This window comes from Pseudodesulfovibrio sp. zrk46 (assembly GCF_012516435.1).
Classification (GTDB): Bacteria; Desulfobacterota; Desulfovibrionia; order Desulfovibrionales; family Desulfovibrionaceae; genus Pseudodesulfovibrio.
This window is the reverse complement of record NZ_CP051216.1, coordinates 3,985,279-4,042,561: the sequence shown is the minus strand read 5'-3', so window position 1 is coordinate 4,042,561 and position 57,283 is coordinate 3,985,279. Positions and strand designations below refer to the sequence as shown.

Below are 57,283 nucleotides of genomic sequence, written 5' to 3'. Positions count from 1 at the left end.
ATCGACAAGATGACCTTGGCTGCGTTGGAGGCGACCCTGCGTCTCTATCTGGATATGGATGTGGCACGGAAACAGGTGCCGACTCTGCGCATGATTACTGCGTCGCAGGAGTCTCTCAAGTCCAAGGCGCGCCGTCTGGCCGATGCCATTCGCGCCGAGTTTGGTGACACGGCCGAAGTGGGCATGAAGAAAGGTTTTTCCCGAGTGGGAGGCGGAGCGTTTCCCGAATACGATCTGCCCGGCACACTCGTGACACTGAACGTGAAGGGTATTTCCGCAGACGATCTGCGTGTGGCGCTTCTTGATACTGATCCGCCGTTGGTGGCCCGTATTGAAGATGATGCCTTCCTGCTGGATCCGCGCACCCTGACACAGACTGAAATCAAGTTGGCGGCCACCGTGTTGCGGCAGGCTGCTGAATCGCTGAAATAAGAGGTGAAACTCATGAGCAAGAAAGACGAACTCGTTTACGAGCCCAAGTCCGCGTGGGAGGTCTATACCTCCAAAAAGGACACCAAGGCCATGGACGCAATGGCCAAGCGCTATGTGGATTTTCTGAGCACCTGCAAGACCGAGCGGCTGGTGATGGACTATGTCCGTAAGAAGGTCAAGAAGGCTGGTTTTGTGGATGACCTCAAGGCCCCGCTGGCCTACCGGTTCAACCGCAACAAGACCTGCTTTCTGGCACGAAAGGGCCGTCGTCCCCTGTCTGAAGGCTTCCGTCTGATCGGCGCCCATGCAGACTGCCCGCGCATCGACTTCAAGCAGCGTCCTTTCTATGAAGATCTGGACCTCGCACTGGCCAAGACCCACTACTACGGTGGTATCCGCAAGTATCAGTGGTTGACCATCCCGCTGGCTTTGCATGGCACGGTGGTGAAAAAAGACGGCACCGAGGTGACCATTTGCATTGGCGAGGACCCGGCTGACCCGGTTTTCACCATTACCGACCTGCTGCCGCATCTGGCATACAAGGAAGTGACCAAAAAGGTTGGCGACGCTTTTGATGCCGAGAAGCTCAACATCATCATGGGGCACTCTCCGTCAATGGGGGGCAAGAAGGACGAAGACAAGGCCAAGGATCCGACCAAGCTCAAGATGCTTGAGCTGCTGAACAAGAAGTATGGCATCACTGAAGCCGACTTCTTCAGCGCTGAGATTCAGGCTGTCCCGGCTGGCCCAGCCCGTTTTGTTGGGCTGGATGAGTCCATTATCGGTTCCTACGGTCAGGACGACCGTTCCAGCGTGTTCTGCGGTCTTGAGGCTTTGTTGGCCGAAGAGGACCCGGAATACGCCCAGATCGTGCTGTTCTGGGACAAGGAAGAGATCGGCTCTGATGGCGCTACCGGTGCAAAGTCCTATTTCTTTGAATACTGCATGGAAGAATTAGTGGACGCATGGGAACCGGGCGTACGCATGTCCAAGGTTTTCATGAACGGTTCTGTTCTGTCTGCTGACGTTTCCGCTGCCATGGACCCGGATCATAAGGACGTATATGAGCCGCTCAACGCTGCTCGTCTCGGTTACGGCCCATGTTTCAACAAGTTCACCGGCCATCGCGGCAAGGTGGGGGCAAATGACGCCCATCCTGATTACATTGGTTGGCTGCGTAACATCTTTGATAACGCAGGCATCCCGTGGCACATGTCCGAGCTGGGCAGGGTGGATGTCGGCGGTGGCGGCACCGTGGCCAAATTCCTCGCCGTGTATGGCATGGATGTCATCGACGTGGGCGTGCCCGTACTCTCCATGCACTCTCCGTTCGAGTTGGCCTCCAAGGTGGATATCTACGCATGCACGCTGGCATTCCGCGAGTTTCTGAAGAACTAATTCTGTTGAGATTTGATATGAATATGGCCACCGAATTGTGAATTCGGTGGCCATTTTTATTTACCCTGAACCATGCCTTTTACCATCTCAATTGGCACGCCTGTTTTGGCGGCTACCTCTTCTGCTGTCATTCCCTCACCTAGAAGGCGTTTGAACAGTGCCGGGAGTGATTCACTGACTTCGACCACATGTCCATCGGGGTCACGCAGACGGAAGCCTCGTTGCAGCCAGGGAGCCTCATGGATGGGGTGGATAATGTCATCCCATTCCGTTTCGATACGTTTCCAGCATGCTTCAAGCTCTTCGGTTTCGAAATACATTTCAAAATTGCCGTTGGCGAGCTTGGCCGGAGTCGTTTGCTTACCCTGAAAAATAATTTCCGTTGCGTGACCTGCTTTCCAGATGGAGAAACCGGATTTGAACGGAATGTTCTCGCCAAAGTCAGCCAAAACCTCCTGTTCGAGAAGCTTTTCATAAAAAGTCCTTGAGCGTTGGATGTCTTCAACCAGGATGGCGGGACCTTCGAATTTAAGGGGCATGATTATTCCTTTGTAAGATCAGATTGGGAACGATGCTCACGTTCTGGGAGAGCATATGGAAACGTATGCTTGATTGGTACTGCTTCGTCAGTGTTATGGCAAGAATGGAGGAAACAATCAGTGATTGGTCCTCAGACTGTTGTTACCTTGTTACCTGCGCATATTTTCTCTACTATGCCTCAATTGAATCGACTAACCAGCTTCCAGGAACAAGGAATAGATTTTAATGCCAGTTATCATGGGAACCGCCGGGCATATCGACCACGGCAAAACCACTCTCGTCAAAGCGCTCACCGGAATCGACTGCGACCGTCTCTCTGAAGAAAAGAAACGTGGCATCACCATTGAACTCGGATTTGCCCATCTTGATCTCGGCGGCGGTAATCGCCTCGGTATTGTAGACGTCCCGGGCCACGAAAAATTTGTCAAAAATATGGTGGCCGGAGCCACAGGCGTGGACTTCGTCACCCTCGTCATTGCGGCAGATGAAGGTATTATGCCGCAGACGCGTGAGCATCTGGAAATTTGTCAGCTCCTTGGTGTGACCACCGGGTTGGTTGCACTGACCAAAACCGACATGGTTGACGAAGAATGGCTGGAGATGGTGCAGGAAGAGGTTGCTGAATACCTGGAGCCCACTTTTCTTGGCGGCGCTCCCATCGTTCCTGTGTCCGCTCATACAGGTGATGGGCTGGATAAGCTTAAGGATGAAATCCGTACCCTGTTGGGGGAGTTCAAGCCCAAACGTCGTTCCGATCTCTTTCGCCTGCCTGTGGACCGAGTGTTCACAATGAAGGGGCACGGCACCGTCGTGACTGGAACCATGATTTCCGGTTCCATCTCCGTGGGTGACGAGGTGCTTCTCTATCCCAAGGAAACTGAATCCAAGGTACGTGGCCTGCAATCCCATGGCGAGACTGTTGAAACTGCTCAGGCTGGTCGCCGAACCGCAGTGAATCTGCACGGCTTGGAAGTGGATGACATCAAGCGCGGTGATGTACTGGCAAGGCCCGGAACGTTGTTCCCGTCCGATGTCTGGGACATTGAACTGACTGTTCTTGAGTCTTCTCACATTCCGCTTAAGCATCGCCGGGAAATTCATTTCCATCACGGCGCACGCGAGGTGTTGGCTCGTATCCATCTGCTGGATCGTGACGAGCTCAAGCCGGGCGAGACCGCCATATGTCAGGCCCGCTTCACCGAACCGTTGGCTGGAGTGTATGGGGACCGCATCGTATTGCGCTCATTTTCGCCTCTGAGGGCTTTTGCCGGTGGACGTATTGTTGGACCTGTCGGACACAAGGTAAAGCGCTTCTCGGACAAATATGAGGCAATGAAGATGCTGACCAGCGAGATGCCGGAAGAGGTGGCCTCCACGCAGTTGGAATTGGCCGGTCCCGCCGGTTTGACGTTCGGTGAGCTGCTGACCATGACCAACCTGGAATCCAAGGCGTTGGAAAAGACATTGGGCGTTCTCAATGGACAGCAGAAGGCGATCCTCTTTGACAAGGAAACCCGACGCTATGGCGGCGGTATCCTTGCCCAGCAGCTTTCCGACAGTTTGCTCGCCTACCTCGATGATTTTCACAAGAAGGATTCCATGAAGCCCGGTGTGCAGCGTGGAGAGTTGGCTTCCTCCTGGGGGCGTGAACTGCCTCCCAAGTTCTTCAATATCATTGTCGAGAAGCTTATCAAAAAGGGCGACATCGTCGCCGAGCAGGAGGTGCTGCGCCTCAAGGGGCACAAAGTGTCTCTTGCTTCAGATCAGGAAAAGGTGCGCGAGACGATCCTGTCAGCCTACGAGCAGGGTGGGTTTACCCCGCCCAACCTCAAGGACGTGTTGGAGCCCATGGGGATGGATTTCAAACAGGCCTCCCCGGTTTTCAGGTTACTGCAGGATCAGGCTGTGCTGGTCCGGGTCAAGGATGACATGTACTACCACGTCCCGGCGCTTGAGGAGATCAAGGCACGCATCGTCGGGTTCTTCGAGAACAACGAGGAAATGTCTGCTCCGGATTTCAAGGATCTCACAGGCCTTTCCCGTAAGTATCTTATTCCGGTGCTGGAGTATTTTGATAAGGAAAAAGTGACGGTTCGTGTTGGAGACGTCAGGCATCTTCGGAAACGGTCTTGACACCATGGGACTGTCCCTTTACGCCATGCTTATGAAAAGACGTATTTCCCTGTTCGCCCTTGTTGCTACGCTGTGCTTCCTGATGATTGGTTGCTCGTCGCGCAACAATACCACCCAACAGGCTTCCAACGGTCAGGTCATCGTGGACGCCGCCACTGATACCCTTCGGGAAAATCTGGAAAAAGAGCAAAACAAATCCATGGCCTCGCTGATCGCTCAGGCCAAGGGCATGATGATCATTCCTTATATTGGGAATGTCAGCTTCTTCTTTTCCCTGGGGGGTGGTAATGCAGTCGTAATGGCTCGCGGCGAAGAGGGGTGGACCGGTCCTGTCTTCCTGTCCAAAGGAACGGCCGGATTGGGCATTCAGGCGGGCGTTACACGGACTTCTGGCGTAGTTCTCTATATGGACGCGGAAGATGTGAAATATGTGCTGGAGACTGGCGCTGTCCTGCAGGGACAGGCTGCCATTACTTTTCTGGACAAGGACTACGAAGGTAATCGTTCTCCCGAATTCGTGGAGACAGGTGATGTCGTATTCATCGGCGATGTTTCCGGCCTGTTTGCAGGTATCGGAGTCGCTGGCGGAGGCTTGTCCAACCGGAATGAACTTAACGCTGCCTACCACGGCGTTGAGGACGGTAATCCGGAAAGCATCCTGTTCAAGTCGGCTTCTGTGCCGCAGGGCGCGAGCGCACTGCTCGACCTGTTGAACGGGGCTGATGCGGAGGCTTCCAAAGCTTCTGATGACAAGGAAAACAAAAAGGGCGGAACTGACGTTCCGCCCTCTAAGGGATCACTTGGGGTGAGTGATGGGACTTGAACCCACGGCCACTTGGGCCACAACCAAGTGCTCTACCAACTGAGCTACACCCACCGTGTGAGGGAGACTATCTAGCGAAGGTTCTCGCCGCGGTCAAGCAAAAAACAGAAAAAAGAAAAAAAAGGTAAATCATGGATAAACTTATCATTGAAGGTGGAGTTCCCCTACAGGGAAGCATCCAGGTCTCTGGCGCCAAGAATGCCGCTCTGCCCATCCTCATGGCCTGCCTGTTGGCAGAGGGGACCGTCAACCTTTCCAATGTACCGCGCCTGGCGGATATTCGCACCTCTCTCAAGCTGCTGAACATCCTCGGTTGCGAAACTACCTTCGATAAGAATGACGTCACCTCCACCTGTGTGGGACTCAAACCTGAGGCTCCCTACGAACTGGTGAAGACCATGCGCGCATCCGTGCTGTGCCTCGGCCCGCTGTTGGCTCATCTCGGCGAGGCCCGCGTGGCTCTGCCCGGCGGTTGTGCCATCGGTGCCCGTCCTGTGGACCTGCATCTGCGCGGTATGGAGAAAATGGGCGCCACCTTCGAACTGACCGAAGGATACATCAAGGGCTCTTGCCCCGGTGGCCTCAAGGGAGCCAAGATTACTTTGGATTTCCCCACGGTCGGCGGTACCGAGAACCTGCTGATGGCCGCTTCTCTGGCCGAAGGCACCACTGTGCTGGAAAATGCAGCCCGTGAACCCGAAGTGGTTGATCTGGCTAACTTCCTCAACGCCATGGGCGCCAAGATCACGGGTCAGGGTACCAGCGTTATCACCATTGAAGGCGTTACTTCCCTCAAGGGGTGTGAGTATCGTGTCATGCCGGACCGTATCGAGGCAGGAACCTACATGGTGGCATCTGCCATTACCGGTGGTGAGCTGGAGATTCTGGACTGCCCCTTCTCAGATCTGGATGCCGTTAGCTACAAGCTGCGAGAAATGGGTGTCTGGCTTCAGGAACAACCCGGTTATGTGCTGGTTCGCCGCGCAAACGGACTGCTCAAGAATGTAGATGTGACTACCTTGCCGCATCCCGGTTTCCCGACAGACATGCAGGCTCAGCTTATGGCCCTGATGTGTTTTGGACAGGGTACTGGTACCATTGAGGAAAAGATTTTCGAGAACCGCTTCATGCACGTGCTTGAGTTGGTACGTCTCGGCGCTGATATCCGTCTCAAAGGACGAACCGCAATGGTCCACGGCGTTGGTAAGCTGGCTGGTGCTCCGGTCATGGCTTCCGACCTTCGCGCCAGTGCCTCTCTGGTTCTGGCCGGTCTGGCTGCTGAAGGCACCACCACGGTGGAACGCATTTATCATCTGGATCGTGGTTACGAAAACATCGAGGAAAAACTCTCTGGTGTTGGCGCACGTATCAAGCGCGTCAGCGGCTAACCAGTTCACAAAATGAAACAAAAAGGCCGGACAGGGTAATCCTGTCCGGCCTTTTTGTTGTACTATTTCTTTTTCAGCGAGAAATTGACTTCCTTGCGAGAGCATTTTCCGAGGAAAATATTGTGCGTGCCGTCTTTGTATACGCCTTCCGGCTGTGGGATGGCGGTGATGATATACTCGTCGGCGGGTAGTTTGTCGAAGAAATAGACGCCATGCTCATTGGTGTATGTCGACTGACTGGTGTAGGTGGCTTCCCCCTCAATATTCACCAGTGCGCCAGTGAGCGGGGTGTTCTTGTCGTGAACTGCTCCGTAGATAGTGGCAGATCCCGCCAGCGCGGAGGTTGCCAGCAGCATCATGAGTGCCAATGCAGCTATTATTGATTTCGTCATGTTGGTTTCTCCTTTGTTTCAAATATGTCGCCAAAAATAATTCATTCAGGCTCGATTCTTCAATTGGAAGGCGTTTTTTTAGCAATTGTGCATATTGAGCTTGAATACCATATATCTTTTGTTACAATGACATCAAATTCATCTTAGGAGGAAAAGACTATGGATAAATGGGAATGCCCCTGCGGTTATGTTTACGATCCTGCTGAAGGCGATCCGGAAAACAACGTTGAAATCGGCACCAAGTTCGAAGACCTTCCGGAAGACTGGGTTTGCCCGCAGTGTGGCGCTGAAAAGGAATACTTTGAAAAACTCTAATCACTTGTAAGGGAGCAGTAGAAAAAACGGCTTCGAAATAAAAAAAAGGTTGCACTCCTCATTCATGGGAGTATGATGAAATCAACCGACAAAGGACAGTTTCCAGATAACGCCAAACAAACCTCATGATTCTTTGAATCGGAAGAGTTTCCAGGCAACTTCACAAAGAAACCATTATCCTTTGGCTGAAGCCTAGGCTCTCGGTAACACACAAAAAAACTTCCTAGAAAAAGCCCTCGCTTGCGGGGGCTTTTGTCGTTGTGGGCTAATCCTTCAAAGGCAGAGGTTCCATTACGGGATCGTTGATCTGTCGCTTGTAAGCATTCTGAAACCTGTTTTTTAGCTGAGCAGGCACTGATTCTTTTAGGATAGAATACAAGTGTTGGTTCTGGATAAGGGTTAACAGCGCCATGTCGGCATGTTTCAAAACCTGTTTTGCCCAGTCGTTTTTGGGACCGGCGATGTAACCGGGCGCAAAGCTATCAGGATTTTCCTTGATCTTGACCAAAGAGAGCTTTGTGCCATTGAATTGCTTTTGGAGGTAGGGGATGACCAAAGGATCAACTATGGCCCAGTCGGCTTCTCCACTTATTAAGGCTGCCACAAGACTGGGGCTAGATGTAAATATTTGTGTCTTCTCAAGGTTACGGTGTTCGTCCAGAATCGGCTGTAATTGCCCGTAACTCATTCCTTTGATTTCCGCATACTTCAAATGAGTATTACTCAGAATCGCTTTGAGTGAAATGAAACCGGAGGGAGCCACTGAGCGTGCTTCGTCTTCAAGCATGGCAATCATGGTTGGGCTGGAGAGCCTGCACGGAATCTGGTTGAAGGCCATGACCTGTTCCCGCATGTCGCTCCTGAGCATGCCAAGGGCAAGGCCGTGTTCGCCTGCGGCCAATTTCTCCATCATTATATCCGGGGAGAGTTCTTCCATTCGGTGATTGTAGCCCGGCATATCGGTCCACAGTGCCTCCATGATTTGGATGCCAAATCCCTTGGGTGGCTGGCCTTGTTCAACGATGAACATGGGGGGAAAGTTGAAATAATACCAGGTGAGATCTCCCAGCGCCTTCGCGTTGCCAGACGTACAAAGTACCAGCAGGATGGCCAGTACGAGTCCCGACATCGCTTTCGGGAAGAGTGTATTGCGCTTCGTCATGATTCACCCTTTGCTACGGGCGTTATTCGCTCCTGCGTAATCTCGCCAGGACAGTCCCGGCCAAGGCTCCGAGCACCACCCATATCATAACTGCAGAAAAACCGGTACCTCCTCCGAGAATTGGGTCGGTACTCGGGAAAAGCCACATCCAGATACCGAATCCCTGCGCGTTGACAGCGCCATGGATGAAGGCCGCCAGATAGGTGGATTGGTAGTGAAGCGTCATTTCATTGAGGAACAGCCCGAATGCAGTAGTGAGCAGGCACATCATGGCGATACCGGCCACAGGATTGTCCGGATAGTTGAAGCCTACCCAAATGACAGGGGCATGCCAGAGTCCCCAGAGAATGCCGACAATGATATAGGCGGCAGGTTTACCCATGGGCATGAGGCGAGGCAGCAGAAAACCTCGCCAGCCAATTTCCTCGCCGAGTGCAAAAGGAAAATGCATGAGCGGGCCGATGAAGACCGATAGGGGGAGCATGAGTTGGAGTACTTCATCCTTAGTGATCGGTTCGCTTCCGGTTGCCTGCGTCAAGGCGGTCATGTTCCAGTCTGGGGTAGACAGACCAAAGGCCCATGTCAGCCCATAGATTGCCGCGAAGGCGGCCGGGGCCAGAAAAAATGTCAGCAGGTAGGGGCCAAAGGAGCCCATTCGCAGGGATAAGGATTCTTTGGTCTCTGACCATGAACGTCCTTCGATCCATTTGGCAGAGAACAGTGCAGCCAGCGCAGGCATCCACATGGTGAGGAACAGCCAGCCAAGAGGAGTGTAGCGAACCACATCCGTATCAAAGCGGATTCCCTGGCTGATGAGCCAGAGTTGTATTGTGAAGGTGCCGATAAAGGTTAGGCCGATAAAAGTGGCAAGGGCGATGCTTTTCCGGGAAGTACTCATGGGCTGAAAGTAGCTCAGAGCCTGCCAAATGGGAAGTGTGGATACTTATTCCACATGGTATTTCTTATAGATGGCGCTCAACTTTCCATTGGCTCGGATAGCTTCAAGCCCCTCATTGAAACGGGCAATGAATTCTTTCGCGCCATCAGTCTTGTTGCCCACCATAAGGCAATTCGAAAGGGGAGCCATGTCCATGGGCGTTATGACAATGCGTTTCTGTTCTTTCGGGCAAAGCTGATGGATAACTTGGGATCCTACGATGTCAGTCTGCGTGACAAAGTCGATACGGCCCTCAAGCAGTGGCTACTTAAATTGCTACATAATTACTAAGAGTGACTGTCTGTTATGTGACCACGTGGGCTGTGGGTATGGTGATGGTGAAGGTTGCTCCTTCGCCTACTCCGGAGTTGGCCATGATGGCGCCCCCCATCTCCTTCACCAGCTTTTTAGTGGCCATGAGACCGATGCCCGTGCCGCGACTGCCTTTGGTGGTGAAGAAGGAGTTGAAGACCTTGGTGATGATCTCCGGAGAAATGCCGTGGCCGGTATCGGTCACTTCATAGCGGACAGACATGCCGCCGTTATCCTGAGTGTGGATGACGACTTTCTTTTCGCCTTCCAGTTTGTCCTGACAGGCGTCGATGGCGTTGGAGACGAGGTTGGTGAGGCATTCGTGCACTGCTTCGATGTCCAGACGCATGGTGCCGAGGGAATCGTCCAAATTCAGTAACAGCTCAACTCCGGCATTTTCAGCCTTGGAGGCCATGAGGTCGCGTACCTGGCGTGCAGGAATATTGGGGTCGGCGTCCACCGGATTGATGCTAACCGGCTTGGCATAGTCCAGCAGGTCCATAGCAAGGTTTTTGATCCGTTTGATATCGCGGCGGGTCATCTCCCAGCCCTGCTGGAGGTAATCCTTGTTTTCGAGCTCCAGTCCTTTCTCGATGACGAACATGCCGCCTTCCAGTCCGCCTGCCACATTCTTGATGGCATGAGACATGGAAGCCACAGTCTGGCCTACCGCGGCCATACGTTCGGCTTCAACCAGTTCCTTACTCTTTTCAAGAACCAGATGTTCGAGATTCTCGGTATACTCACGCAGTTGTTCGCGGATGGCGATTTTCTGCACGGCACGCTCCAGAGCAACCTCAAGGGCGTCTTCGTGGATGGGCTTGGTAATGAAGTCACCCGCGCCTTTGCGCAGGGAGTCGATGGCAGAGTCCATGTCGCCGTGTCCGGTGATCATGATGACTTCGGATTCAGGCCAGTCTTTCTTTACGCGATGCAGTAATTCCAGACCATCCATGCCTGGCATTTTGATATCAGTGACCACGAGCGGGATATCCTCTTTCTCGAGGATTTCCAGCGCCTCAATTCCGTTGGCAGCGGTAAACACTTCGTATCCTGCCTCACGGACAGTGATGCTCAATACGGTGCGGATACCTTCTTCGTCGTCGACCAGTAGAACTTTTTCCTGCATGCTCAGCTTTCCGCCATCGGTAGTTTGATGGTGAACCGTGCCCCTTGCTCTTGGTTTTCAGCGTGTATTTCGCCACCGAAATCCTTGATCAGCCCGTAGCTGATGGAGAGTCCCAGGCCGGTTCCCTTGCCCACTCGTTTGGTGGTGAAAAACGGTTCAAAAATCTTGTGCACCAAGTCTTCCGGGATACCCCTTCCATTGTCCTCAACCTGAATGACAATGTCGTTTCCTTCACGCATGGTGCGAACTGTAATGGTTGCTGTATCAGAAACACCGGACTCTGTCTTGTCTTCAAGTTCGTCGCGTGCGTTTACAAAAAGATTAATGAAAACCTGCTCAAGCTGGTCAGGGGTGGCCATGACCGGAGGCAGATTGCCAGCCAGCTCCCAGCGAGTATCTATGCCGCGGGAAGAGAACTGCTTTCTGAGCAGTGTGAAGGCGCGGTTCAGGCTTTCGTTCACGTTCACCAATTCGTTGCCCTGATCAACCTGACGGCCAAATTCACGCATATGGCTGATGATCTTGGTGGCGCGATCCACATAGCTGTCTACCTCGCGGGCGAGGGTGCCGAGCGTCTCTTCGGGAATCGGTTGGCCCTGATCGACCTTCTTCATGAAGTAGTTACTGGCGGATTTGATAACCGTAAGCGGCTGGTTCAGCTCGTGCGCCACACCGGTGGCCATTTCGCCCAATGTTGCCATCTTACCCGCGTGGAAGAGTTTCTGCTCCGCTTCAAGGCGCTCGGTAATGTCGGTGGTGGACACCAGCAGGTATTCAAAGTTTGAATCCTCTGATACCGCGAGCATCATGTCCACGAAGAATTGCTCTCCGTCTTTGCGGATGCTTTTCACCTGATTGATGGCAGTGAAGGCGCGCATTTGGGACTGCATTCTCTCATTTTCGTCCTCGTGAACGATAGACATGAATGATCTGCCGATGAGGTCTTTACGATCCCAGCCGTACACTTGGGTCACAGTTGTATTGCAGTCCACGATCTCCAGTGTGGAATTGGCCAGCACGAAAATGGAGTTGGGTACGTTGTTGAAAATGGTGTGGTACTTCTTTTCGGATTCCTTGAGCTTTTCTTCCAGCTCTTTGCGCTCGGTAATGTCCAGACACATTTCCATGGCTTTGGTCACTTTGCCGTTCTTGTCCATGATGGGTGCGGTGTGAACGATCCAGTGGGAATAGGTCCCATCCGGGTTGCGGCGGCTTTCCTCGCTGCAATGGGCCACCCCGGTTTCAAAGGTACGCTCAACAGGACATTCCTCGCACTTTTCGTCGATACCCTTGTATGCTTCGTAACAGTATGCCCCGGGGAACGGACTGAAGCGTTCTCGGCTCTCCTTATTGTATTCGAGCAGCTTGTAGTCGAGGTCCTGCACGGTAACGACACAAGGCACATTGTCAAAAAGGAGCTCGAACTCCTCGCGCTTCTCGTTGATGATATCCTGTTGAAGATGCAGGGCGTTGACCATGGATTCGTGTGATCGCGCCAGTTTGCCCAGCTCGTCTGGACGTTTGATGATCTCGCGTGCAGCTCGGCTTTCACGGCCATGGGCAATGGCCTCGGAACATTGCGTCAGGACTGAGAGCGGGCGGGTGATGAGCTGCCTGAGGCCAAGGAAAATACAGAAGGAAGCCGCCATGAAAACCAGCGTGCCAAGGAATATGAGTTGGTTTCTGTAGTCGGAAACCGCCGCGTCAGTCACCTCGAAGTTGAAAACCATATCCATGGTGCCGAGAATCTCGTTGTCAGCTGGATGATAGTGGCAGGGCCCTCCGGAGCATTCAGGCGAGTTACTGATGGGAACTTGCACGCTGAACAGGTGCTCGCCGCTTTTACTCTGGAAATTCCAGGTTCGCTCAGAGAAAGTCAGATTTGTTTTTGGTGGATCCTGCAGATGACAGACTTTGCAGGCGTGGTGAGACTTGTCGATGACGGTGCCAAGTTCGTCTGGCTTGTTGGTGAATTTGACCTCACCTTCCTTGTTGTAAACTCGTATGGATTCAACGTGATGGAATTGCGCGACTTTTTGGATGGTTTGGTTGATGTCGCCGCGATTGTTTCGCAGCATGGAGTCATGCAGGCCCAGTTTGATGGTGTTGCCCATCATGTCAGCGGTATGGATACGCTCAGCGAGGGTGTACTCGTTGACGAAGCCGATGCTCATATAAATGAGCAGCAGGGTGCTGGCGAGCAAAATGGTGCCGGTCGCCAATATGATTTTGATGATCAGGCTTTCCCTGATCTTCATGATAAGTCCAAGCATCTATGCCCCTGAGCGTATAGAACCCATTTGGTAGGATATTTATGAATTCTACCTGAAAAATGGGCCATAAAGCCAATAACTGTCAAGGAAAATCAGATTTTGGACCGTGGCGGTGTGAAAACGATAAGGCGTTATAATCGGGCTTAATCAACAAAAGTGATGGGCTCGTTGGGGGCCTTGAAATAGGAAGGTAGCGTGATGTTCCAGCGCTTGAGACCGCTGATGCTGAAAACGAAGCGTCCGTGCTCGGCGGTTACAGGCTGAATGGTGTTGGGCTCGCGTCCTCTCAGGATCTTGTTGGCCAGCCTGGCTGCGGCTTCTCCCTGAGGATAGCCAGATAACACCAGCCCGCCCAGAGCTTTGTTCTTGCCAATGGAAAAGTCCCAGAAACCAAAGACAGGCACCGGAGAATGAGTGGATGTCCAGTTGGCCACTAGTTCATCAGAAACATGGTTCCCGTTCTCGTCCACCAAAGTATGATACAACCCTAGAATAATGGCTTCATACCCTTGGTCTTTGGCGGTCAGAACCGTTTTTTTCCAATTGGCAAAGGTGTCCATAAGTTCGATATCGGTTGTTGTCTTGGAGAACTTGTTTCTTTTCTTCCCACTAAAAACAGTCTTCAAGGTCACTTGCGCCGTGACGCCATTGTCGAAGAGAACCAGGCACTTGTTCATTCGGGATTTGAGGATTTCCTGAATGTAGGCAATGGAGCGCTTGAGTAGAGGTCGTTCAAGCACGCCGGTGGCGAGTGTCATGCTTCCGAGATATTGACGCGGGTTGTTGTTGATCCCCAGAAAGACGACCGGTATCCCCTCATTCATTGTGGAAAGTCCCAACTCCTGCAGCGCGAAGTCATCTGTCATGATCACGAGTGACGGCTTGTCATTCTTGATAATGCTGAGGACTTCCTGTGCGTTTTTCTGGGCTTCTTCCAGACTCAGTTTTTTTGAGTCCAGATAGTACACGCTGAGTTCGGCCCGGCCCTTCAAGTTGTCTTGCAGCCCCTGGTTGTGCGCGGCAACCCAAGGGTATTCAGCATGATAGCTGTTGACGATCATGACTTCCGGTAACTGGGCATACGCAGTTCCTGTAAGGAACAGCATGACGGCAAGGAGGATGATAATGGCAGTCTTTCTTTGCATAATTACCCTTGTGGGCCAAATTCATGAGCGTAATTTAAAAAAGCTTAACCTGACCATAACATTCCGAGAGGATTAAATCTATATAGAAAGAATCTGTATCTGAAGGGCGAATTGAGAGCGTCTGTCAATGGATGAAAAAATAATTTTGTTGCAAAGAATTTTAGGATATGGACATGATTCTTCTCCTTCTCAAATGTTGGAGTAAATCTGTCATTTCGGAGGCCGTATTTTGAGGTTTTTCTACGCCCTGTTGATCAGTCTGTTTCTCTTTCTGCCTAGTCATGCTCATGCCACGCAATTTGAAATGCAGGCGATTGTGTATCCTCCCTTGGTGTACGCTGAAGGTGATAAACTGTGGGGAGTAGCTCCTGAAGTTGTGAGTGAAATCCAGAAAATTGTAGGGGACACGAGTGAACTCAAAGCGGTTCCCTGGCTTCGGGCTTATGAGAAGACCCAGAAAGCCCCGATGCACGCTATTTTTGCTATTGTCCGTATCCCTAAACGGGAAAACCTGTTCAAGTGGGTGGGCCCTGTTTTTGGCGAGGGCGATTACTTTTTCAAGCGTAAAGGTGCTGACATCACCGTGAAGTCCGTGGAAGATGCAAAGAATGCACGGCGTATCGCTGTCCGCAAGGACGGGTACACGCATCAGACTCTTGAGGCCAACGGCTTCACCAATCTTGACCTCAGCCCATCATATGACTCCAGCTACCGGAAGCTCGTTGAAGGGCGTGTGGACCTCGTTCTGATGGGCGAGCGCACTTACTACTACATGGTGAAAAAGGCGAATCTCGATCCTGCTGATTTTGAGCGAACCGAGTACAAGTTCGATGATTCTGCGGCTTGGCTGGCCTTTTCGCCGGATGTTCCCGACGAGATCATTCAGAAGTGGCAGGACGCTTTGGATACACTCAAGGCAAACGGCAAGTACGATGAAATCATGGATCGGAATTTCCACAACTAGTTTGGACTGAAGAAATATGTTTTTAAAGTAAAGGGTCACCCTGAGGTGGCCCTTTACTTGTTTGGTTGATTACCCTCTGATTCGCGTGGCGTTGAGTCGTCCTTCAATATACTGACTCAGAGCAGAGACCGCCATGTCGCATGTCTGGAAGACCGGGATACCGGCGTCCATCAATCTGCGGACCATGGGTTCGTAGAGCATGCCGGCATCAACCGAGCACACAAGAGGAGTCTGGGTTGAGTCCACCAGTTCCTTGAGCCTGCCAACAAGTCCGTCATCCGGTTCGTCGTCCGCCACATTGTCCATGGTAACCTGCAGAGACGGGGACATGGGGACCAGCGCGGCCACCACGGCATCGACGCCGGGATCGTTACACAGGGCTCGAGCAGCCTTGATGTGGGTGTCATCATCAGCTGCCGGGGTAATGTCCAGCGGATTGCGTATGGTCACCAAAGAGTCGAGGCGTTTCTCCTGGAACAGATTGGTGAGCGTTTGTTGAGTTGCGGGGCGCAGGGGGGCCAGTTGCATGGAAAAGTCGTCGGACTCGATGGAGTCGGCCATGCCTACGGCTTCGAAGCCGGCGGCAGACAATGCTGCGAGACGGTTGCCGCGAATGGGTTTGCTGTTCAGGCGCTGGGCCAGCAGGACAAGATTCTGGAATTCGGTGAAGTTGCGGGCAACGATAGCACCGGCCTGATGCACACAGGATTCACAGACCATGTAGTCGCCTGCCAGCGATGCGGTGTGTCCTGCTGTGGCGTCTTTGCCTGCTTCGGTTCGGCCCGCCTTGTAGAAGATTACTTCTTTACCCGCCAGCACGGCCTCGCGCACCGCACGGCAGAAGGCAAGGCCGTCGAGGTCCTTGAATCCTTCGGCGTAGATGGCGATGACGTCCACATCGTCTACATCCTTGAAGTAGGTGGCCATATCGCCAAGGGTCAGGTCATTCTGGTTGCCCATTGAGATGAGGTAGGCGGGCTCCAGTTGCGGGCATTGTGCCAGCCGGGTGAGGATGAACGCACCGGACTGGGAAATCAGTGCAGTCTTGTTGTAGGGTTTGCCCGCGGATTTGGGGAACTTGTTTTCCGGGATGAACCATGTGTCGAACTTGCCGGGGTGTGAGACCACGCCCATACTGTTGGCTCCGAGGAAAACCGGGCCAGTCCCAGCCTCGTGTGCCTTGTTGATCTTTCGGGAAAGGTCCGCAGCTCGATCCACGCTTTCTTCGGTTTCTCCCATGCCGCCGGGAATGAGCAGTACGGAGTTGACGTTGCCGGACTCCAGCACTTCATCCACCAGATCAGGCACCATGGGCGCGCCCACTGCGACGACGAACAGATCCAGCTTTTCCGGTACGGCGGAAACGTCAGGGAGGCACTTCACCCCGTCCACCTCGTCGATGCCGTCTTTGATGACGTATACGTGGTCCTTGTCGAATCCGGCATCAAGGATGTTCTTGAGGATGATTCGGCCAAAGTTCATGCGTTTGGTCGAAACGCCGATCACGCCGATGGAATCCGGCAGGACAACCGATTTGACTTTCTCCACCGGGCGGGTCGGTGCCAGCTTTTCAGGCAGGGAAAACTTGCACAGACCATCCAGCGGAATCATGAGGTAATCAGTGAATGCGAACGGGTTGATCTCCAGTTCGTCGATGACAAAAGGTGCGTCCGGATTGGCCGAGGAGAAATAACGTCCCACTTCAATGAAGGCGCTGAAGCATTCGATGAGTTGTTCGTCGGTGACGATACGTCGTTGCCCACGGGTCAAACCAGCCAGTTTGCGGTAGGAGATTGTTTTCTTGAACAGCTCGAAGAACTGATCGCCGTCACTCATCTCGACGGATGCAGCGACGATGGCTTGTCCCTTACGAAAACGCTCTGCGTAAAGTTCGGTGTCTGTTCCGCCGAGGCCCGCGCTGAGCACGGTGCCGAACTCGCGGGTATTGCGCAGCCCCACGATTAGTTCATTGCCGAATGCATCGGAATCCGGCGGCATGAACTGAACCTGAAGTACTCCTTTGAGATCGCCGCTGATGGCGGTGACCAGGGCTTCGCCGGACAAACCCTGATATGATTCAGGGGCAGCCTCCTGATTGGCCTCAATCCAACGGGCGTAATTCTCCGGCACTTCATAGAGCATCCGGCGCATGGCAGAGCGAACCTTATTGGGCTCTTTGTCGACAACCCGGACACCACCGACCTCTGTCTTGTGGATGATGGTGGGGGAAACGATTTTGAGCACGGCCTTCTCGCCGGGAATCGCCATGATGGATTCGTCGGATGGGATTTCTCCCCGTTGAATCAGTTGACATTGGGGCGGTGTTTCAGCCCCGAGGCTGGAGAGAAAACTGTATACTTCGTACTCAAACAGGAATCCGCGGTCGTCCTTATGCGCTTCGGCTAGTCGCTCAGTCAGGCCTGCAAAATTGATCCTAGTTGGGATTTTCATCAAATATCCTTTCTATTGGCTTGAGATGTGAGCGCCGCTATCCCTGTTGCCATCTATTCAGGGCAGAAAAACTGTCATATGCCGTGAAGTCGAGTGATAAGGGCGTAACCGACACGACCTTGTCCACGGCAATGGCGTATACATCGGTGTCCGGTTCTTCGTTTGGTGTGTTTCCTTTGGTGACAAAGGCATCACCAAGTCGGCTTTGTAGTGATGGCCTTTCAAGTGCCGACTGATAATATCTGTTACCAGACAGTTTCGTTACCCGCCACTGGGAGGCTATTGATGCTTCGCTGGGGACATCTATTTTGAGAATATCAACCCCACTGGGAAGCCCTTCCGATAAAGTCTGTCGAGCGAAATAGCGAAGGAAATGGGCTGCCACATCCCAGTTTTGAGAGGTGTACTCAAAATGGCAGTCAACAGGTGTTTCCAAGGATACAGCCAGCGAAGGAATACCTCTTGCCGCCGTTTCCATGGCCGCGCCGACTGTGCCGGATGCAGTGATGTTGTTGCCTAGATTTTCGCCATAGTTAATGCCTGAAATTACAAGATCCGGTATATACTCGGGCATGGCTTTCAATCCATGTTCCACACAGCGGGCGGGGGCAGCGTCGCACGCATAAGCAGTAAGGCAGTGCTCAGCAGAACATAATGTGACTGGTTCGAGCTTTGCTTCCGGATTGCCCCGCAACGCTCTGCCCATGGCAGTTTGCTGTTCAAGTGGGGCAATTATGGTGACTTCGGCGAATTGCGAAACGGCTTTGGCAGCAGCCAGCAGGCCCGGTGAATGGATTCCATCATCATTGGTTATCAAAATTTTAGGAAGCGGTGCTGTGTTCATGGCATTCTCTTCAAGATGGGTAGTTTTGTTCGTAGATCGATTTGATGGTGTGTGCTAAGTTCATAGATATGCCGATCCTTCGGAAAGGCAAGATGTTTGAAGCCGAAGGGGCGGTGTTTGGCTTCTGGTCGAAACGAGTGTTGGGCAAGTTCTAATGGGCTGCGCCATGCTAGTTTTCACAATCTGTATGAGGAGATAACTGGCTTTACGCCACCTTCGAAGCATGCGTCTTCAGCCGATTTCGTCGTAAATGCCATAGCGGTGGCAGGTGCGGCATGGAAGGAGTTGGATGCCCATGCTTCGGTTCAAGTCTGCTACCATGCAGGATACGAAAACAGATCTGTCAGCCGAGTATACATCGGTAGCTAGAGAAAGTGAAAAGCCCCCGAGAGGGGGCTTTGTTATTATATCGTTATATGCTGTCGCGCACATGGGCATTTTTTTCTTACTTTCTTCGCGATAATCTGAGCATACCTCAAGTTAAATTGGGCAGCTTCATATGTCATGCCAACTAGTGAGTTGCATAACTTTTCTTTTTTGGCCGCATCTTTTTCTTGAGAAATCGCTTCAAGTAGGACCCTGATTTTCCCTCGGCGCTTGTTGGGAATATCAAGCCTGTCGTTGCATAATGCAAGGCCTGTTACTATTTTCGTTTTCTTGGTCGAATACTGTTTCTGCTTATGAGGTTTGTACCCATAGCCAGCAATAATCTTGTCGATTTCAAAGCAAGTTCTTTTTGAGATTTCATTCCCAGAAAAGGTAAGGTCATCGACATACAAAGTCATGGTGAGCCCATGTGCTCTGCTGAAAATGTAGAGATCATCGAACATGGTCACGTTAGTCCAGTAAGACAGCAAGGGGCTAATACAAGACCCCGTTGGCAGATTCCTCTGGTATGCGCAGAGTCGTGTCAGTAAGTGTGCGACATCTTCATTGCATTTCATGATTTCATGAAAGAAGTGGTAGATGCGGCCAAAGGATATTGATTCGTAAAAACTTTTGATGTCCACTTTGTAAAGAGCATTGCGGTTTAAGTGTGACTCCGCATTTGTCTTGTAGGACTTGCCCTTGGTTGCCGAGTGAAGGTAGGTAGGTGTTTTTATGCGTTTTAACAAGTTGAGAATGCGGGTGTGTACCGTCTTTAGGTGTGGACGGACTTCTTGAACTTGTCGTTCTTTTTTTACAAAATATGGATGGCTGAGCTTGCTCTTGGGTAAGAGCGTATAGACATTATAGTTACCGTTGCTTTTAGCCAATGCTTGAAGATCTGCAAGCGGTTGTCCAAGAAGCTGTGCAAGCTTCTTTTTGGTGCTGAGCTTGTAGAACGGAGATTGAGATAGTGAGTACTTTGTTTTCATTTTTATCATCGGGCTTTGGGCAAAAAAAATCAGAAAGAGTTAGCCACCAAACAACGTGGCGATGGATTCAACCAACTGTGGAAGCATCATTATCCCTTTCGCTAACGCTACTCGGAGCGCAGTCTCTTTGAGACTGCATTCATGTGTTCCACCCACACTATTCTTGGGCGGACTTCCAGCTGATGAAAACTTAAATCGAAAATACAATTCGATAACCATAGGATTTCTCCTTGTGTTTTAGATCTTGAGCGGGATTGCCTAAGATCGTTACTCTCTCCACAAGGTCCGTATGGATGGGGGATGCTGGAAGCATGTCCTCTTTCTGACTGTCCGGCCGACTCACTGGGCGTCTTAGATACACAGAACGTCTATACACAGTGTGCAGTGTCATCCCGTGCGGCAGTGTTTTCCAGTTCGCGCGTCGGCCCCATAATGTCAAAGATCTTTATGATCTTCACGGGATTCTTGAATCCCAATTTGTGAGAGATTCTTCCCCTGATTTTCATCTGGTTTTTTACATAATCCCCACTATAGAACACTGTCAATAGGGTTGTTGGTATTATATGTAATGTCTACTTTTGCGCTCTGGTTTGAGTGGGTTGAGAGAAAATGGTGGGATGGGTGTGAGTAAGAAGAAAGGGCCTCAAGCATCAGCTTGAAACCCTTTATCCTTTCTGGTGGAGACGAGGAGATTTGAACTCCCGACTTTTGCCTTGCGAAGGCAACACTCTCCCAGCTGAGTTACGTCCCCGGGTGGATGAATTTCTGTAGCTCTTTTTGAGGAGTGCGACAAGCCCTTTGTCAAGGATTATGGAGTGATCCACGACAAAGGCAGGTCCATTGTCTGGAAAATGGTTTGTACTCGATTGTGATAGGTGTGTTCTTTGAGGATGTGGTCCCGCCATGCGGCACGGAGTTCCGTTTTGGCTACGGACTCGTCGCGGTAGCGCATGAAGAGCGATTCGATCTCCTTGGGCGTACTGAAAATGATGGCCTCGGCCAGATTCTCCGGGAAGATCTTTAGACCGGGGTTGTTGTCCGTAAGTAAGAATCCGCCTGCGCACCACACGTCGAAGTGCCGTTGAGTCAGGCCCGCCGGAAGCTGCATTCCGGTGACGTTCAAGGAAACGGAGGCTTCGCGATACACTGCGGGCAGGTGGGTATAGTAGTCGAGCAGGGAGCGCACTTCGGCCTTGATGGAATCGATGTGACTCCACTGATCATCGCCAAAGATGACGGTGTGCTTATTCATGGCAGACAGGCAGCGTGTTCGCCACGCGTAGCCCGCGACCTCGGCACCAATGCCTACATGGCGGACCTGGTTGCCGGGCCATAAGTTTGCGAGAATGTGTTCCTGCCACCAATGAAAGTGAGGGCGGTCGCCTTTCTCCAACATGCCAATTGCTTCTTCGAGGAGGAGATGGTTGGGCGTTAATCCTGCGAAAAACTCGTTCTTCTTAGGGAATTCCGAGCGACCAACGAAAACGAGCTTGTCTTCCAAGTCGTCGCCGTGTTTCGGGAGCGTGCCGCCTTCACCGAAGAGCTCAGGGCAGGCCGCCAGCGGCAGGTGCGTTACCCATCGTGCTCCGGTCTGAATGAGCGGACCGATGAAGCTGTGGTCCGTGACGAAGAGGTGGGCTTCTTTCCAGTATGCCGACTTTACCGAGGTCAGGATATTGAACGGGTTGTCTACCAGCCAGACTGCGACCTTGACGCCAGCCTCTCGCAATATGTTGAATCCGAGTCCGAAAGGCTCAAGTCCTTTAAAGTTGATGGAGAAGAAGAGTGCAGGTTTTTCTTCTGCCAGCAGGGCAGGGAGTTCGGTCCCGGCAGAGCGCTCCAGTGTTTCTCTGTCCAAATGGCGGACAGCGTATCCTCTGGCTTGAAAAGCGATGGTCAACTCGCGGCCAAGGAGATCTTCTTCTCCAAAGGGCAGCCAGATTATAGGTGTCGTGGCCTTCTCAGGAAGTCTGCTTGCTGCGGTACGGGCGGTGAGTGGCCCCCAAAATGAGGGGAATGCCTTGAGGCCGGGACGGTATCGCACCACTGTAGACGTGGCGGCCCGCTCCGGGGTAAACTCGTCAGAGGTTATCTGAGTGAATCCTTGCGGAACCTTGTCTTCCCAATTCTCGATCTGGTCGAGCATGGAGCCGGATTCCACATACGAAGCAGAAGAGTGTTCGGGGAAATAGTCCCTCAGCAGCTCTGGCTGTGGACCAAGGCCCAGGAAGACAACGTCTTTATTGCCCGGAATGATTTCGAACTGCCCCTTGTCTTCTGGCAGTGTCTGGAGATTGCCGAGCTCGTTAGTGATGCGGGTTCTGACAGGTCTGGGCATGAGGCTCCACTTGGCTTTTTCGACATATTCGGTTACGGAGACGCTCCCACGCCGATCAAGGAGTGCCACCATGAAGCAATATCAAGACAAATACTTCAAACGAGCCAAAAAAGAAAACTACGCCGCCCGCTCCGTCTACAAACTCAAGGAGATGGATAAGCGGTTCAAGTTGTTCAAGCAGGGCCAGACCGTACTCGATCTCGGTGCGGCCCCTGGTTCCTGGACCCAGTTCGCGGGCGAGAAGGTGGGCAAAAACGGCCACGTTCTCGGCGTAGATATCCAGGAAACCAAGCATAGCTTCCCGGCTAACATAACCTTTTTGCAGGCCGATGTCTTTTCCGATGCGCCGGAACTTTTAGAGGCCATGGAGCCCCTCAAGCCGTTTGACCTTATCATCAGCGATATGGCTCCCAAGACTACGGGAATCAAGTTTGCTGATCAGGCCAATTCTCTTGAGTTGTGCGAGCGTGCCTTTGAGGTTGCGTTGAAATATCTCAAGGTCGGCGGCCACTTCGTGGTCAAGATCTTCGATGGGCCCGAGATTCAGGACTATCGTGCATTGGTGCGGCCTCACTTCGCAAAACTCAAGAATTTCAAGCCGTACAGCTCCCGTAATGAAAGCAAGGAGTTCTTTATCGTAGGACTTGGCTTTAGGGGCGCGGACGTATAAGATAACCGACCCGTTGCCGAGGGAGACCGTTGGTAACGTATAATAAGACAACTATTTTTTATTGATAATATTCAGGAGGAATCATGGCCGGACATAGTAAATGGGCAAACATCCAGCATCGTAAGGGGCGTCAGGACGCCAAGAAAGCTAAATTTTTCACCAAGGCTGCCAAGGACATCATCCTTGCTGCCAAGGCTGGCGGCGGCAACCCGGAAGATAACTCCGCCCTGCGTCTCGCTATTCAGAAGGCCAAGCAGGTGAACCTGCCCAAGGACAAGATTGAGAACGCCATCAAGAAGGGCACCGGCGAACTGGCCGGTGGTGACATCTTGGAGATCACCTACGAAGGTTACGGCCCGGGTGGTGTTGCCATGATGGTCGACGTGGCCTCCGACAACAAGAACCGCATCGTTGCCGAAATCCGTCACGCGTTCACCAAGCACAACGGCAACATGGCTGAAACCGGTGCGGTTTCCTACATGTTCAACAATAAGGGTGTTATTGTCTTTGACGGCGAAAAGTTCACCGAAGATGACATCATGGAAATTGGCCTGGAAGCTGGCGCAGAAGACATCGTGGCAGAAGACGGCATCATCACCGTTTACACTGAGCCCTCCGATTTCATGCCCGTGCAGCAGGCTTTCACCGACGCTGAAATGGAATTCAATTCCGCCGAACTGAACCAGGTTCCCGAGAACCTCATCGCCGTGGACGCTGAGACCGGCAAGAAAGTCATGAAGCTCTACGACGCTCTGGAAGACAACGACGACGTTCAGAACATCTACATGAACGCCGACTTCCCCGAAGGTCTGTTCGACGAGTAAAGCATGAGTGACAATGGTCTGATCGTTCTTGGCCTCGATCCCGGTACCCGGGTGACAGGCTACGGTATTGTCCGGGAACTTTCCGGCCAGGTCGAATTGGTGGTCACCGGCACCATCCGTACTCCGGTGAAGAAAGATATGGCGACCCGTTTGGGCGTCATCTTCGACAAGCTCCAGGAGCTTATCAGGCAGTACGCTCCGGTTGAGGCTGCCATCGAAAACGTGTTTGTATCCAAGAACCCCTCGTCTGCCCTCAAACTCGGGCAGGCGAGGGGCGCTTGCATGGCGGCCTGTGCCACCAACAACATTTCCATGGGCGAATATGAACCCACCAAGGTCAAAAAGAACCTTGTGGGCGTGGGCAATGCCCCCAAATCCCAGGTGGCCTTCATGGTCGCTCATACCCTTGGCGTCAAAAAGCCCGACTGGGCCGAAGACGCTTCAGATGCTCTGGCCATCGCCATCTGCCATTTGAATGAGCGGCGAATGCGAAAGCTGACAGGCATATAAGTAGACAGAAAAACGCCCCGTCCAATGCTATGGACGGGGCGTTTATTGTTGAAAATAGGGGCTTGGCTACTTCTTCTTTCCTTTTCCCTTGTTCTTCTTCTGCTTCTTCTCTTTTATCTCGTCGTCTTCAGAGTCTCCGTCGTCATCTTCGTCGTCATTATCATCGTCGCTGTATTTGCTTTTGTTCTTTTTGTTCTTGTTCTTGTTTTTATCTTTGTTCTTTCCTTTTCCCTTGCCTGCTGCCGAGGGGTGAATACCACATTCCTTGGCAATTCTTCCCCAGCCCATGCCGGAGTCGCGCATTGCCTGAATCTGAGCTCTGGATTTGCCGCATTGCTTGGCGTAGGCGTCTACACGGGCTGTATCAAGTTTCTTCTGAGAGGCAGCATACTTGGCTTCGGCCTCTTCTACCTTCTTCTCAGCTTCTTCCTTTTCTTCCTGAGTGGCAGTCGTGGTCTTCAAAACTTCATCAAGAATGTCCTTGGCTTTGCGGACTTCTTCGGAGCGTTGCGTCGTTTCTTCAACGATGGCTTTGCCCACCAGGTCGATGAGTTGCTGCTCTGCCGTTTGTGGGCTGTCCTGAGCCATTGCCGTAAAGGGGAAAGCTAACAAGGCGACGATAATAATCCATTTCATTGGTTTCATAATGACTCCATTAGGCGGTTCTGGTTGGCAACTGCTGAACCCATAACATCAACTCGCAATTATTGGGTATGATTATCTGGAAAGCGTGGTCATATTCTTTGAATTACGTTCGCGAATACGCTACTACACCTCCAACGGAGGCAATTCATGATCGGATATCTGCAAGGGACATTACTTTCCGCCAACGAAAAGGGGCTGGTGCTCCTGACGCCGGGCGGTGTGGGCTATGAAGTGGCCGCACCGACATCGGTCATTGCCAAGCTTCCCGGCAAAGGTGGGGAAGTTGAGCTGTTCATACATACACAGGTAGCGGAAAAGGCCATTGATCTGTTCGGTTTCATCGAGGCTGATGATCTGGATTTGTTCCGCACTCTGATCTCTATTGATAAGCTCGGACCCAAGAAAGCCATGGCGATCCTCTCCATGTTCGATGCCGAGCATCTGCGCGAGATTGCTTTCCGTGAGGATGTCACCATGCTCTCCCGTGTACCCGGTATTGGTCCGAAGTCTGCCAAGCAGATCTTGTGGAATCTGAAAGACAAGGTGAAGAACCTTGCTCCGGCCACAGGAAAAGCTACGGTGGCTGCTGCGCCGCACGGGCCACAGGGCGAATATCTGGATACCCTTGCAGGCCTCAAGGGGCTGGGCTACGCTGAAGAGGAAGTCCGTCCAATGATCATGGAAATTTTCGAAATAGAACCTGACCTTGACGCTGCCGGTGCGATCCGTGCCGTGCTCAAGAAAATCAACGCGGCACGTTCATGAGTAAAGTTACCCAACCGGAAGAAAATGTCCGTCCGAGACGGTTGAGCGATTTTATCGGTCAGGAAGACCTGCGCGACAACCTTGATGTCTTCATCCGGGCTGCCAACGAGCGCGAACGCCCGCTCGACCACACTCTTTTCTATGGCAATCCCGGCCTTGGTAAAACCACCTTGGCTCGCATCATGGCATCTGAGCTGGGTGTAAACATGGTTTCTACCTCCGGTCCGGTGTTGGAGCGTTCCGGTGATCTGGCCGCTATCCTGACCAATCTGGAGCGTGGCGATATCCTGTTCATCGATGAAATTCATCGCATGCCTGCCACCGTGGAAGAAGTCCTGTATCCGGCCATGGAGGATTTTCAGATCGATCTGGTTATTGGTTCCGGCCCCGGCGCCCGTACCGTCAAGCTTGATCTGGAGCCGTTTACCTTGGTTGGTGCGACCACCCGCCTTGGCCTGCTGACTTCGCCACTTCGTGACCGTTTCGGCTGCATCTTCCGTATTGAATTCTACTCTCCTGAAGAGTTGGGGCGTATTGTTGAGCGTGCCGGTTCCATTCTTGGTGTGGAAGTTGAGTGGGAAGGCGCGTTCGCCATCGGCAGCCGTGCTCGAGGCACTCCGCGTATTGCTAACCGTTTGCTTCGTCGTGTTCGCGATTACGCGTTGGTACACGGCAACGGCAAGGTGACCAAAGAGATCGCAGAGAGCTCTCTGGAGCGGCTGGATGTGGACGAATTCGGTTTGGACAACATGGACCGCAAGATTCTTTCACTCATGGTGGAGAATTTCAATGGTGGCCCTGTTGGTCTTAAGACCATTGCCGCAGCCTGTGCAGAAGAAGTACGCACCATCGAAGATATTTATGAACCGTATCTTATTCAGTGCGGATTTTTGAAGCGCACCCCTCGTGGTCGTGTGGCCACGGCCAAGGCATACAAGCACCTCAAGCTGCGCATGGAAGACGAAGACCAGCACAGCCTGATTTAGGCGAGGGCAGGGAGCCGTGACTGTTGAGACCGTCCGTCCGGCCCCTGCGCCAGTGCCCGGCCTTTTGCCGTGGCAAACTTGTTTTCTCGCCATTGTTCTTGGCATCTTTGCGTATCGCTATCCTGTCCCTGCGTTAACCTCGCTGGGTGTTCTCTATATTGCAGATACAGTCATTCGTGGCTGGCTGCGGCGATTGCCGTGGCTGGCCGTTGTGCTGTGTGCGGCTTTCGGGTTTGGCTATGCAGCGCAAGTTGCCCTTGTGGTGCCGGAAGTCCCTGTTTGGGTTGAGGCGCGTCAGTCGGTTGATCTGCAAGCTGTAGTTGATCGTGCGGACCCGAGGCCGGAAGGCCGATTGCGTCTGGTGCTTCGCGATATCCAATATGAAGTGGATGGTCAGGCTCAGACTCTGACCGGTAAGCTCGCGTGGACATGGCGTAATCCGGAGGCTTTTCCGGTGCCGGGACAAGCTGTGAGCTTGAGAATGCGTGTGATGCCAGTACGCAATTTCGGTAATCCCGGTGCGTGGGATTACGAATGGTACTGGCAACGGCAGGGTGTGATGTGGCGCGGTTGGCCTGCTGGGCGAGATGTGAAACCCGTATGGGGGCAACCGCCGAGCAATGCGCTGTGGGAATTGAAAATGCGGCTCAGAAAGGCCGTGGTCGACCACCTGCCTGCTACGCAGGGCGGAGCCATGGTGCGAGCTCTCATCACGGGAGATCGTTCTGGGTTGGAGGCTGCAACAGCAGAGGCGACACGTAGTGCCGGGCTTGCGCACACGCTCGCTCTTTCCGGCCTGCATGTCGGTTTTGTTGCAGCCATGGGGTGGGGGTTGGCGTGGTTACTTGGTTGGGTATATCCGCCGATGTTGCTTCGTATTCCGCGTCCCAAACTGGCCGTATGGTTGGCCGCTCCTCTTGTCCTAGGATATGCGTGGCTTGGCCAGCCTTCCCAGTCGTTGTTGCGTGCTGCCACCATGTTCGCCTTCTGGGGATTCCTATTGCTGCAGGGGCGAGGCAGAGTGCTTATAGATGGTCTGTTCTTCGCCCTGGCCATCATCGTGTTTGTTTCGCCATTTTCCGTGTTTGATCTTTCCCTGCAAATGTCTGCTGTTGCCGTGGCAGGTATCGGGCTCATGTATCCTCTCATTCGCGGTTTGTTCTGTGCCGATTCGAGTTGGTGGATGCGGGGCTTGTCATGGGCTGGTGGTTTGCTGGCCGTAAGTTTGTGCGCCAATGTCGCGCTCCTGTCGCTGGTGTCGTGGAATTTCGGTACGTGGAGTCCAAACATTTTGTTCAATCTTGTCTGGCTGCCAGTGCTGGGTGTGGCCGTCATGCCCCTTGGCGTGGTCGGGATGGTGCTGTCCTTGATGTCATGGACAGCGCCTTTGGGACGTGCTGCGTTGAGCTTTGCTGCCTCAATCATGGATTGGCTGCTGGGCCTCTTGCATATAGCAGGTGAAGTTGAAATGGCGCCCGTCTTCTCTGTCCTTCGTCCTTTATGGCCAGAAATAGTCGGTGTGGCTTTGCTGTTGATCGTGACGATCTTGGCGTGGGCCAACCGTCGCGTGTTCTTGGGACTGGCCGGGATCGGATTCTTCTTGATGGTATGGCCGCATATATCAGTCATGATAGCGGATTCTCAGGATCATGTGAGCTTGACCACCATTGATGTTGGTTTGGGCCAAGCGCAGGTTATTTCGACTCCCGGCGGGCATCGTTGGCTTGTGGATGGCGGCCCCGGTACCAACTCTTTTGATCTTGGCGAATCTGTGGTTGCGCCATATCTGACTTATGGTCGTCCGCCCCGTTTGGATGGAGTCTTTTTGAGTCATCCGGATACGGATCACAGTCATGGACTGCCTTTTGTTCTCTCCCGATTTGATGTAGGCGCATTTTATTCAAATGGCATGTCTGTTCGTGGAAGGACTGGAGAACGGTTGCGCAAAGTGTTTGAGGATAAGCCTGAATTGGTTGCCCAACCGTTACGAGCTGGACAGATTGTCTCTTTGTCGGATGATGTGAACTTGGAGGTTCTTCATCCGTCCGAAGGCATTGATAGTCGTCGCGGAAATGAACGGTCATTAGTGATGCGACTCATGCGACAGAGGCAGCCGTTAGCTCTGATTCCCGGTGATGTTGAAGGGATAGGGCTGGATGTGTTGCTTGCATCAGATGCTGATTTGTCAGCGCAAATACTTGTTTTGCCGCATCACGGGAGTCGGTCGAGTTACTCTCCAGAGTTCTATTCTCAAGTATCTCCTGAGGCCGCAGTGGGTTCGGACGGTTATCTCAACCGATATGGGTTTCCGCATCGCCAAGTGGTGAGCGGAGTGGGGGTGCCTGTCTATACGACTTCACGTCACGGACTGATCCGTTGCATCTGGGATGAAGAAAACGAATTGTCTATTCGTGCTTTTCGGCCTTGATGACTTGCCAAATATGCCTATTCCTGCAATAAGTTGGTATTGGAATTCCAAGAGGTACCGGAGCCTGAGGCCGTTTTTGCGGCAATAGGTGCGTGAACGTCAACATAGCGCGTGGGGCCGAATGCAGGACGTCGAAAAGAAACTCATGGCAGCCGTAGAGAAAATGCCCGCTTTTCCCAAGAGTGTGCATCAGGTTCTCAAGCTGGCAAGTAATATTAATTGTTCACAAAAAGAGTTGGTCGAGGTCATCAAGAAAGACCCGGTCTTCACGCTCAAAATACTTCGCCTCGTCAATTCGGCCTACTTTGGACTCTCCAGAGAAATCACTTCCATCAATCACGCTAGTGTATATCTTGGTCTCAATACGCTCAAAAACGTGGCACTTGGGCTGGCTGCCGTGGGCGCAATGCCCAAGTCTAATGTGGCTGGCCTTGAGATGGGCGGCTTCTGGCTGCATTCTCTCGCCGTTGCCACGGGAACGCGCATGCTCGGCACTATGCTTGGTGTCTCTCGCGATGAGGCTGCCGATTACTTTGCCGCCGGATTACTGCACGATATCGGTAAGGTCGTCTTTGCGCTGTATATGCCCAAGGAATTTCAGCAGGTCCGGCAACTCGTAACAGATACGGGCGCCCCTCTCAGCCAATGCGAGAAGGAAGTTATCGGTGCGACCCACTCCGATATCGGGTCTTTGCTGGCCGAAAAGTGGAACCTGCCGCCCGATCTCTTCGATGCCATTTCCCGTCATCATACGCCTCAAAAAGGTGAAGCTTCACAGCTTGTCGATTGTGTCTTCGCTGCAGATCAGATCAGCAAGAAGCTCGCTTTCGGCGCTGCGGGGGATTACCACATCAATGCGCTCCCGGAATCTATCCAGAAACGATTTTCTCTCGATTTGGACGGCCTGATCAAGGAGATGCCCACTCTCGATGAAGAAGTGGAGCATGCCAGAATCTTTATCAAACTGGGAGAGGCGAGCTGATGCGTTTTCGTTTTCGCGGCACCCGAGGCTCTCTGTCTGCTCCAGGACCGGACACCGTCAAATACGGTGGTAACACTACCTGCATCGAGATTCGATCTGACAACGATGATCTGCTTATCTTCGACGCCGGAACCGGCATCCGTGAACTGGGGCTGGAACTCTCCAAGCAAATGCCGATCAAATGCCATCTGTTCGTGTCCCATACCCATTGGGATCACATTCAGGGGCTGCCATTTTTCGTTCCCATGTTCGTGCCGGGCAATGAGTTGATTATCTATGGACCGCCGGACCCCATGACTATGACCGGTATTGAGGCTGTTCTTGCCAAGCAGATGGAATACCCGCATTTCCCTGTGCGCGTGACCGAGCTTCAGGCAGATATCTCCTACGAAACGTTGTCTGACGGACAGACCGTTGACCTTGGTTTTGCCAAGGTTTCCACTGTTCTCATGAATCATCCGGCCATGGATTTCGGGTGCAAGGTGGAGTGTGACGGCAAGACGCTCTTCTTTACCGGAGACCACGAACCCTTCTTCAACATCTATGATCCGGATGAAGATGATTACGAGGAGTACGGGAAGATCGTCGCGGAACGAAATCAGGGAATTGAAGATTTTATCAGTGGTGTGGATGTCTTCATCGCTGATGCGCAGTACACCGAAGAAGAGTACGTGCTCAAGAAGGGATGGGGGCATTCCACCTTCGAGCAAACTCTTGGCCTGGCCCAACGGGCCGGTGTCGGCAAGGTGTATCTTACCCATCATGAAACGACTCGTACCGATGACGAGGTGGACGCCAATTTCGCACGACTCCAGGAGGAGTGGAAGGATAGTGGTGTTGACTTTGAAATGGCTCGTGAAGGTTTCATGATTGATGTGTAGACCTGACTGTTTCGTTGTGATGAATTCGTAGCTCGGGGGTTGCGTTTTCATCCTGAAAATGCGAACGGTTATTGCTGTTTGGGAATAGAGAGAGGACCCTGGAGGATGGAATGAAAGCGTTGATTGTCGATGATGATTTTTACAGTCGAAACATGATCCACGAGATTCTTCGGACCGTTGCCCAATGTGACATTGCCGTGAACGGCGAGGAGGCAATCGAGGCATTTCGACGAGGTATCAAGGCCGGCGAGCCGTATGATCTCATTTGTCTGGACCTGCTCATGCCGGAAATGGATGGTCAGCAGGCGCTCCGAGAAATCAGGGCCATTGAGAAAGAGTTTGATGTGGGGCCTGAAGCTGAGTCAAAAGTTATCGTCACCACCATGCTTGATGATGAAAAGGAGACCCACGACGCCTTTTTCCTGGGCGGGGCAACATCCTATCTGGTCAAGCCTATTGACGAGGACAAGCTTATGTCTGAGGTGAAGAGCCTCGGACTGCTGTAGCGCCTTGAAATGATTATTGGAACCGGGCGGATGCGCTACAAGGCGTCCGCCCGGTTTTTATTTATACGCCGCATTTGCCCACACCGCCTTTTTCTAATATGTTACCTCTTTCTTACGACACTTTCGCCCCCGCTTAGATGGGGTTTAGATAACAGGGAACTACCCTATGAGCCAAATACTTGGTGTTAAATTCAATGATTACGGACAGGTGTACTATTTTGCATCTGGCGCGTTCGTGGTTCGCGAAGGGCAGCATGTCATCGTCAAGACGGATCAGGGCATGGGCCTTGGAAAAGTCATTCTGACGAAGCAGGCTCCCAAAGAGAACGACATGGGCGATGATGAGGCGCATAAGCCCATCTATCGGCTGGCCAACGAAAAGGATATGGAGTCCGTTGCCGAGAACAAGGATCTGTCCAAGGAGGCTTACCAGTTTTGCCGCAAATGCATCACCAAGCATAAGTTGGGCATGAAACTGGTGGATGTGGAGGTCTTCTTCGATCGTTCCAAGATGATCTTTTACTTCACCGCACCGGGGCGTATCGATTTTCGCGAATTGATCAAGGATTTGGTGCGAGAATACCGTACACGTATCGAACTGCGTCAGATCGGTGTGCGCCATGAAACCCAGATGCTCGGTGCCATCGGTAATTGCGGTCAGATCTGTTGCTGCCGCCGCTTCATGCGCAAGTTCGTTCCGGTCACCATCAAGATGGCCAAGGAGCAGAACCTGTTCCTCAACCCGACAAAGATTTCAGGCATTTGCGGGCGCCTTCTCTGTTGCCTCAGTTTCGAGCAGCAGGGTTATGAAGAGTTCCACCGCATGTGTCCTCGCGTGGGCAAGAAGTACAACACCGCTATTGGTTCGGTTAAAGTGCTTCGTTCTAATTTCTTTAAGAAATCCCTTTCCTTACTGACTGAAGGTTACGAGGAGAAGGAAGTTTCCATTGACGAATGGAATGAAATAGTTAACAAGCCGCCGAGTGCGGAAGCCATGGCAGACGCCAAGGTTCAACCCCCTCGAGGTCGTCGTGGCGGCAGAAAGCCCTCCCGACCAGCACCCAAGGGTGGTGACAATGCAAAATCCGGTGCACCTTCAGAGGGAAGGGAATCCGATTCATCCGATAGCCGGAGCGAGCGCAAGCCCCGTCAGTCCCCCCGTAAGGACAAGCCCCGCAAGGAGCGTCCGCAGAGGGACGACACGGGACAGGAGCGCGGCGCACGCAAGGACCGCAGGGATCGCAAAGATCGCCCGGAGCGTGGGGAGCGCACAGAGCGATTTGAAAAGCCCAAACAAGAGTCCAGTGCAGATTCCACCGGTGAAGATAAAAACAAACGGTCGCGCAGGCCCCGACGCCGCAGACGCAGACCCAGGAAGTAACTGTCCCGAAGGCGATTGCGCCAGGGACGAGGAGATTTGGTTTGGAACGTTTTTACATCACTACGCCCATTTTCTACGTGAACGCTAAACCCCATCTGGGGCATGCGTATTCTACCATCGTGGCTGATTCCGTAGCCCGATTTCATCGGCTCATGGGCGAAGATGCATACTTTCTCACCGGCACAGACGAACATGGTGACAAGATCGTCCAGGCTGCTGAGGCGCAGGGCAAGTCCCCGCAGGAATACGTTGACACCATCAGCGGATTGTTCCGGGATCTGTGGCCCGACATGAACATTTCCAACAATGATTTCATTCGTACTACCGAACCTCGCCACAAGGCTGTTGTTCAGGAAATCCTTCAGAAGGTTTACGATTCCGGCGACATCTATTTTGGCGAATATGGCGGTCATTACTGCTTTGGTTGCGAGCGTTTCTACACTGAGAAGGAACTGGTTGACGGCAAGTGTCCGGATCACCAGACCGTTCCAGAGTACATTGCTGAGAAGAATTATTTCTTCAAGATGTCCAAGTACCAGGATTGGCTCAAGGACCACATCAACAAGAATCCCGATTTCATCCGTCCAGAGCGATATAAGAACGAGGTGCTCAGCCTCCTCGAATCCGGTGAGCTGGAAGACCTCTGTATCTCCCGTCCCAAGTCCCGCCTGACCTGGGGCATTGAGCTGCCTTTCGACAATGACTATGTCACTTACGTTTGGTTTGACGCGCTCATCAACTACATCACCGCTCTGGAATATCCCGAAGGCAAGAAGTTTGAAGAATACTGGCCTAAGGCAAACCACCTTGTAGCCAAGGATATCCTCAAGCCTCACGCTATCTTCTGGCCCACCATGCTCAAGGCTGCGGGCATCGAGCCTTACCAGCACCTCAACGTTCACGGCTACTGGTTGGTGGAAGATACCAAGATGTCCAAGTCCATCGGTAACGTTGTGGAGCCCCTTGCCATGAAGGACAAGTATGGTCTCGACGCATTCCGTTACTTCCTGCTTCGTGACATGGTTTTCGGTCAGGATTCCAGCTTCTCTGAGAAGGCCCTGATTGGCCGTCTTAACGCTGAATTGGCCAATGACCTTGGCAACTTGTTTAACCGCACCCTGTCCATGACCCACAAGTACTTCGGCGGCGTGATCCCTCGTCCCGACGTGGAAGATATCGTGGATGCCGAGATTAAGAAGATCGGTCAGGATGCCATGAAGGCTTTCCAGGACAACTACTCGGAGATGAAGTTCTCCCGTGCCCTTGAGGGGCTGTGGGAGTTGGTTCGCGGCCTGAACAAGTATATTGACGAGACCGCTCCGTGGACACTTTTCAAGAATGAAGAGACCGGTCGTCTCCAGACTGTCATTTATGTCCTGCTCGAGAACATGCGCAAGATCGCCGTCCATCTGTGGCCGGTAATGCCTGAGGCCAGTGAGAAAATGCTGGATCAGTTGGGCATGGGCTTCGATCAGGAGAAAGTGAACCTGCCCAAGGAACTCGACGTATGGGGTCTCTTGGAATCCAGCGAGACTGTCGCAAAGACTTCTAACCTGTTCCCGCGTGTGGATCTGCCTGAGGTCAAAGAAGAGCCGAAGAAGCCCAAGAAGGAAAAGGCCAAGAAACAGGCCAAGCAGGAGAAGAAGGCTGACGCTGGCGACGGTACCATCGAGTTCGAAGATTTCCTCAAGGTCGACATGCGTGTCGGTACCGTCAAGGAAGTCGAGAAGCATCCCGATGCTGACCGTCTGCTCCTCGTTCGCGTGGACACTGGCGACGACGAAATTCGACAGGTTGTTGCAGGTATTGCCGACTTCTTCGCCCCTGATGATCTCGTGGGCAAACAGGTTGTGGTTGTCTGCAATCTCAAGCCGCGCAAGCTGCGTAAGCAACTCTCCCAGGGCATGATCCTGGCGGTGAAGTCCGGCGACGAACTCCAGCTCCTCACTCCCACCAGTGAGGTGGAGCCGGGTAGCAAAGTCAGCTAGACGAGCAAGCAATAGAAATGAAAAAGGGAGGAGCGAAGTCGCTCCTCCCTTTTTTTATGGCAATTCAATGTGAGGGCTTACAGGGTGATAGTACCCCTCATGTAAATGATAGCCTTGCCAGCGATCTTAACCCGGTCGCCCATGTGCTTGCAATCCAGCACGCCACCGCGGCGAGAGGCTTGATAGGCATGGAATTCATTCTTGCCGAGTCGTTCTGCCCAAAACGGTACAAGTGAGCAATGGGCGGAGCCGGTGACTGGGTCTTCCGGGATTCCCTCTTCAGGTACAAATGTGCGGGAGACAAAGTCATAGTCCAGGCTGGGAGCCGTACAGATCATACACATGCCGTCGAGCTTGGACACAAGGCGGAAATCTGGATTCAGGTTGCGGATCTGCGCTTCGGATTCGAAAACCGCCATCATGTCGCGTTCACCCATGTAGAGTTCGGCCGGGCGTTCACCCAGTGCTTTGGCTACGCGTTCGGTGACCTGAATCTCACGGACGCTCCAGGCAGGGAAGTCCATGGAGTAACGGTCGCCTTCCTTGTCGATGAAGAGGCGTCCGCTCTTTGTCTCAAATACAACGGCGGGATCGTTGTAATCAAGGAACTCATATATCACGTAGGCGCTGGCCAATGTGGCGTGCCCGCACAGGTCTACCTCGGTTTCCGGGGTGAACCAGCGCAATTCAAAGTACTCGCCTTTTTGAACAAAGAAGGCGGTCTCCGACAAGTTGTTTTCGGCCGCGATATTCTGCATCAAATCGTCAGAGAGCCACTCATAGAGAGGCACAACGGCAGCCGGATTGCCAGTGAACACGCCATCGGCAAAGGCGTCCACCTGATAGATATCGAGTTCCATACGGTCTTCCTTGGCTAGAAGGTCTGTTTAAACAAATCGTCTGCCGAGGCCGGTGCATCGCCGCCGGAGGAGCCGCTTCGGGACATCTCCGTAGGTTCGGTACCCACCTTGAACGGCAGGAAGAATTCCTTGGTGGAACTGGGCGAAGCGAGCTTGCCTGAAGTTCCATCTACTCGAACCATAACAATTCCTGGCGGCTGGGTGAAGTCCTGATACGGATAATCCTCTTCCACGTCCTTGCGGTAGTCCACCCAGATGGAGCTGGCTGCGCGGGAACCGGTTTCCCACTTACCCATGGGTTTGAGCTCGTCGAAGCCCACGAATACGCCAGTCAGCAGGTAAGGAGAATATCCCATGTACCATGCGTCCTGCTCGTTGTTGGAGGTACCGGTCTTGCCTGCCAGCGGACGGCCCAGTTTCCGGGCGCGCCAGCCAGTACCGTACTGGACAACATGCTTCATGAGGGTCGCCATGATATATGCGGTCTGCGGGCTGATGGCGTCCACGGTTTCCGGGACAGAGGTATACATCTCGTCACCCCAGGCAGAAGTGACCGAGAGGACGGTGCGAGGCTTGATGTAGGACCCGCCACGGGCAAAGGCCGTGTATGCCTCACACAGGTTTTCCAGTGTGACGACAGCGGAACCGAGCGCAACAGACAGATCTTCGGGGAACTCGGTCTGGAGTCCCATGTCCTTGGCGCGGTTGATGATCTTGCGGATGCCAAGCTTCTGAGCGATGCGAATGGTCACCAAGTTCTTGGACTTGACCAGCGCAGTGCGCAGCAGGGTGGGGCCATCAAAGGTGCCCTCGAAGTTTTCGGGACGCCACAGTTTTCCCTGTTCGTCGTTGGCATAGACGATGGGTGCATCCAGCAGAATGCTGGCCGGGGTGAAGCCGTTATCGATGGCCGTGGAGTAAACAATGGGCTTGAACGCGGAACCGGGCTGACGCTTGGCCTGAGTTGCTCGGTTGAACTGGCTCTTATTGAATGAATAGCCGCCAACAAGGGCCGGTACCTCACCAGTATCGGGCTTGACCGAGAAGACAGCGCCTTCAACCAGTGGTTCACGCTCCATGTCAAGGGTATACGGATCCCCCGGGCGTTCTGGGTTCTTGTCGATGGTTACGAGAATGACGTCACCCTTCTTGAGAATTTTGCGGGCATCGGTCGGATCAGGCACGTCCTCATGAGATTTTTTGATATTGGGTTCACGCACCCACCACATGTTTTTGATGGGAATGACGCCCTCAAACTGGCCAAAGCGGACCATGGCCTTCTCTTTGACGACCTTGGTTACCCATGCTTTCATGGGGGTGTCTTTTTCGGTGAATTCTTCCACTGTCTGCGGGCCTTCGGCCAGAATGCGGGCAGAGTCGCCGGGAATGACGTTCTCAATGGGGCCGAGCCAGCCGCGACGCTTGGCAGAGTTAAGTAGGCCGCGTCGCAGCGCCTTTTCAGCAGACACCTGATGCTTGATGTCGCACGCCGTGGTGACGGTCAGGCCACCATTGTACACGGTCTCTTCGCCATACTGATTGATGAGCCAGCGGCGGACTTCTTCAAGATAGTAGGCACCGACCTTCCAGGAAGGGTCTTCCATGGACTTCAGCTCAACGCGTTCTGCCATGGCTTCGCGATACTGCGGAGTCGTGATCCAACCCAGGTTGTGGAGTTGCTGAAGAACGTAGCGCTGGCGCTGCTTGGCGAGTTCCCAGTTGCGGTAAGGGTTGTATCGGCTGGGTGCCTGCGGCAGACCTGCGAGCATGGCACATTCAGCTATGGTCAGGTCTTTGGCGTGCTTGGCAAAGTAGGTGCGAGCGGCAGCTTCAACGCCATATGAATGAGCACCAAGGAAAATCTGGTTCAGATAGATGGTCAGAATTTCTTCCTTGGTCAGGTAGTTTTCCAGGCGGAAGGCGAGAATCGCTTCCTTGAGCTTGCGCTTGTAGCTTTTCTCAGAAGTGAGGAGCAACCGCTTGATGATCTGCTGGGTGATGGTGGAGCCGCCCTGTTTGGTGCGTCCTGCCTTCATATTGGCAATGAATGCACGGGAGATGGCTGTCAGATCGATGCCGTCATGCTCATAGAAGCTGGCGTCCTCTGCTGCCAAGAAAGCCTTGGGCAGCCACGGAGACATCTGGTCCAGTGTCACCAGAAAACGCTTCTCCTTATAGAAATAGCCCAGCACCTGATTGTCCTTGGCGTAGACCGTGGTCACCAGGGGCGGATTGTAGTCGGTAATATTCTTGAACCCAGGAAGGTCTTTGGAAGCCCAGTTGTAAAGGCCAATGGCTCCACCGATACCGGCGATTACACAGATGAGAAAAATGATCAGTAGAATTTTGAGAGTCTTCATATGTATTAGAAACCTTTTTTAACCTTGGAAGCCCCTTTTGCCGGGGGCAGACCCCATACCAGACGCATGCGTCCGTATAGGTCGTTTACGGCAGCCCGGTTGGAATCCAGACTGATGAGCATTCGGTTCAAAGTTCGCTCTTCACGCCGTGCGAGGCAGATGGGCGAATCGAAAAATATGACTTCGCGTTCCACCATCCAGAAGGGGAACAGGCGACAGTAATACGGCCTGGCTTCCTGCGGGATTTCACATCCCTCGGGACCGAGAAAGCGACATGCTCCCATGGTGTCTACGGCCAGACGAAAATGTTCTTTTCCTGCAGGAAAGAGCTTTGCCACGACTTCTTCCTCTCCGGGGAAGAGGCGGCAGACATAATCAATGAATGCCTTGGAATTGGGGGAAAGCTCAAAACCACCAGTGTGCGGCACATGTTCCTGTATACGCTCTTTCTCTATTTGCGAAAGGGGGAAACAGAATTCCTCCTGCCCGGCAGCAATGCGGCAGCACGTGGGGCCCGTAAAGGAGCACCTCCTGCAAATGTCGCTATCGCCAGTATGGGTCAGGGTCATGGGGCCTCCGCCGATTATCCGGCGTTCTCCGATGCGTTTTTGCCCGAGAAGCGCAGGGAACCCTTGCCGAGCAGGTCGTGAAGGTGGACCAAGCCAGCGAGTTTCCCGTCGTCGTGGACTACCGGAAGGACAGTGATCTCGTTTTGTTCCATTACGTCGAGAACATGGGCCGAAGATTCCCCAGCCATTGCCCGCTTTGGAGATACGGTCATCACTTCTGTGATGGGGCGGTTCAGCTCAAATGGGCCGCAGCATACTTCACGGCGAACATCGCCGTCTGTGAACACACCTTTGAGCATGTTCTGTCCGTCCACGATGGCAACCAGGCCAAGACCTCCATCATTCAGCACCTTGAGGGCGTCCTTGAGGGAGGCGTCGTCGGCGATAACCGGAATGTTCTCGCTGTGCATGAGCTGGTCAACGCAGGTAGCGAGGCGCTGGCCCAGAGAGCCTCCGGGATGAAATTTTTTGAAGTCGTCTTTGCCAAAGGCTTTCCACTCCATGAGGCAGACGGCAAGTGCGTCACCCACAGCCAGCTGCGCGGTTGTGGAGGAGGTGGGAGCAATGCCCAGACGACAGGCTTCACGGGGAACGGATACTTGGATGACGATGTCTGATAGCTCTGCCATGGTAGAGGCCGTGTTGCCGGTCATGCAGATGACTGTCGCACCAATAGTCTTCAGGGTGGGGATGATGGCGTTGAGTTCGTCTGTCCCGCCGGAATTGGAGATGGCGAGGATGACATCTTCCTGCCGCAGCATGCCCATGTCGCCATGTGCGCCTTCAACAGGGTGAAGGAAGAAAGAAGGAGTGCCCGTGCTGGACAGGGTGGCTGCAATCTTGCGGCCCACCAGACCGGACTTGCCAATACCGGTGACTACCACTCGGCCTGTGCATTGGGCCATGGCAGTAACTGCCTTTTCGAGGGATTCGCCAAGCTGCCCCTTTACAGCCGTAAGGCCCGCGATCTCGATATCGAGAACTTCGCGGGCCAGAGAAAGCCAGTCAGTATTGGTGGACTTGCAATTCATTCAGTCAATATCCTTGTCGTCAAAATAAACATGCGCGCCTGCCAGCCGTCATTCGGGGCAGGCGCGCATGTGATTTCATTTAGCAGAACTCCTTGATGATGCCGGGAGCGGCTTCAAGGCAGTCTTTGCCCATCTTGTCGGACAGCGGAATCGGATAGTTGCCGTCAAAGCAGGCGAGACACCAGGCGTCGTCGGCAGTAACGGAATCCACCAGTCCGGGGATGGTCAGGAAGTGCAGGGATTCAATACCAAGGAAACGGGCGATGTCTTCCGGCGAGTGGTTGGCTGCAATCAGCTCACCTTTGCTGGAGAAGTCGATACCGTAGAAGCAGGGGTGCTTGATGGCCGGGCAGGAGACGCGCAGATGAATCTCGCGTGCGCCCAGTTCGCGCAGCTTCTTGACGCGGGCACGGATGGTGGTGCCGCGAACAATGGAGTCTTCCACGATGACAATACGCTTGCCCTGAACCATGGATTTAACCGGGTTCAGCTTTACGCGGACCGAGAAGTCGCGCATGTCCTGAGATGGCTGAATGAAGGTCCGGCCCACGTAGTGGTTGCGGATCATCGCCAGCTCCAGAGGCAGGCCGGACTCCTGAGAGTAGCCAACCGCAGCGTAGTTACCGGAATCCGGGAACGGCATGACAAAGTCAGCGTCAACCGGAGCTTCTTTGGCCAGCATGGCGCCCATGGCCTTGCGGCGCTCATACACCACGTCACCGAACACGGTGGAGTCGGGACGGGCGAAGTAGATGAGCTCGAAGATGCACTGATGCTTGGGCTGCGCATCGCAGTAGTGCATGCTGCTCATCTTGCCCTTCTCGATGGTGATCATCTCGCCAGGGTTGAGAGGACGCATGTACTCGGCCTCAATGAGGTCGAATGCACAGGTCTCGGAGGCGAAGACGTATGAATCGCCAACACGGCCCAACGCCAGCGGACGCACGGAGTGCGGATCCTTGAGTGCGATGAGCTTGTCGTTGGCCAGAATCAGCATGGAGAATGCACCACGAATGCGCTTGCAAGCTTCTGCAATGGCCTCTTCAATGGTGTCGGTCTGGTGCAGGTACTTGATGATCAAGTGTGCAATGACCTCGGTGTCCATGGTTGTCTGGAAGATCGAGCCATTGGCTTCCAGCTCAGAGCGCAGCTCGTAAGTGTTTACGAGGTTGCCGTTGTGGGCCAGTGCCAACCGCAGGTTGCCGTGGCGCACGATGAAGGGCTGGGCATTGCGGATCAGGGATGCGCCGGTAGTGGAGTACCGGATGTGTCCCATGGCGATATCGCCTTTCAGTTCTTTGCCAAGGTGACGTTCGTTGAACACGTCTGCCACCAAACCCATACCTTTTTGCTCGCGGATCTTTTCGCCGTCCCAGGTGACGATACCTGCAGACTCCTGCCCGCGATGTTGCTGGGCATAGAGACCGAAGTAGGTCATTCTGGCAGCTTCTTTGTTGCCGTAGATACCGAATAGTCCGCAATACTCTTTTTTCATGACTCTCTCTTCTCGTCAGTGTCGGCTTAGTTGCCGTAGTATTTCTGGATGGATTCGACCTTGAGGCCGGTTTCCTTGAGTTCGAGGATAGCCTGAGCCACAGCGCGGGCACCCGAAACCGTAGTGGTGTAGGGGACGCCGTAGAGCAGGGTTGTCTGACGAATCATTTTTGCATCGCCAACGGTCGCTTTGCCCGATGGGGTGTTGATGACCAGGTCGATGTCGCCGTTCTTGATGTGATCAACGATGTGAGGACGCTGTCCTTCGTGCACCTTGTGAACCTTGGTGACGGGGACGCCTTTCTCGTTGAAGTAATCTGCCGTGCCGCCGGTGGCTACCACATGGAAGCCCATGGACACGAAGTCCTTGGCAGCCAACACCATCTTGGCCTTGTCCCAGTCGTTGACTGAGATGAAAACAGTGCCTTCGGTGGGCAGTTTCTGCCCGGCTGCCAGCTGTGCTTTCATGTAGGCCAGGCCGAAGCTCGGGTCGATGCCCATGACTTCGCCGGTGGAGCGCATTTCGGGGCCGAGCAGCACGTCCACGTTGGGGAACTTGCTGAACGGGAACACGGATTCCTTGACGGAAACGTGGCCCTTTTTGCGCATGGCCTTGGGGTTGAGGTCCTTGAGCTTTTCACCCAGCATGACGCGGGTGGCAAGCTTGGCAAGGGGGACACCCGTGGCCTTGGATACAAAGGGAACCGTACGGGATGCGCGGGGGTTCACCTCGATGATGTACACTTCGCCGTCCTTGATGGCGAACTGGACGTTCATCAGGCCGACTACGCCGAGCTCTTTGGCCATGGCGATGGTCTGGCGTTCGATTTCACGAACCAGTTCCGGGCTCAGGGAGTAGGGGGGCAGGACCGAACCGGAGTCTCCGGAGTGGATGCCTGCTTCCTCGATGTGCTCCATGACACCACCGATGTAGACGTCTTCGCCGTCAGACAGCGCGTCCACGTCGACCTCAATTGCATACTCAAGGAACTTGTCGACCAGGGTCGGGTGTTCCGGAGAGACGCGAGCGGAGTGGCGGAAGTAGTGGTCGAATTCGTCCATGGAATAGACAATGTCCATGCCGCGTCCACCCAGTACATAGGAGGGACGGAGCACCAGCGGGAAGCCGAGGTTCTCGGCGATCTCGCGGGCTTCGACCAGAGATTTTGCAGTGCCGTTCGGCGGCTGCTTGAGATTCAGCTTGTTCAGGAACTGCTTGAAGCGTTCACGGTCCTCGGCGCGGTCAATGGCGTCCGGGCTGGTGCCGATCAGCGGCACGCCGGCGTTCATAAGGCGCAGGGCGAGGTTGAGCGGAGTCTGTCCACCGAACTGAACAATGACGCCATCGGGTTTCTCGAACTCGATGATGTTCATGACGTCCTCGAAGGTCAGTGGCTCGAAGTAGAGCTTGTCCGAGGTGTCGTAGTCAGTGGAAACGGTTTCGGGGTTGGAGTTGACCATGATGGACTGCACGCCGAGTTCCTTCAGGGTGAAGGAGGAGTGACAGCAGCAGTAGTCGAACTCGATGCCCTGACCGATGCGGTTGGGACCGCCGCCCAGAATGACGATCTTCTTTTTGTCGTCCCTGACGTTTTCCTGACCGGTCTCGTAGGTGGAGTAGTAGTACGGGGTGTATGCCTCGAACTCTGCGGCGCAGGTATCAACCAGATAGTAGGTCGGGACGATGTCCAGTTCCTTGCGCAGGGTGCGAATGGCATCCTCGCTGGTCTTCCACATGGCTGCCAGTTGAGGATCAGAGTAGCCGTACTCCTTGGCCTGTAGCAGCATGTCTTTCATGCCTTCGGTGTCAGCGGATACGCCTTCCTTCTTGCCAAACTCGATCAGCTCTTTCTCCATCTCGAAGACTTCGAAGAACTGGCGGATGAACCACGGGTCGATCTTGGTGGCGTCGAAGATTTCTTCTTCGGTCATGCCGCAGAGCATGGCGTCACGCAGGGCGTACAGGCGCTGGGAGTTGGGCTTATGCAGCAGCTTGAGGACTTCGTTTTTGTCGATTTCCTGTTCGCCGAAGACTTTGCCCAATCCGATGTGGCCGGTTTCCAGAGAGCGGAGGCCCTTCTGGAGTGCTTCCTTGAAGGTACGGCCAATGGCCATGGTCTCGCCAACGGATTTCATGGCCGTGGTCAGGTAGTCATCGGTTCCCGGGAATTTCTCAAAGGTGAATCTGGGAATCTTGATGACGCAGTAGTCAATGGCCGGTTCAAAGGAGGCCATTGTCTCGCGAGTAATATCGTTCGGGATTTCGTCGAGGGTGTAACCCACGGCGAGTTTGGCCGCGATTTTTGCGATGGGGAAGCCGGTGGCTTTGGATGCCAGCGCAGAAGAGCGGGACACGCGAGGGTTCATCTCGATGATGATGATCTCGCCGTCTTCCGGATTCACTGCGAACTGGACGTTGGAGCCGCCGGTCTCGACGCCGATCTCGCGCATAACGTCAAGGGAGGCGTTACGCAGCTTCTGATATTCGTCGTCGGTAAGGGTTTGGGCTGGTGCCACGGTGACGGAGTCGCCGGTGTGCACCCCCATGGGGTCCAGGTTTTCGATGGAGCAGATGATGACGCAGTTGTCTTTCTTGTCGCGCATCACTTCAAGCTCGTACTCTTTCCAGCCAAGGATGGAGCGTTCGAGCATGATCTCCGACTTCATGGACAGGGCCAAACCGTTGGAGCAGATTTCTTCCAGCTCCTCCATGTTGTAGGCCACACCACCGCCGGAACCGCCAAGAGTGTAGGCCGGGCGGACAATAATCGGGAACGGGATTTTAGTACCCCATTCGCGGACGTCGTTCATGTTGCGGCAGATGCCTGATTGGGCCATGCCGAGGCCGATGTTTTCCATGGCCTCACGAAATTCTTCTCGGGACTCCGCCTTGTTGATGGCCTTGATGTCGGCACCGATCAGTTCAACATTGAACTTCTCGAGAACCCCCATGTCGGCAACTGCGAGGGCGGTGTTGAGACCCGTTTGACCCCCCAAAGTCGGCAAAAGAGCGTCGGGACGCTCTTTTTCGATGATTCGGGCTACGGTTTCCGGTTCAATGGGTTCGATGTAGGTGGCATCGGCCAACTCCGGGTCAGTCATAATAGACGCCGGGTTCGAGTTGACCAGAACTACCTCGTACCCTTCTTCTTTCAGCGCCTTAAGCGCCTGGGTACCGGAGTAGTCGAATTCGCAGGCCTGTCCAATAACAATAGGACCAGACCCGATCAACATGATCTTCTTGATATCTGTGCGTTTGGGCATTCTCTCTCAGGAAGGAGTTGAAGTTACGGCATTTTTTCAGGTTGGAGAAAACGAGCAGTTTTTCCGTCTGGCCAGGCAACGCCGCCACCCGCCAAACAAGCTGATCGTATATTACGTTATGGACCAAAAGGCAATGAGAAAGAGAGGTATAAATCGCCTTTGAAAGGGCTGCTTGCTTGTATTTACTGCATGTTTGAATGGATGAGAATTGTGATGAGTCTTGATCTTATCATAATGAGCTTTTTGTCTGATGTTACTTATGGGGCTAAATTAGTTCGATCCTTTGTTGTAACATATTCGTTTTATTGAATGTGATAGTGAGGTGCCTGTTTTTCATTTCTCTCATTGACACGGGCGAGGATGATACTTATTTTCAACTTCAACACAACCCTTGAGGGAAACATGACGAAAAAGCCTTTGACTGAATACCCGGAAGGAACCATCGTGCGCGTGGCCGACATTGACGGCGGCCAGCGTGCTAGAGCTCGAATGCTCGCCATGGGCATGACGCCTGGTTGTCCGGTGGAAGTTCTTTCCGAAGGACCTACCGGCTGCCGCGTTCGTGTGCGTGGCTCCGAGGTCGTTCTGTGTTGTGGTCTTGCCGGCAAGATTCTGGCTGTAGAAAATGATTCTGCAGAAGGGCCGCATTGTAATTGCTGCCCAGGGAGTCAGGCCAAGGCGTCATAGTCGCATTAAACTTCACAATTTTTGAAAGCCGCCTTCGGGCGGCTTTTGTCATTTTGGTGAATGGTCGCAACCAGCCAAGGAATATACTTGTTAGTTGTCCACAGACGGTGATACGTTGGCAACAAACAAGTGGATAGGGAGTTGCTGCCATGTCAGAGAGCATCAAGATCGGTGTCAGTGCCTGTGTGTTGGGAGAACGTGTTCGCTTTGATCGAGGCCACGCTCGTGATCCGTATCTGACCGATGTATTGGTGAAATATGTGGAGTTCGTACCGCTGTGTCCCGAGCTGGCATGCGGTATGGGGGTGCCTCGTGAAGAGATGCGCCAGGTGGACTGTGCTGGTGAGATCCGGTTTATCGGTCAGGATTCGGCTGAGGACTGGACCGAACGGATAGAGAGGTGGTGCGACAAGGTGCTACCCGGTTTGGTTGAAGAAGACCTGAATGGTTTCGTCTTTAAGGCTGGCTCCCCATCATGCGCTCTTCGTCAGGCAAAGATTTATAACACAGACGGCAAGCCTCCCCGCAAGGGAACCGGATTCTTTGCCCGTCGTGTGATGGAGCAATTTCCCCTGCTCCCGGTCGAAACGAGCGAGCGGTTGCAAAATCCCATCTTGCGAGAAAATTTCATTCGTCGGGTATTCGTATTTCACAGGTGGCGCGAGATGGAAAAGAGGGGGCGACAGATCGGGCATCTGGTCGATTTTCACACTCGTCACAAGATGCTTATTCGAGCACATGATCTTCGGGGATATCGCGAACTTGGCAGGCTGCTTGGAGAGAGTTCCGTTTTCAACACTGATGAAGTGTTTGATACGTACGCCACACTGTTGTTCAAGTCTCTTGCTCTGCAGGCCACACCCAAGAAGAATGCGGATGTGCTCATGCACGCCATGGGATATTTCAAGCAGGAATTGGACAGAGCGGACAAGCAGGAATTGTTGGCAATGATCAACAATTACCGGGTCGGCAAAATCCCGTTGATCATACCTGTGACGATGATCCGCCACTATGCGAGGAAGTTTGATAAGGTCTATTTGACGCAGCAGTACTTTTTTACTCCGAACCCATCGGAATTAAAGTTGCTGAATCATGTTTAGGCGTGAATCTCCGGCTCCAGTTTCAGTCGGATGCCTCTCACGTCACCGCCGCTTTCCAACCACGATTTAAGCAAACTCTTGTTGCGGAAAACCACCGGATGAGGGGAGCCGTTCTGCGCCTGACGGAGTAGTCCGGCTGCCATGTCGGGATAGTGTTTTACCGCGCTGAGACAGGCCAACAGATTGAGACAGAGCTCGTTGATGGGGAACCGCAAGGTCATTGCCTTGCCCAGCGGGTGCATGACTTCGTTGTAGCGGCCTGTTTTGAAGTAGGCCACAGCCAGGTCAAAGTGGGCAGTGTGCAGGTCGGGAAGTCGCTTGGCGATGGCTTCGCGTTCGGCCACGGTGTAATACGTGCGGTCGCTGGCGTAAGGTGTGCCGTCGACGTTGCGGATACAGATGTCGAATCCGAAGTCTCGGGCGTTCATCAGGGTTTCAACGGCGTGATCTGGGGCGAGGTACAATAGTAGACGCACGCATCCGGCCATCCGCATCTCACGCAGGAGTTCGCGGTTTGGCTTAACTCTCATGGTGGCAGCCCAGAGAACGTTAATGTTCAGTCTCCGCATTTCCTGACATATTCCTATGGCTATGGCCTGGTCCGCAAAGAACTCGTTGTCCGCAATGATGAGGGATTGCAGATTGCGTTTGCGGATTTCCCGCGCAATGTTGCCGAGCGACGTCTTTCCGTCCCACCGGATGGCAGCCGTCGGCATTGTTACCCCTTGTCCGTCTTTCCCTACGGACTTGGAGCGCATTATCTCAATATACATATTCCACCCCGGACCGTCCGTTTTTTGGCGAATTGGACGTGTCCTGAGGCGGAAATGCAAAGAGTCTGCCAAAAGGGGCTTCGACGTATCGCCGAAGCCCCTTGGCAAAAGCTTAGAGCAGCTGGAGTTTCCAGTTGAACGTACTGGTTCGTTTCGGTCTTGGAACGGCTCTGGGCCAGTCTTCATGCATGGTGATGAATTGCTTGTAGCCAGCTCGTTCGAGTCTCTTGAACTCGCCCGAGAGGTCCAGCTCCCAGCCAGGGTAGATCCAGTTGTTTTGACCATATTTGCGCACAAAGAGCGTTTCTTTCATGGGGCTCTTGATGGCTTCTTCGTATCGAACTGACTCGGCAAGGAAACGTGAGATCCCAAAAGGCCACAGTCCCTTGTGTACGAAACCGAGCGGCATGGGCGGGTTCTGCGCCAGTTCGAAGATGTCACCCTCGGTCAACTCGGGAGTGATGATGGCAGAAGAACAGCCGAGGTTCTTGAGCACGTTGAGGCTGAGACGGTTGGTCGCATTGCAGAATGGGCCGGCCACGAGGGTGACGTTCTTGCGGTCCTCGAAATAGGCAGCCTGCCACGGAGCGTTGATCACGAACTCGCGGGCGCCTTTTTTCACGGCCTCACGAATGAGGGAGCGGAAGCGCTTGTCCTCATCAGGCCAGATGACGGGCGGCAGCCACCACTGGGAGCGGCTCACGCTTGCACGGGCAACTTTGCCGATGGTGTGGCGTTCCAGCCAGAAAGCGGTTTTCCCGTAAATCTTGCCGCGCGGCGGGTTGCGGAACAGGGTAATGTTCTCCGCCTTGAGCCTGGAGCGGGAAGCCGTCTTGGGCCACTTGGGAGTGAATGTAGATTCCTTTGATTCGGGAGCCGGGAAGAAATCGAGTTCGCCCTCAAGGTTCTTGATCAGCTTGTTCAACTCAGGGTCGCGGCGGTCCACAAGGAATACTTTGGTGCCGGTTGGAATCCGGTTGTTCTCCGGTTTCTTGGAGAAGGGGATGTCCATGCGGCCACGCTTGGGTACACGGCGGCGCACGTATATGGTGCGGTGGCCGGGCAGGTCTTCATAGCCGACGCGGATTACATCACCGGGATTGAGTTGCTCGCGGGGCTGAAAGTAGAGCTTCTTCTGGTCACGCTTGATCTCGCCAACCATGTGGCCCGAGGCGGTTTCCTCGCCGGGACGGATGGGCTGGAAGGGACGCTGCGGCAGAAATGTGGAGTGGCTGGTGGGGCGACCGAGCGCCATCTCAAGCAACTCTTGTGCGGCTTTTTTAGCCTGAGCATCATTGGGATTATCACGCAGCATCTGGTAAGCGCGGACCGTGAAATAAACGTAGTGAGGCCCTTTTTTGCGGCCTTCTATCTTCCATGCTGCCACTTTGGGCATGGAAAGTAGGGGCTTGGTCAGCACGTCGAGGGAAAGGTCTGTGCAGGAAAACAGGCGTTTGGCGTCGCTTTTGTCGGAAGTGTACAGGCGGCGGCAGGGCTGAACACATCGACCACGGAGGCCGGATTTGCCTCCAAGATAGCTGGACCAGTAGCAGCGGCCAGACACGCAGTGGCAGAGTGCGCCGTGTACGAAAATTTCGAGGTCCATGTCCTTGGGACAGGCTTCGGCCATGAGCTTGACCTCGTCGAGGTTCAACTCACGGGGAACGACCACGCGGTTCACGCCGAGTTTCTTGGCGGTCTCCAAACCAGCGGGGTGGCTCAGGTTGGCAAGGGTGGAAACGTGAATTTCACCTTGATATCCAACCTGTTTGGCCAATTCTACCATGGCCAAGTCCTGCGCGATGATCGCATAGGGCTTCACGGTCTTTTGCAGTCGGTCAATGAGGCGGCCTGCGGATTCCACATCACCTGGCTTGACCAATGTGTTCATGGCAACGTAGGTCTTGGTGCCCCGGTCACGACCGAGGCTTGCCAGTTGCGCAAGCTCACTGATAGAAAAGTTGGTGGCCTGCATGCGGGCCGAGAAATGCTTGAGGCCGACATAGACGGCATCAGCACCCGCCGCAACGGCAGCGAGATAAGATGCGGAGTCCCCTGCGGGGGCCATAATTTCGGGTATATGTTTTTTGCTCATAAGGGTTGTATCGATGTCCTTGAGGAATTGCCGGAACGTAAAGGTATTGGAAGTGTCACCGGTCGGTCAATTAGAAAGACCGGACGAATTTTTCGAGATCAAGCTCGAATATCCTGACTGGGACGGGTGGAAGCCCGGCCAGTTCGTCATGATCCGGCCCACCAGTTGGGAATTGGATCTGCTCTGGGGCAGGCCGTTCTCCATCAGTTCGGTCGATGAAAAGAAGTCCCTTACCCTCTTTATTCAGAAAGTGGGCCGCGGCACCAGCCGGATTGTATCCATGAAGCCAGGTGACGAGGTCGCCATTTGGGGCCCGCTGGGCAATTCCTTTGCTGTAGAGCCGGATACTCCGACTCTCCTTCTTGCGGGCGGCATCGGCATAGCCCCCTTTCGCGGATATGTCGAGTCCCATCCCAAGCCAGAAAATCTGAAACTCTTCATGGCGCATCGCCTTCCTCTCGAATGTTATCCCTTCGAGGCCATGACAGGAAAGTGCTGTGGCGAGTGCATGATCGAGGAAAAACCCGAAGATCTGCACGCCATCATCGCACGGCTTAAAGAGCTTGTGAAGGAGTATGCGGAAAAAGACGGCCTTATTTTGTGCTGCGGTCCGACTCCCTTCATGAAGACGGTGCAGCAGTTCGCCAACGAGTGTGGTGCTCGTGCACAGGTCTCTTTGGAAAATCGCATGGCCTGCGGCGTCGGCGCATGTCTCGGCTGTGTGACCAAGGACGGCGACGGTCATCACGTGCAGGTCTGCACCCGCGGCCCGGTATTCTGGACCGATAAAGTGGAACTCTAGGAGCGCATATATATGGATATGAACGTATCTTTCGGCGGTCTGGACATCAAAAATCCGATCATGACCGCATCCGGTACTTTTGGTTTCGGCCTGGAGTTTGCCCCCTATGGTGATCTGAGCAAGCTGGGCGCCATCGTTGCCAAGGGGCTTTCCTTGAAGCCTCGTGAGGGCAATCCCATGCCGCGCATAGCAGAAACTCCGTGCGGTATGCTCAATGCCATTGGCATTCAGAATCCCGGTGTGGAGAGTTTCGTCAACATGGCTCTGCCTGCGCTCAAGAAGCAGGACGTGGCTGTCATCGCCAACCTCTATGCCTGCGATGCCGAAGAGTTCGGTGAGCTGGCAGGGGTGCTGGCGGCGGAAGAGGGCGTGGCCGCGCTTGAGGTCAATGTCTCCTGTCCCAACGTAAAAGAGGGCGGTATCGCCTTTGGTCAGGATCCGGCCCAGATCGGCAAGGTGACCGAGGCTGTGAAAAAGAATGCGGGCGACAAGCACGTCATGGTCAAATTGTCTCCCAATGTCACGGACATCGTGGTGTGTGCCAAGGCTGCCGTGGACGGTGGAGCAGACTCTCTGTCCCTCATCAACACGCTTGCCGGCATGGCTGTGGATATCCGTAACCGCAAGCCGCGCATCGCCAACGTGATCGCAGGGCTGTCCGGTCCGGCCATCAAGCCTGTGGCGCTTCGTTGCGTGCATCAGGTTGTCCAGGCTGTAGATGTTCCGGTTGTCGGCATTGGAGGCATTTCTTCTGCTGAAGACGTACTGGAATTCTTGCTGGTTGGTGCTCAGGCTGTTCAGGTTGGCACGGCAAACTTCCTCCGTCCCGATTTCGCCTTCACGCTTGCTGAAGAAGTGGAATCATTACTAAAAGAGGTCGGAGCCGAGAGCCTGCAAGAGTTTAGGGGCAGTATTCAACTCCCGCTTTAGAAAAAAATTAAAAAAAGGCAAAAAAAGTGCTTGCCAAGCTCCAGTGGTTTCGCTAGAAACTGCTTCTCGACGCGGAGAGGTGTCCGAGTCCGGCTTAAGGAGCACGCCTGGAAAGCGTGTACAGGGGGAACTCTGTCGGAGGTTCAAATCCTCTCCTCTCCGCCACGACACCAATAAAGGCCTACCGAAATTCGGTAGGCCTTTTTCTGTTGTGTCATGGTGAACGTTTGCCAATAAGATAAGCCCCCACCTTGCAGTGAGGGCTATCGTTAGGAGGCCTACACAACCTCTATGGTTAGGTTGTCCGGGTTATTGCGGCGGGGCGCTGGTGGTCATGATGGAGTATGCTGTCTGCATTACCTGTTGGATAGGATCTTCATTTCTGGCTAATGGTAATGCACTGCTCCTGCACTTGGGACACATTGTTTCCAGTATCAGTTCATCCCAAGGTCCAGACCATTCACAGTTAAGACATTTGTAATCCATGAATCCTCCTTTCTGCATGAGATTAGACCCCAGTGTGTGACTGGGGCCAAACAACGTGTTGATGAGTATGGGTTAGGTCGAGGCCGAGCTGTCGATAGCGATCTTGCGCGAATTGCTCGCTATGGTCTTGGTTCTCGGCATGGTGATGCAGAGTACGCCCTTCTTCAACTTGGCGTTGATGTTGTCTCTGTCTGCATCTTCAGGCACGTTAAGAACTCTGCGGAATGAGCCGTAAGAGCGTTCGACGCGGTAGTATCCCTTGTCTTCCGTCTTTTCTTCGTGCTTCTTCTCCGCCGAGAGAATCAACACATTGTCCTTGAGCTCAACCGACAAGTCCTTCTCTTCGATGCCAGGCAGGTCGGCTTCAATGACGTATTCCTTGTCCGTGCCATAGACATCGACCTTGGGCTTGATGACACTCTTCCCCAGTCTCGGTTCGGCCATGTCGAACATACGTCGTGGTGATGGCAGTCCGAAACCTGAGAACATGGAATCTACCATACGGTCGAATTCGGTGTGGAATTGGTCAAGCGGAGAAGCATACGCTCTTGCCTCCCGTTCCGTCTGCTTAACCGGAAGGGTTTTTTCCTGTTCGCTTTCCTTCTTGAACCAGTTCCAGGGATTCAGCTTGGAAACGGTCATAGCGTCCTCCTTAGAAGTTAAAGTGTTAACGTCCGTAATAGATGGATAAAGCAGGTCCGAAAGTTGTCAAGAATTCGACCTGAAATTTTTTTATGGGAAGCGTGGAAGGAAGAGGATTAGGACTTGAGCCATGCTACGGCTTCCTGCTCGTTCTGAAATACCTTGAAGTTGTATGAGCGGTTCTGGAGCATGGTTTCGAAGACCTTGTTGCATTCGAAATTCTCTGCTGTGCAGATGCCAGCGATCCGGATACCTGCTGCTGCAGTCATGGCAACGACTTCATGTTCGCACCACCTGTATATGGTGCTGGCCTCAGCTGCGTCTTCCATGTTCTCTTCGTCCAGAAGGATACGAGGGATGCCAGCTGCTATAGCCTGATCATACATCAAGGTGCCATATTGAATCAGGTCGTCGATGGATTTCAGTACGCCCGTGGTTACGATTCGAATATAACCATCTTCTTGAATTATTTCATATTTGATTGCCATGATTGTATTACCTTGTATCGGTGAAAGAAGTTCTGACCTTATTGCAAATAACCGTATGCATGGGAACTAAGAAACTCCAAGCCAATTGTAAGCCGGCTTTATGTCGTCAAAGACTTTCAGGTCATATGGCCGTTCTTGCAGGCTGGATTCAAAGTAGCTGTACATGTCAATGCTATGAGGTGCGCATACGACTGCGACTCGTATGTTTCGTTTCAGCATGAAGTCATGATTGGGAATATTGAATTCCTTTACCGCGTTATGGAAGTCCATTTTGATGGTGGCAAATGTTTCATCCACAAGGACTCGATTTTTTTCGGCAATCCTTGTTCTCTCTATCATATAGTTCACATAGGAGAACATTTCCTGAAGGGAAGAAGGTCCTCCCCTCACGGTGAACTTTAGATGGTCTTTAAATTCTTCCAAGCAGTAAATAAATGACATTCCAGTGCCTTATGTGTGTCTGGAGCGTAGGCAAACGTATGCCAAGGCTATTCTCCTCACTCTCCACGGATGAGATGGTGAGCGGGATTGTTCCCATGCATTGAGTATACATGAAACTGCAAAACGAGAGGAATGATTTTAGAATAAACTTGAGAGAGTTTATTGGGGATAATTCGCCATAACGATAACGATCTACATTCTTCCGTTGAAGTTGCCCTCTTATCATAACGGGTACCAGCAAAGGTACATTGGAAGAGTGAATCGGACATCGTTGGTTGACTATTTGTTAATGAATTAATTGACCAGTCAGTCAGCGTGTGCAAATCTGATTAATTAATTGTGATGAACGTTGTGGGGGCAGCGGACATCGTAACGCAGATTGTTGAATCAGTTATTCTTAGGAGGAGTTGTGGATTACTTGAAAAAGTTCTCTCCAGTGGTGGTTGCTGTACTCATGGCGATGTTGCCGACGCCGGAAGGGTTGACGGCTGAAGCCTGGTATTTCCTGTCCATTTTTGTGGGCGTTGTGGTCGGTTTGATCGTAGAACCGGTTCCTGCGGCACTCGTCGGTCTGACAGGTGTTTCTGTGGTGGCCATGTTGGGACTGGTTGATCCGAGTGCCGCTGCCAGTCGTAACTGGATGCTTTCCGGTTTTTCCAATGGTGTCATCTGGTTGATTTTCGCGGCGTTCATGTTTGCGAAGGGGTACCAGAAGACCGGGCTGGGCAAGCGCATCAGTCTCATTCTTATCAAGTTCCTAGGCAAATCCACTTTGGGTCTTGGGTATGCTGTTGCGTTTTCCGATGCCATCCTGTCACCGTTCATGCCTTCCAATACGGCTCGCAGTGCAGGCACTATCTATCCGGTTGCCAGTAACATTCCGCCCATGTTCGATTCCTATGCGGACAAGAATCCGCGCAAGATTGGCTCCTACCTCTGCTGGGTAGCCTTTGCTGCTACCTGTGTGACCAGCTCCATGTTTCTGACTGCGCTGGCTCCTAATCTGCTGGCCGTGGATATCATTCAGCAGACCACTGGCATTAATATTCAATGGGGGCAGTGGGCCTCTATTATGTTGCCCACTATGCTGCCACTTTTCTTTTTGACCCCGTGGTTGGCATATGTGATTTATCCGCCGACTCAGAAGACGTCTCCAGAAGCGCCTGCATGGGCTGCGGATGAATTGAAAAGGATGGGTTCCATCACTGTGAAAGAGTTGCTCATGCTCGGCTATGCGGTCATGGCATTGATCTTCTGGATCTTTGGCAAGCAGTTCGGCGTTAATAGCACCGTTGCTGCTGTTTTCGTTCTTACCCTCATGGTGCTTTCCGGCATTATTGATTGGGAAGATGTCATCACCAACAAGGGCGCTTGGAACGTTCTGGTATGGTTCGCCACCTTGGTGGCCATGGCTTCCGGCTTGAAGAAAACCGGTATCCTTACATGGATCGGCGAGTTGGTTTCAGTGTACTTGCAAGGCATGCCGATGGAGACTGTTGCCATCATGCTGGTCATCCTGTTCTTCGTGCTGCACTACTTCTTTGCAAGCACTACTGCACATACCACAGCATTGTTGCCCCTCTTCCTTGCCATTGCCGGACCTATACTGCCTGCTGAAATGTTGCCGCGTGTTGCGCTGCTTCTCGCCGCCAGCCTCGGTGTCATGGGGATCATCACTCCATATGCCACTGGTCCAGCGCCTATTTGGTATGGGGCCGGATTCATCAGTCAGGCTCGCTGGTGGGCTCTTGGAGCCATATTCGGCGGACTCTATCTTGCTGCCATGGTGGTTGTGACCATTCTCTACGTGTAGTTTTTTGATCACATGAATATGAACGGCCTGCCGCGTGTGCGACAGGCCGTTTTATTATGGCTCAGTGGAGTGGAGCGGAATGTTGATTCCCAGTCGTTCAAATCGTTCAATGAGTTTTTCATGGTGAGAACCGCGCCAGTATATGCGTTTGCATGCTGAACAACGGCGGAACATGTTGAAATGTAGTCGCGTCTTCGGTTCGAGCAGGTGTACGATATCTTCTTTGTTCACAGGGGTGGTGACTACATTACAGCGCAGGCATCGAGAGAAAGGCTTCAGGATCATAGGAGTGGAGAAATGGCTAAGAACTTCCACCAACTGGTCATCGACAATCTGTGAGCGTATGAGGCGGCCATAGACTATGGCGCTACGTTTGAGGAGCGCGCGGTCTCGTGAAAGAACTACCCGTTCTTCTTTCGCAGCCAGTACGGCGATGTATGCGTCATCCCATGTGCGGTGATATGCGGTGTCGAATCCGAGCGCGCGAAGGAGCGGGGCTAAGCCTGCAACGTTCTCGTCCACAAGGAACCGGAGAGCGTTTAAAGGAGGGCGCAGTAGTGTCGCTTGGGTAACGTCCACAGGATAGTTGGACGATTGATTTGCCGGAAGAAAAGTGATCTGTGTTCCGGGGATGAGTTGGAGAGAGAAGTCGTGCCCAGTCCCATTCATGCGTATGTCGTATACTTCGGTATGGGGAACTCCCAGCGCTTCTATTACATCTTTGATGGAAGTAGCTCGATCAACAAGGTAGACCACTGTCCCCTTGTCGTGAGGACAGGTCAGCAGATCGGTCAGTTCTCCGGCAAAGTAGAGAAGGGTGGTGTTATCGGTCATGGCCTTGTTTGGGCTACTTGATTGAGGCCAAGCTTAGCACAGAGCACACGACAGGTCTTGGAAATAAAAAAGGCGCGTTCCGAAGAACGCGCCTTTGAGTGGAAACCGGACACCCGATAGCAACCAATACCGCTGCTTCCTCTCGGATCTGACGGGGTTCTCAGCGCGACCGCCGCCCGGCTTCCCTCCAAATGGGAAAGGCATTCCTACAGTGTTCCATGCCCTTTCGTCAACCTTCAATTGCACCTTATTTGTTTTGATAACTTTATCCAGGCTGTTCAATGTGTTTACAGGTCTCTTAGTTCATGGTTTTCATCGTTGAGTGATCATCGGCTGAGTTTGACAGAATGGACTGTATAAGTCAGATGCTGAGATATGAACTTGGAAGCAATCCCCCGTTTTGTAGAAAGGCATTTCATATTCATTGCCGTGGTACTGTCCGGTGTGGCTTTGATATATCCCCCATCGTTTACATGGATAAAGCCCCATATCCCGTTAGGGTTGGGGGTCATTATGTTCGGCATGGGGCTGACGTTGGACTTTGAGGACTTCGTCGAAGTTTTTCGGAAATGGCGATTGGTAGGGTACGGCATTGCTATGCAGTATGCCGTTATGCCAACGCTGGCTGTGGGGATCTCATATCTTTTGGGACTCCCCGAAGAAGCTACCATCGGTATGGTCGTCGTGGGCTCATGTCCTGGGGGAACAGCCTCCAATGTCATTGCCTATCTGGCACGGGCCAATGTGCCATTGTCAGTAACACTCACATTGGCCTCCACCTGTTTGGCACCAGTCCTGACCCCAGCTATTATCTATTTATTACTTGAACAGCAGGTGGCGATTGATTTTTGGGGAATGGTCAGGTCGGTATTCTGGATCGTGGTATTCCCCTTGGTTGACGGCCTGATACTGCGTCGCCTCTTCCGTCGATGGCTTGAGCCCTTTTTGCGTTTCTTCCCTTCACTATCCATCATGGTCATCGCGTTGCTAATTGCCTGCATAATTGGCTTGAATCAGCAAACGCTCCTAGGCTTTCCTATTCTCGTTTTCATAGCCGTTATCTTGCACAACTCACTTGGCCTTGCTGTTGGCTACGGCTTTGCTCGAATGGCAAAATGTTCACGGCGTGATGCCCGTACCCTTGCTATCGAAGTCGGTATGCAGAACTCCGGCCTTGGCGTTGCGTTGGCTGTTAAGTTCTTTGGCGCAGCAACAGCTTTGCCCGGAGCATTGTTCAGCTTGTGGCACAATTTGTCCGGCGTAGGCTTGGCGCGTCGTTGGAGTAATTCATCGGATTAAAAATAACAGACTTAATAAGTGTGCTATTAAATGCGCAGTTGGGCTTGACAGGTGTTACTAATCTGATATGAGTATGCATCGATCGATCACGAAGTCTGAGTCTGTATCTGTTGTGATGAATTACGAGGTGAGATAAATGCTGATGAGAAAAGGTTTTTTTGCATGTGTTCTGGTGTTGCTGGCAGCAACCACGGCTTCCGCTCATTTTGGGATGCTGATTCCCGATACCGATGAATTGACCCAGGAAAAACGGTCTGTGAACCTGACTCTTTCCTTCTCCCATCCTTTCGAGATGGTGGGCATGGAGTTAGAAAAGCCAAATGAATTTTATGTAGTGGTTGATGGTGAGGAGCGCACAGATCTGCTGCCTACTCTGAAGGAAACCAAAGTAATGGGCCACACCGGTTGGAAGACT

At 53.0% G+C, this 57,283-nt stretch carries 49 protein-coding genes, 3 tRNA genes and 1 other RNA gene (2 of these 53 running past the window's edge); 27 read left to right on the top strand and 26 right to left on the bottom strand.

Features of this window, described 5'->3' with window-relative positions; translation table 11 throughout:
* Positions 1-432, top strand: partial view of an L-seryl-tRNA(Sec) selenium transferase gene (selA, locus tag HFN16_RS18655; protein WP_168892170.1) — the end only. Its footprint begins 972 nt before the window's first position; the window shows 432 of its 1,404 coding nt (coding positions 973-1,404); the start codon falls outside the window, past its left edge; the stop codon is at positions 430-432.
* A gap of 12 nt (positions 433-444) precedes the next feature.
* Positions 445-1,830, top strand: coding sequence for an aminopeptidase (locus tag HFN16_RS18650; protein ID WP_168892169.1), 1,386 nt, complete (start codon positions 445-447; stop codon positions 1,828-1,830).
* A 56-nt stretch (positions 1,831-1,886) separates the two neighbouring features.
* Here HFN16_RS18650 and HFN16_RS18645 read toward each other — a convergent pair whose 3' ends face one another.
* Positions 1,887-2,369: a VOC family protein gene (locus tag HFN16_RS18645; protein ID WP_168892168.1), complete on the bottom strand. Its 483-nt coding sequence runs from the start codon at positions 2,367-2,369 to the stop codon at positions 1,887-1,889.
* Positions 2,370-2,595: 226 nt separating this feature from the next.
* On the opposite strand from HFN16_RS18645, the gene selB reads away from it, so the two are divergent.
* Positions 2,596-4,503, top strand: coding sequence for a selenocysteine-specific translation elongation factor (gene selB / locus HFN16_RS18640; RefSeq protein WP_168892167.1), 1,908 nt, complete (start codon positions 2,596-2,598; stop codon positions 4,501-4,503).
* Positions 4,466-5,326: a lipid-binding SYLF domain-containing protein gene (locus HFN16_RS18635; protein ID WP_247648384.1), complete on the top strand. Its 861-nt coding sequence runs from the start codon at positions 4,466-4,468 to the stop codon at positions 5,324-5,326. Before selB ends, HFN16_RS18635 begins: the two co-directional genes overlap by 38 nt.
* Here the strand turns inward: HFN16_RS18635 and HFN16_RS18630 are convergent.
* A tRNA-His gene (locus HFN16_RS18630) sits at positions 5,305-5,380 on the bottom strand. The genes HFN16_RS18635 and HFN16_RS18630 overlap by 22 nt on opposite strands.
* Before the next feature lie 77 nt (positions 5,381-5,457).
* Between HFN16_RS18630 and murA the strand changes: the two genes are divergently transcribed.
* A complete protein-coding gene (gene murA / locus HFN16_RS18625; protein WP_168892166.1) occupies positions 5,458-6,714 on the top strand; it encodes a UDP-N-acetylglucosamine 1-carboxyvinyltransferase in 1,257 nt (418 codons plus the stop codon).
* A gap of 62 nt (positions 6,715-6,776) precedes the next feature.
* Here murA and HFN16_RS18620 read toward each other — a convergent pair whose 3' ends face one another.
* Positions 6,777-7,106: a carboxypeptidase-like regulatory domain-containing protein gene (locus tag HFN16_RS18620; RefSeq protein ID WP_168892165.1), complete on the bottom strand. Its 330-nt coding sequence runs from the start codon at positions 7,104-7,106 to the stop codon at positions 6,777-6,779.
* A 159-nt stretch (positions 7,107-7,265) separates the two neighbouring features.
* On the opposite strand from HFN16_RS18620, the gene HFN16_RS18615 reads away from it, so the two are divergent.
* The gene (locus HFN16_RS18615) at positions 7,266-7,421 is read left to right on the top strand and encodes a rubredoxin (RefSeq protein ID WP_168892164.1); all 156 of its coding nucleotides are present in this window, start codon (positions 7,266-7,268) and stop codon (positions 7,419-7,421) included.
* A gap of 265 nt (positions 7,422-7,686) precedes the next feature.
* Here the strand turns inward: HFN16_RS18615 and HFN16_RS18610 are convergent, their stop codons facing one another.
* Together HFN16_RS18610 and HFN16_RS18605 are read right to left on the bottom strand one after the other, a co-directional pair.
* Entirely contained in the window at positions 7,687-8,583 is an 897-nt protein-coding gene (locus HFN16_RS18610) for a transporter substrate-binding domain-containing protein (protein WP_168892163.1), read from the bottom strand.
* A gap of 22 nt (positions 8,584-8,605) precedes the next feature.
* Positions 8,606-9,481 (bottom strand): CPBP family intramembrane glutamic endopeptidase, encoded by an 876-nt coding sequence (locus tag HFN16_RS18605; protein WP_168892162.1) that lies wholly within the window; start codon positions 9,479-9,481, stop codon positions 8,606-8,608.
* Between the two features lie 54 nt (positions 9,482-9,535).
* On the opposite strand from HFN16_RS18605, the gene HFN16_RS18950 reads away from it, so the two are divergent.
* A complete protein-coding gene (locus HFN16_RS18950; RefSeq protein ID WP_247648383.1) occupies positions 9,536-9,811 on the top strand; it encodes a hypothetical protein in 276 nt (91 codons plus the stop codon).
* A 13-nt stretch (positions 9,812-9,824) separates the two neighbouring features.
* Here HFN16_RS18950 and HFN16_RS18595 read toward each other — a convergent pair whose 3' ends face one another.
* The 3 genes from HFN16_RS18595 to HFN16_RS18585 form a co-directional block, all read right to left on the bottom strand.
* Positions 9,825-10,961, bottom strand: a complete 1,137-nt coding sequence (locus tag HFN16_RS18595) for a hybrid sensor histidine kinase/response regulator (protein WP_168892161.1) — start codon at positions 10,959-10,961, stop codon at positions 9,825-9,827.
* Positions 10,962-10,963: 2 nt separating this feature from the next.
* Complete coding sequence (locus HFN16_RS18590; RefSeq protein ID WP_168892160.1) at positions 10,964-13,234, bottom strand: PAS domain S-box protein; 2,271 nt, start codon at positions 13,232-13,234, stop codon at positions 10,964-10,966.
* Positions 13,235-13,377: 143 nt separating this feature from the next.
* On the bottom strand, positions 13,378-14,379 hold the full coding sequence (locus tag HFN16_RS18585) for an ABC transporter substrate binding protein (RefSeq protein WP_168892159.1): 1,002 nt from the start codon (positions 14,377-14,379) through the stop codon (positions 13,378-13,380).
* 229 nt (positions 14,380-14,608) lie between these two features.
* On the opposite strand from HFN16_RS18585, the gene HFN16_RS18580 reads away from it, so the two are divergent.
* Complete coding sequence (locus HFN16_RS18580) at positions 14,609-15,343, top strand: transporter substrate-binding domain-containing protein (protein ID WP_247648382.1); 735 nt, start codon at positions 14,609-14,611, stop codon at positions 15,341-15,343.
* 69 nt (positions 15,344-15,412) lie between these two features.
* Here HFN16_RS18580 and HFN16_RS18575 read toward each other — a convergent pair whose 3' ends face one another.
* The 5 genes from HFN16_RS18575 to HFN16_RS18555 form a co-directional block, all read right to left on the bottom strand.
* Positions 15,413-17,794: an acetate--CoA ligase family protein gene (locus tag HFN16_RS18575; protein WP_168892158.1), complete on the bottom strand. Its 2,382-nt coding sequence runs from the start codon at positions 17,792-17,794 to the stop codon at positions 15,413-15,415.
* Between the two features lie 37 nt (positions 17,795-17,831).
* A complete protein-coding gene (surE, locus tag HFN16_RS18570) occupies positions 17,832-18,638 on the bottom strand; it encodes a 5'/3'-nucleotidase SurE (protein ID WP_168892157.1) in 807 nt (268 codons plus the stop codon).
* A 404-nt stretch (positions 18,639-19,042) separates the two neighbouring features.
* Positions 19,043-19,996, bottom strand: a complete 954-nt coding sequence (locus HFN16_RS18565; protein ID WP_168892156.1) for a reverse transcriptase family protein — start codon at positions 19,994-19,996, stop codon at positions 19,043-19,045.
* A 675-nt stretch (positions 19,997-20,671) separates the two neighbouring features.
* A tRNA-Ala gene (locus HFN16_RS18560) sits at positions 20,672-20,747 on the bottom strand.
* A 57-nt stretch (positions 20,748-20,804) separates the two neighbouring features.
* Entirely contained in the window at positions 20,805-22,334 is a 1,530-nt protein-coding gene (locus tag HFN16_RS18555) for a glycosyltransferase (RefSeq protein ID WP_168892155.1), read from the bottom strand.
* A gap of 70 nt (positions 22,335-22,404) precedes the next feature.
* On the opposite strand from HFN16_RS18555, the gene HFN16_RS18550 reads away from it, so the two are divergent.
* From HFN16_RS18550 to ruvC, 3 genes are all read left to right on the top strand, one after another.
* Positions 22,405-23,004 carry an RlmE family RNA methyltransferase gene (locus tag HFN16_RS18550; RefSeq protein ID WP_168892154.1) on the top strand — a complete coding sequence of 200 codons (600 nt, stop codon included), beginning with the start codon at positions 22,405-22,407 and terminating at the stop codon, positions 23,002-23,004.
* An 83-nt stretch (positions 23,005-23,087) separates the two neighbouring features.
* Positions 23,088-23,828, top strand: coding sequence for a YebC/PmpR family DNA-binding transcriptional regulator (locus tag HFN16_RS18545; RefSeq protein WP_168892153.1), 741 nt, complete (start codon positions 23,088-23,090; stop codon positions 23,826-23,828).
* 3 nt (positions 23,829-23,831) lie between these two features.
* Positions 23,832-24,338 (top strand): crossover junction endodeoxyribonuclease RuvC, encoded by a 507-nt coding sequence (gene ruvC, locus HFN16_RS18540; RefSeq protein ID WP_168892152.1) that lies wholly within the window; start codon positions 23,832-23,834, stop codon positions 24,336-24,338.
* A 66-nt stretch (positions 24,339-24,404) separates the two neighbouring features.
* Here ruvC and HFN16_RS18535 read toward each other — a convergent pair whose 3' ends face one another.
* Positions 24,405-24,983, bottom strand: a complete 579-nt coding sequence (locus tag HFN16_RS18535; RefSeq protein ID WP_168892151.1) for a hypothetical protein — start codon at positions 24,981-24,983, stop codon at positions 24,405-24,407.
* Between the two features lie 147 nt (positions 24,984-25,130).
* Between HFN16_RS18535 and ruvA the strand changes: the two genes are divergently transcribed.
* The 8 genes from ruvA to metG all read left to right on the top strand — a co-directional run bounded on the left by ruvA (position 25,131) and on the right by metG (position 34,900).
* Positions 25,131-25,748, top strand: coding sequence for a Holliday junction branch migration protein RuvA (gene ruvA, locus HFN16_RS18530; protein ID WP_168892150.1), 618 nt, complete (start codon positions 25,131-25,133; stop codon positions 25,746-25,748).
* On the top strand, positions 25,745-26,734 hold the full coding sequence (gene ruvB / locus HFN16_RS18525; RefSeq protein WP_168892149.1) for a Holliday junction branch migration DNA helicase RuvB: 990 nt from the start codon (positions 25,745-25,747) through the stop codon (positions 26,732-26,734). Before ruvA ends, ruvB begins: the two co-directional genes overlap by 4 nt.
* Before the next feature lie 16 nt (positions 26,735-26,750).
* Positions 26,751-29,162 (top strand): DNA internalization-related competence protein ComEC/Rec2, encoded by a 2,412-nt coding sequence (locus HFN16_RS18520; protein ID WP_168892148.1) that lies wholly within the window; start codon positions 26,751-26,753, stop codon positions 29,160-29,162.
* 121 nt (positions 29,163-29,283) lie between these two features.
* Positions 29,284-30,144, top strand: a complete 861-nt coding sequence (locus tag HFN16_RS18515; RefSeq protein WP_168892147.1) for an HDOD domain-containing protein — start codon at positions 29,284-29,286, stop codon at positions 30,142-30,144.
* Positions 30,144-31,025: an MBL fold metallo-hydrolase gene (locus tag HFN16_RS18510; protein ID WP_168892146.1), complete on the top strand. Its 882-nt coding sequence runs from the start codon at positions 30,144-30,146 to the stop codon at positions 31,023-31,025. Before HFN16_RS18515 ends, HFN16_RS18510 begins: the two co-directional genes overlap by 1 nt.
* 110 nt (positions 31,026-31,135) lie before the next feature.
* Positions 31,136-31,531 carry a response regulator gene (locus HFN16_RS18505; RefSeq protein ID WP_168892145.1) on the top strand — a complete coding sequence of 132 codons (396 nt, stop codon included), beginning with the start codon at positions 31,136-31,138 and terminating at the stop codon, positions 31,529-31,531.
* A 166-nt stretch (positions 31,532-31,697) separates the two neighbouring features.
* Complete coding sequence (ricT, locus tag HFN16_RS18500; protein WP_168892144.1) at positions 31,698-32,912, top strand: regulatory iron-sulfur-containing complex subunit RicT; 1,215 nt, start codon at positions 31,698-31,700, stop codon at positions 32,910-32,912.
* A 41-nt stretch (positions 32,913-32,953) separates the two neighbouring features.
* Positions 32,954-34,900 carry a methionine--tRNA ligase gene (gene metG / locus HFN16_RS18495; protein WP_168892143.1) on the top strand — a complete coding sequence of 649 codons (1,947 nt, stop codon included), beginning with the start codon at positions 32,954-32,956 and terminating at the stop codon, positions 34,898-34,900.
* Between the two features lie 77 nt (positions 34,901-34,977).
* Here the strand turns inward: metG and HFN16_RS18490 are convergent, their stop codons facing one another.
* The 6 genes from HFN16_RS18490 to carB form a co-directional block, all read right to left on the bottom strand.
* Positions 34,978-35,760 carry a PhzF family phenazine biosynthesis protein gene (locus HFN16_RS18490; protein WP_168892142.1) on the bottom strand — a complete coding sequence of 261 codons (783 nt, stop codon included), beginning with the start codon at positions 35,758-35,760 and terminating at the stop codon, positions 34,978-34,980.
* Positions 35,761-35,774: 14 nt separating this feature from the next.
* Positions 35,775-38,120, bottom strand: a complete 2,346-nt coding sequence (locus HFN16_RS18485; protein WP_168892141.1) for a PBP1A family penicillin-binding protein — start codon at positions 38,118-38,120, stop codon at positions 35,775-35,777.
* A 5-nt stretch (positions 38,121-38,125) separates the two neighbouring features.
* Positions 38,126-38,689 carry a YkgJ family cysteine cluster protein gene (locus tag HFN16_RS18480; RefSeq protein ID WP_168892140.1) on the bottom strand — a complete coding sequence of 188 codons (564 nt, stop codon included), beginning with the start codon at positions 38,687-38,689 and terminating at the stop codon, positions 38,126-38,128.
* A 14-nt stretch (positions 38,690-38,703) separates the two neighbouring features.
* The gene (locus HFN16_RS18475; RefSeq protein WP_168892139.1) at positions 38,704-39,720 is read right to left on the bottom strand and encodes a KpsF/GutQ family sugar-phosphate isomerase; all 1,017 of its coding nucleotides are present in this window, start codon (positions 39,718-39,720) and stop codon (positions 38,704-38,706) included.
* Positions 39,721-39,799: 79 nt separating this feature from the next.
* Positions 39,800-41,215: an amidophosphoribosyltransferase gene (gene purF / locus HFN16_RS18470; protein WP_168892138.1), complete on the bottom strand. Its 1,416-nt coding sequence runs from the start codon at positions 41,213-41,215 to the stop codon at positions 39,800-39,802.
* A 26-nt stretch (positions 41,216-41,241) separates the two neighbouring features.
* Positions 41,242-44,478 (bottom strand): carbamoyl-phosphate synthase large subunit, encoded by a 3,237-nt coding sequence (gene carB / locus HFN16_RS18465; protein ID WP_168892137.1) that lies wholly within the window; start codon positions 44,476-44,478, stop codon positions 41,242-41,244.
* A gap of 402 nt (positions 44,479-44,880) precedes the next feature.
* On the opposite strand from carB, the gene HFN16_RS18460 reads away from it, so the two are divergent.
* Together HFN16_RS18460 and HFN16_RS18455 are read left to right on the top strand one after the other, a co-directional pair.
* Positions 44,881-45,165: a FeoA family protein gene (locus HFN16_RS18460; RefSeq protein ID WP_168892136.1), complete on the top strand. Its 285-nt coding sequence runs from the start codon at positions 44,881-44,883 to the stop codon at positions 45,163-45,165.
* Positions 45,166-45,314: 149 nt separating this feature from the next.
* The gene (locus tag HFN16_RS18455) at positions 45,315-46,265 is read left to right on the top strand and encodes a DUF523 and DUF1722 domain-containing protein (RefSeq protein WP_168892135.1); all 951 of its coding nucleotides are present in this window, start codon (positions 45,315-45,317) and stop codon (positions 46,263-46,265) included.
* On the opposite strand, the gene HFN16_RS18450 is transcribed toward HFN16_RS18455, so the two are convergent.
* Both HFN16_RS18450 and HFN16_RS18445 read right to left on the bottom strand, forming a co-directional pair.
* A complete protein-coding gene (locus HFN16_RS18450) occupies positions 46,262-47,038 on the bottom strand; it encodes a hypothetical protein (RefSeq protein WP_168892134.1) in 777 nt (258 codons plus the stop codon). The two genes, HFN16_RS18455 and HFN16_RS18450, sit on opposite strands and share 4 nt — an antisense overlap.
* Positions 47,039-47,150: 112 nt before the next feature.
* Positions 47,151-49,133, bottom strand: coding sequence for a U32 family peptidase (locus tag HFN16_RS18445; protein WP_168892133.1), 1,983 nt, complete (start codon positions 49,131-49,133; stop codon positions 47,151-47,153).
* Positions 49,134-49,146: 13 nt separating this feature from the next.
* Between HFN16_RS18445 and HFN16_RS18440 the strand changes: the two genes are divergently transcribed.
* The 3 genes from HFN16_RS18440 (at position 49,147) to HFN16_RS18430 (ending at position 51,030) form a co-directional block, all read left to right on the top strand.
* Positions 49,147-49,935 carry a dihydroorotate dehydrogenase electron transfer subunit gene (locus HFN16_RS18440; RefSeq protein ID WP_168892132.1) on the top strand — a complete coding sequence of 263 codons (789 nt, stop codon included), beginning with the start codon at positions 49,147-49,149 and terminating at the stop codon, positions 49,933-49,935.
* Between the two features lie 12 nt (positions 49,936-49,947).
* Positions 49,948-50,865, top strand: a complete 918-nt coding sequence (locus HFN16_RS18435) for a dihydroorotate dehydrogenase (protein ID WP_168892131.1) — start codon at positions 49,948-49,950, stop codon at positions 50,863-50,865.
* A gap of 73 nt (positions 50,866-50,938) precedes the next feature.
* A tRNA-Ser gene (locus HFN16_RS18430) sits at positions 50,939-51,030 on the top strand.
* Positions 51,031-51,423: 393 nt separating this feature from the next.
* Here the strand turns inward: HFN16_RS18430 and HFN16_RS18425 are convergent.
* Together HFN16_RS18425 and HFN16_RS18420 are read right to left on the bottom strand one after the other, a co-directional pair.
* Complete coding sequence (locus HFN16_RS18425; RefSeq protein WP_168892130.1) at positions 51,424-51,993, bottom strand: Hsp20/alpha crystallin family protein; 570 nt, start codon at positions 51,991-51,993, stop codon at positions 51,424-51,426.
* 116 nt (positions 51,994-52,109) lie between these two features.
* Complete coding sequence (locus HFN16_RS18420; RefSeq protein ID WP_168892129.1) at positions 52,110-52,481, bottom strand: hypothetical protein; 372 nt, start codon at positions 52,479-52,481, stop codon at positions 52,110-52,112.
* A gap of 850 nt (positions 52,482-53,331) precedes the next feature.
* Here HFN16_RS18420 and HFN16_RS18415 point away from each other — a divergent pair.
* Positions 53,332-54,735, top strand: a complete 1,404-nt coding sequence (locus HFN16_RS18415; RefSeq protein ID WP_168892128.1) for a DASS family sodium-coupled anion symporter — start codon at positions 53,332-53,334, stop codon at positions 54,733-54,735.
* Between the two features lie 54 nt (positions 54,736-54,789).
* Here the strand turns inward: HFN16_RS18415 and HFN16_RS18410 are convergent, their stop codons facing one another.
* Both HFN16_RS18410 and ffs read right to left on the bottom strand, forming a co-directional pair.
* Entirely contained in the window at positions 54,790-55,569 is a 780-nt protein-coding gene (locus HFN16_RS18410) for a Mut7-C RNAse domain-containing protein (protein ID WP_168892127.1), read from the bottom strand.
* Positions 55,570-55,663: 94 nt separating this feature from the next.
* An RNA gene (gene ffs, locus HFN16_RS18405) (signal recognition particle sRNA small type) lies at positions 55,664-55,757 on the bottom strand.
* Positions 55,758-55,944: 187 nt separating this feature from the next.
* Here ffs and HFN16_RS18400 point away from each other — a divergent pair.
* Together HFN16_RS18400 and HFN16_RS18395 are read left to right on the top strand one after the other, a co-directional pair.
* Complete coding sequence (locus HFN16_RS18400) at positions 55,945-56,868, top strand: bile acid:sodium symporter family protein (protein ID WP_168892126.1); 924 nt, start codon at positions 55,945-55,947, stop codon at positions 56,866-56,868.
* A gap of 142 nt (positions 56,869-57,010) precedes the next feature.
* Positions 57,011-57,283, top strand: partial view of a DUF4198 domain-containing protein gene (locus HFN16_RS18395; protein ID WP_210772273.1) — the 5' portion only. Its footprint extends 468 nt past the window's final position; 273 of the gene's 741 nt are visible here — the first part of the coding sequence; its start codon is at positions 57,011-57,013; its stop codon lies off the right edge, out of view.

What these genes read in the sequence shown, in the direction of transcription:
- HFN16_RS18650 (WP_168892169.1), top strand. Translation starts at nt 445, where the DNA reads ATGAGCAAGAAAGACGAACTCGTTTACGAGCCCAAGTCCGCGTGGGAG.
- HFN16_RS18645 (WP_168892168.1), bottom strand. Translation starts at nt 2,369, where the DNA reads ATGCCCCTTAAATTCGAAGGTCCCGCCATCCTGGTTGAAGACATCCAA.
- selB (WP_168892167.1), top strand. Translation starts at nt 2,596, where the DNA reads ATGCCAGTTATCATGGGAACCGCCGGGCATATCGACCACGGCAAAACC.
- murA (WP_168892166.1), top strand. Translation starts at nt 5,458, where the DNA reads ATGGATAAACTTATCATTGAAGGTGGAGTTCCCCTACAGGGAAGCATC.
- HFN16_RS18620 (WP_168892165.1), bottom strand. Translation starts at nt 7,106, where the DNA reads ATGACGAAATCAATAATAGCTGCATTGGCACTCATGATGCTGCTGGCA.
- HFN16_RS18615 (WP_168892164.1), top strand. Translation starts at nt 7,266, where the DNA reads ATGGATAAATGGGAATGCCCCTGCGGTTATGTTTACGATCCTGCTGAA.
- HFN16_RS18610 (WP_168892163.1), bottom strand. Translation starts at nt 8,583, where the DNA reads ATGACGAAGCGCAATACACTCTTCCCGAAAGCGATGTCGGGACTCGTA.
- HFN16_RS18605 (WP_168892162.1), bottom strand. Translation starts at nt 9,481, where the DNA reads ATGAGTACTTCCCGGAAAAGCATCGCCCTTGCCACTTTTATCGGCCTA.
- HFN16_RS18950 (WP_247648383.1), top strand. Translation starts at nt 9,536, where the DNA reads ATGGTATTTCTTATAGATGGCGCTCAACTTTCCATTGGCTCGGATAGC.
- HFN16_RS18595 (WP_168892161.1), bottom strand. Translation starts at nt 10,961, where the DNA reads ATGCAGGAAAAAGTTCTACTGGTCGACGACGAAGAAGGTATCCGCACC.
- HFN16_RS18590 (WP_168892160.1), bottom strand. Translation starts at nt 13,234, where the DNA reads ATGCTTGGACTTATCATGAAGATCAGGGAAAGCCTGATCATCAAAATC.
- HFN16_RS18585 (WP_168892159.1), bottom strand. Translation starts at nt 14,379, where the DNA reads ATGCAAAGAAAGACTGCCATTATCATCCTCCTTGCCGTCATGCTGTTC.
- HFN16_RS18575 (WP_168892158.1), bottom strand. Translation starts at nt 17,794, where the DNA reads ATGAAAATCCCAACTAGGATCAATTTTGCAGGCCTGACTGAGCGACTA.
- surE (WP_168892157.1), bottom strand. Translation starts at nt 18,638, where the DNA reads ATGAACACAGCACCGCTTCCTAAAATTTTGATAACCAATGATGATGGA.
- HFN16_RS18565 (WP_168892156.1), bottom strand. Translation starts at nt 19,996, where the DNA reads ATGAAAACAAAGTACTCACTATCTCAATCTCCGTTCTACAAGCTCAGC.
- HFN16_RS18555 (WP_168892155.1), bottom strand. Translation starts at nt 22,334, where the DNA reads ATGCCCAGACCTGTCAGAACCCGCATCACTAACGAGCTCGGCAATCTC.
- HFN16_RS18550 (WP_168892154.1), top strand. Translation starts at nt 22,405, where the DNA reads ATGAAGCAATATCAAGACAAATACTTCAAACGAGCCAAAAAAGAAAAC.
- HFN16_RS18545 (WP_168892153.1), top strand. Translation starts at nt 23,088, where the DNA reads ATGGCCGGACATAGTAAATGGGCAAACATCCAGCATCGTAAGGGGCGT.
- ruvC (WP_168892152.1), top strand. Translation starts at nt 23,832, where the DNA reads ATGAGTGACAATGGTCTGATCGTTCTTGGCCTCGATCCCGGTACCCGG.
- HFN16_RS18535 (WP_168892151.1), bottom strand. Translation starts at nt 24,983, where the DNA reads ATGAAACCAATGAAATGGATTATTATCGTCGCCTTGTTAGCTTTCCCC.
- ruvA (WP_168892150.1), top strand. Translation starts at nt 25,131, where the DNA reads ATGATCGGATATCTGCAAGGGACATTACTTTCCGCCAACGAAAAGGGG.
- ruvB (WP_168892149.1), top strand. Translation starts at nt 25,745, where the DNA reads ATGAGTAAAGTTACCCAACCGGAAGAAAATGTCCGTCCGAGACGGTTG.
- HFN16_RS18515 (WP_168892147.1), top strand. Translation starts at nt 29,284, where the DNA reads ATGCAGGACGTCGAAAAGAAACTCATGGCAGCCGTAGAGAAAATGCCC.
- HFN16_RS18510 (WP_168892146.1), top strand. Translation starts at nt 30,144, where the DNA reads ATGCGTTTTCGTTTTCGCGGCACCCGAGGCTCTCTGTCTGCTCCAGGA.
- HFN16_RS18505 (WP_168892145.1), top strand. Translation starts at nt 31,136, where the DNA reads ATGAAAGCGTTGATTGTCGATGATGATTTTTACAGTCGAAACATGATC.
- ricT (WP_168892144.1), top strand. Translation starts at nt 31,698, where the DNA reads ATGAGCCAAATACTTGGTGTTAAATTCAATGATTACGGACAGGTGTAC.
- HFN16_RS18490 (WP_168892142.1), bottom strand. Translation starts at nt 35,760, where the DNA reads ATGGAACTCGATATCTATCAGGTGGACGCCTTTGCCGATGGCGTGTTC.
- HFN16_RS18485 (WP_168892141.1), bottom strand. Translation starts at nt 38,120, where the DNA reads ATGAAGACTCTCAAAATTCTACTGATCATTTTTCTCATCTGTGTAATC.
- HFN16_RS18480 (WP_168892140.1), bottom strand. Translation starts at nt 38,689, where the DNA reads ATGACCCTGACCCATACTGGCGATAGCGACATTTGCAGGAGGTGCTCC.
- HFN16_RS18475 (WP_168892139.1), bottom strand. Translation starts at nt 39,720, where the DNA reads ATGAATTGCAAGTCCACCAATACTGACTGGCTTTCTCTGGCCCGCGAA.
- purF (WP_168892138.1), bottom strand. Translation starts at nt 41,215, where the DNA reads ATGAAAAAAGAGTATTGCGGACTATTCGGTATCTACGGCAACAAAGAA.
- carB (WP_168892137.1), bottom strand. Translation starts at nt 44,478, where the DNA reads ATGCCCAAACGCACAGATATCAAGAAGATCATGTTGATCGGGTCTGGT.
- HFN16_RS18460 (WP_168892136.1), top strand. Translation starts at nt 44,881, where the DNA reads ATGACGAAAAAGCCTTTGACTGAATACCCGGAAGGAACCATCGTGCGC.
- HFN16_RS18455 (WP_168892135.1), top strand. Translation starts at nt 45,315, where the DNA reads ATGTCAGAGAGCATCAAGATCGGTGTCAGTGCCTGTGTGTTGGGAGAA.
- HFN16_RS18450 (WP_168892134.1), bottom strand. Translation starts at nt 47,038, where the DNA reads ATGTATATTGAGATAATGCGCTCCAAGTCCGTAGGGAAAGACGGACAA.
- HFN16_RS18445 (WP_168892133.1), bottom strand. Translation starts at nt 49,133, where the DNA reads ATGAGCAAAAAACATATACCCGAAATTATGGCCCCCGCAGGGGACTCC.
- HFN16_RS18440 (WP_168892132.1), top strand. Translation starts at nt 49,147, where the DNA reads ATGTCCTTGAGGAATTGCCGGAACGTAAAGGTATTGGAAGTGTCACCG.
- HFN16_RS18435 (WP_168892131.1), top strand. Translation starts at nt 49,948, where the DNA reads ATGGATATGAACGTATCTTTCGGCGGTCTGGACATCAAAAATCCGATC.
- HFN16_RS18425 (WP_168892130.1), bottom strand. Translation starts at nt 51,993, where the DNA reads ATGACCGTTTCCAAGCTGAATCCCTGGAACTGGTTCAAGAAGGAAAGC.
- HFN16_RS18420 (WP_168892129.1), bottom strand. Translation starts at nt 52,481, where the DNA reads ATGGCAATCAAATATGAAATAATTCAAGAAGATGGTTATATTCGAATC.
- HFN16_RS18410 (WP_168892127.1), bottom strand. Translation starts at nt 55,569, where the DNA reads ATGACCGATAACACCACCCTTCTCTACTTTGCCGGAGAACTGACCGAT.
- HFN16_RS18400 (WP_168892126.1), top strand. Translation starts at nt 55,945, where the DNA reads ATGAACTTGGAAGCAATCCCCCGTTTTGTAGAAAGGCATTTCATATTC.